Annotated in this window: 53 protein-coding genes, 1 pseudogene and 1 riboswitch (2 of these 55 running past the window's edge); of the genes and pseudogenes, 29 read left to right on the top strand and 25 right to left on the bottom strand. The window is 67.7% G+C overall.

The features are described 5' to 3' along the window. From ACTQWE_RS07085 to ACTQWE_RS07035, 11 genes and pseudogenes are all read left to right on the top strand, one after another. Positions 1-432 (top strand): annotated as a pseudogene (locus ACTQWE_RS07085) (CPBP family intramembrane glutamic endopeptidase) (its annotated part extends 156 nt beyond the left edge of the window); the annotation flags it as partial. A gap of 267 nt (positions 433-699) precedes the next feature. After that, positions 700-1,158: a YhcH/YjgK/YiaL family protein gene (locus ACTQWE_RS07080; RefSeq protein ID WP_441921480.1), complete on the top strand. Its 459-nt coding sequence runs from the start codon at positions 700-702 to the stop codon at positions 1,156-1,158. Between the two features lie 617 nt (positions 1,159-1,775). Beyond that, complete coding sequence (locus tag ACTQWE_RS07075; RefSeq protein WP_441921462.1) at positions 1,776-3,371, top strand: ABC transporter substrate-binding protein; 1,596 nt, start codon at positions 1,776-1,778, stop codon at positions 3,369-3,371. A gap of 126 nt (positions 3,372-3,497) precedes the next feature. Further along, on the top strand, positions 3,498-4,454 hold the full coding sequence (locus ACTQWE_RS07070) for an ABC transporter permease (protein ID WP_090861299.1): 957 nt from the start codon (positions 3,498-3,500) through the stop codon (positions 4,452-4,454). A 2-nt stretch (positions 4,455-4,456) separates the two neighbouring features. Further along, complete coding sequence (locus ACTQWE_RS07065; protein ID WP_441921460.1) at positions 4,457-6,511, top strand: dipeptide/oligopeptide/nickel ABC transporter permease/ATP-binding protein; 2,055 nt, start codon at positions 4,457-4,459, stop codon at positions 6,509-6,511. Next, positions 6,512-7,333, top strand: a complete 822-nt coding sequence (locus ACTQWE_RS07060; RefSeq protein ID WP_441921458.1) for an ABC transporter ATP-binding protein — start codon at positions 6,512-6,514, stop codon at positions 7,331-7,333. A 135-nt stretch (positions 7,334-7,468) separates the two neighbouring features. After that, entirely contained in the window at positions 7,469-8,443 is a 975-nt protein-coding gene (locus ACTQWE_RS07055; protein ID WP_441921456.1) for an acetylxylan esterase, read from the top strand. 13 nt (positions 8,444-8,456) lie between these two features. Next, the gene (locus ACTQWE_RS07050; protein ID WP_441921454.1) at positions 8,457-9,494 is read left to right on the top strand and encodes an acetylxylan esterase; all 1,038 of its coding nucleotides are present in this window, start codon (positions 8,457-8,459) and stop codon (positions 9,492-9,494) included. Positions 9,495-9,572: 78 nt separating this feature from the next. Then, a complete protein-coding gene (locus ACTQWE_RS07045) occupies positions 9,573-10,499 on the top strand; it encodes a dihydrodipicolinate synthase family protein (protein ID WP_441921452.1) in 927 nt (308 codons plus the stop codon). Between the two features lie 40 nt (positions 10,500-10,539). Then, positions 10,540-11,508 carry an ROK family protein gene (locus ACTQWE_RS07040; RefSeq protein ID WP_170104262.1) on the top strand — a complete coding sequence of 323 codons (969 nt, stop codon included), beginning with the start codon at positions 10,540-10,542 and terminating at the stop codon, positions 11,506-11,508. A gap of 49 nt (positions 11,509-11,557) precedes the next feature. Continuing rightward, on the top strand, positions 11,558-12,247 hold the full coding sequence (locus ACTQWE_RS07035) for an N-acetylmannosamine-6-phosphate 2-epimerase (protein ID WP_441921450.1): 690 nt from the start codon (positions 11,558-11,560) through the stop codon (positions 12,245-12,247). Positions 12,248-12,299: 52 nt separating this feature from the next. On the opposite strand, the gene ACTQWE_RS07030 is transcribed toward ACTQWE_RS07035, so the two are convergent. Both ACTQWE_RS07030 and nagB read right to left on the bottom strand, forming a co-directional pair. Continuing rightward, complete coding sequence (locus ACTQWE_RS07030; RefSeq protein ID WP_441921448.1) at positions 12,300-13,910, bottom strand: FAD-binding protein; 1,611 nt, start codon at positions 13,908-13,910, stop codon at positions 12,300-12,302. A gap of 12 nt (positions 13,911-13,922) precedes the next feature. Beyond that, positions 13,923-14,654, bottom strand: a complete 732-nt coding sequence (nagB, locus tag ACTQWE_RS07025) for a glucosamine-6-phosphate deaminase (protein WP_170104265.1) — start codon at positions 14,652-14,654, stop codon at positions 13,923-13,925. A gap of 335 nt (positions 14,655-14,989) precedes the next feature. Here nagB and ACTQWE_RS07020 point away from each other — a divergent pair, with 335 nt between their 5' ends. Beyond that, positions 14,990-15,724: a GntR family transcriptional regulator gene (locus ACTQWE_RS07020; protein WP_170104266.1), complete on the top strand. Its 735-nt coding sequence runs from the start codon at positions 14,990-14,992 to the stop codon at positions 15,722-15,724. A gap of 103 nt (positions 15,725-15,827) precedes the next feature. On the opposite strand, the gene ACTQWE_RS07015 is transcribed toward ACTQWE_RS07020, so the two are convergent. After that, on the bottom strand, positions 15,828-16,394 hold the full coding sequence (locus tag ACTQWE_RS07015) for a PTS sugar transporter subunit IIA (protein ID WP_170104267.1): 567 nt from the start codon (positions 16,392-16,394) through the stop codon (positions 15,828-15,830). A gap of 254 nt (positions 16,395-16,648) precedes the next feature. On the opposite strand from ACTQWE_RS07015, the gene ACTQWE_RS07010 reads away from it, so the two are divergent. Continuing rightward, on the top strand, positions 16,649-17,041 hold the full coding sequence (locus ACTQWE_RS07010) for a type IV toxin-antitoxin system AbiEi family antitoxin domain-containing protein (protein WP_441921478.1): 393 nt from the start codon (positions 16,649-16,651) through the stop codon (positions 17,039-17,041). 374 nt (positions 17,042-17,415) lie between these two features. Continuing rightward, positions 17,416-17,982: a nucleotidyl transferase AbiEii/AbiGii toxin family protein gene (locus tag ACTQWE_RS07005; RefSeq protein WP_441855244.1), complete on the top strand. Its 567-nt coding sequence runs from the start codon at positions 17,416-17,418 to the stop codon at positions 17,980-17,982. On the opposite strand, the gene ACTQWE_RS07000 is transcribed toward ACTQWE_RS07005, so the two are convergent. From ACTQWE_RS07000 to ACTQWE_RS06960, 9 genes are all read right to left on the bottom strand, one after another. Further along, positions 17,889-18,458, bottom strand: coding sequence for an N-acetyltransferase (locus tag ACTQWE_RS07000; protein ID WP_441855245.1), 570 nt, complete (start codon positions 18,456-18,458; stop codon positions 17,889-17,891). The genes ACTQWE_RS07005 and ACTQWE_RS07000 overlap by 94 nt on opposite strands. 161 nt (positions 18,459-18,619) lie before the next feature. Then, entirely contained in the window at positions 18,620-19,285 is a 666-nt protein-coding gene (locus ACTQWE_RS06995) for a hypothetical protein (RefSeq protein ID WP_441921445.1), read from the bottom strand. A gap of 365 nt (positions 19,286-19,650) precedes the next feature. Further along, a complete protein-coding gene (locus ACTQWE_RS06990) occupies positions 19,651-19,866 on the bottom strand; it encodes a DUF3006 domain-containing protein (RefSeq protein WP_441855249.1) in 216 nt (71 codons plus the stop codon). A gap of 65 nt (positions 19,867-19,931) precedes the next feature. Beyond that, on the bottom strand, positions 19,932-21,464 hold the full coding sequence (locus tag ACTQWE_RS06985; protein WP_441855251.1) for a ComEC/Rec2 family competence protein: 1,533 nt from the start codon (positions 21,462-21,464) through the stop codon (positions 19,932-19,934). A gap of 58 nt (positions 21,465-21,522) precedes the next feature. Further along, positions 21,523-21,879: a DUF1304 domain-containing protein gene (locus tag ACTQWE_RS06980; protein ID WP_441855252.1), complete on the bottom strand. Its 357-nt coding sequence runs from the start codon at positions 21,877-21,879 to the stop codon at positions 21,523-21,525. 208 nt (positions 21,880-22,087) lie between these two features. After that, positions 22,088-22,789 (bottom strand): 2,3,4,5-tetrahydropyridine-2,6-dicarboxylate N-acetyltransferase, encoded by a 702-nt coding sequence (dapD, locus tag ACTQWE_RS06975; protein WP_441855254.1) that lies wholly within the window; start codon positions 22,787-22,789, stop codon positions 22,088-22,090. Positions 22,790-22,838: 49 nt separating this feature from the next. Next, a complete protein-coding gene (gene dapB / locus ACTQWE_RS06970) occupies positions 22,839-23,585 on the bottom strand; it encodes a 4-hydroxy-tetrahydrodipicolinate reductase (protein ID WP_441855256.1) in 747 nt (248 codons plus the stop codon). Then, a complete protein-coding gene (gene dapA, locus ACTQWE_RS06965) occupies positions 23,578-24,468 on the bottom strand; it encodes a 4-hydroxy-tetrahydrodipicolinate synthase (RefSeq protein ID WP_441855258.1) in 891 nt (296 codons plus the stop codon). The genes dapB and dapA overlap by 8 nt, the downstream gene beginning before the upstream one ends. Positions 24,469-24,575: 107 nt before the next feature. After that, positions 24,576-25,880, bottom strand: coding sequence for a diaminopimelate decarboxylase (locus tag ACTQWE_RS06960; RefSeq protein WP_441855260.1), 1,305 nt, complete (start codon positions 25,878-25,880; stop codon positions 24,576-24,578). A gap of 49 nt (positions 25,881-25,929) precedes the next feature. Beyond that, a riboswitch (Lysine riboswitch) is annotated at positions 25,930-26,097 on the bottom strand. Positions 26,098-26,298: 201 nt separating this feature from the next. On the opposite strand from ACTQWE_RS06960, the gene ACTQWE_RS06955 reads away from it, so the two are divergent. Further along, positions 26,299-27,432 carry an amidohydrolase gene (locus ACTQWE_RS06955; RefSeq protein WP_441855262.1) on the top strand — a complete coding sequence of 378 codons (1,134 nt, stop codon included), beginning with the start codon at positions 26,299-26,301 and terminating at the stop codon, positions 27,430-27,432. Here ACTQWE_RS06955 and ACTQWE_RS06950 read toward each other — a convergent pair. Together ACTQWE_RS06950 and ACTQWE_RS06945 are read right to left on the bottom strand one after the other, a co-directional pair. Beyond that, a complete protein-coding gene (locus tag ACTQWE_RS06950) occupies positions 27,429-28,577 on the bottom strand; it encodes a pyridoxal phosphate-dependent aminotransferase (RefSeq protein ID WP_441855263.1) in 1,149 nt (382 codons plus the stop codon). The genes ACTQWE_RS06955 and ACTQWE_RS06950 overlap by 4 nt on opposite strands. Positions 28,578-28,846: 269 nt before the next feature. Further along, on the bottom strand, positions 28,847-29,560 hold the full coding sequence (locus ACTQWE_RS06945) for a uracil-DNA glycosylase (RefSeq protein ID WP_441855265.1): 714 nt from the start codon (positions 29,558-29,560) through the stop codon (positions 28,847-28,849). 133 nt (positions 29,561-29,693) lie between these two features. Here ACTQWE_RS06945 and hslO point away from each other — a divergent pair, with 133 nt between their 5' ends. From hslO to ACTQWE_RS06910, 7 genes are all read left to right on the top strand, one after another. Continuing rightward, complete coding sequence (gene hslO / locus ACTQWE_RS06940) at positions 29,694-30,674, top strand: Hsp33 family molecular chaperone HslO (protein ID WP_441855266.1); 981 nt, start codon at positions 29,694-29,696, stop codon at positions 30,672-30,674. Positions 30,675-30,783: 109 nt separating this feature from the next. Beyond that, the gene (gene bsh / locus ACTQWE_RS06935) at positions 30,784-31,731 is read left to right on the top strand and encodes a choloylglycine hydrolase (protein ID WP_441855268.1); all 948 of its coding nucleotides are present in this window, start codon (positions 30,784-30,786) and stop codon (positions 31,729-31,731) included. Between the two features lie 84 nt (positions 31,732-31,815). Next, positions 31,816-33,339 (top strand): efflux RND transporter periplasmic adaptor subunit, encoded by a 1,524-nt coding sequence (locus ACTQWE_RS06930; protein WP_441855270.1) that lies wholly within the window; start codon positions 31,816-31,818, stop codon positions 33,337-33,339. A 2-nt stretch (positions 33,340-33,341) separates the two neighbouring features. Further along, positions 33,342-34,073, top strand: a complete 732-nt coding sequence (locus tag ACTQWE_RS06925; RefSeq protein WP_441855272.1) for an ABC transporter ATP-binding protein — start codon at positions 33,342-33,344, stop codon at positions 34,071-34,073. Then, complete coding sequence (locus tag ACTQWE_RS06920) at positions 34,070-35,284, top strand: ABC transporter permease (RefSeq protein WP_441855274.1); 1,215 nt, start codon at positions 34,070-34,072, stop codon at positions 35,282-35,284. Before ACTQWE_RS06925 ends, ACTQWE_RS06920 begins: the two co-directional genes overlap by 4 nt. 138 nt (positions 35,285-35,422) lie before the next feature. Continuing rightward, positions 35,423-36,112, top strand: a complete 690-nt coding sequence (locus tag ACTQWE_RS06915; RefSeq protein ID WP_441855275.1) for a metal-dependent hydrolase — start codon at positions 35,423-35,425, stop codon at positions 36,110-36,112. A 43-nt stretch (positions 36,113-36,155) separates the two neighbouring features. Beyond that, complete coding sequence (locus ACTQWE_RS06910) at positions 36,156-37,043, top strand: ribokinase (RefSeq protein WP_373576332.1); 888 nt, start codon at positions 36,156-36,158, stop codon at positions 37,041-37,043. A 29-nt stretch (positions 37,044-37,072) separates the two neighbouring features. Here the strand turns inward: ACTQWE_RS06910 and ACTQWE_RS06905 are convergent, their stop codons facing one another. Then, on the bottom strand, positions 37,073-37,894 hold the full coding sequence (locus ACTQWE_RS06905) for an HAD family hydrolase (protein WP_441855277.1): 822 nt from the start codon (positions 37,892-37,894) through the stop codon (positions 37,073-37,075). A 112-nt stretch (positions 37,895-38,006) separates the two neighbouring features. On the opposite strand from ACTQWE_RS06905, the gene ACTQWE_RS06900 reads away from it, so the two are divergent. Both ACTQWE_RS06900 and ACTQWE_RS06895 read left to right on the top strand, forming a co-directional pair. Beyond that, entirely contained in the window at positions 38,007-38,792 is a 786-nt protein-coding gene (locus ACTQWE_RS06900) for a GntR family transcriptional regulator (protein ID WP_441921443.1), read from the top strand. A gap of 97 nt (positions 38,793-38,889) precedes the next feature. Continuing rightward, a complete protein-coding gene (locus ACTQWE_RS06895) occupies positions 38,890-39,051 on the top strand; it encodes a hypothetical protein (protein ID WP_170104298.1) in 162 nt (53 codons plus the stop codon). A 167-nt stretch (positions 39,052-39,218) separates the two neighbouring features. On the opposite strand, the gene pflB is transcribed toward ACTQWE_RS06895, so the two are convergent. From pflB to ACTQWE_RS06880, 3 genes are all read right to left on the bottom strand, one after another. Then, on the bottom strand, positions 39,219-41,492 hold the full coding sequence (gene pflB, locus ACTQWE_RS06890; RefSeq protein ID WP_441855281.1) for a formate C-acetyltransferase: 2,274 nt from the start codon (positions 41,490-41,492) through the stop codon (positions 39,219-39,221). 85 nt (positions 41,493-41,577) lie between these two features. Continuing rightward, positions 41,578-42,315, bottom strand: a complete 738-nt coding sequence (gene pflA, locus ACTQWE_RS06885; protein ID WP_441855283.1) for a pyruvate formate-lyase-activating protein — start codon at positions 42,313-42,315, stop codon at positions 41,578-41,580. A gap of 189 nt (positions 42,316-42,504) precedes the next feature. Further along, entirely contained in the window at positions 42,505-43,224 is a 720-nt protein-coding gene (locus tag ACTQWE_RS06880; RefSeq protein ID WP_328804351.1) for a Crp/Fnr family transcriptional regulator, read from the bottom strand. 187 nt (positions 43,225-43,411) lie between these two features. On the opposite strand from ACTQWE_RS06880, the gene ACTQWE_RS06875 reads away from it, so the two are divergent. The 3 genes from ACTQWE_RS06875 to ACTQWE_RS06865 are packed head-to-tail and all read left to right on the top strand — an operon-like array spanning position 43,412 to position 47,249. After that, positions 43,412-44,656: a DUF349 domain-containing protein gene (locus tag ACTQWE_RS06875; RefSeq protein ID WP_441855285.1), complete on the top strand. Its 1,245-nt coding sequence runs from the start codon at positions 43,412-43,414 to the stop codon at positions 44,654-44,656. Positions 44,657-44,679: 23 nt separating this feature from the next. Continuing rightward, on the top strand, positions 44,680-46,527 hold the full coding sequence (gene pepF / locus ACTQWE_RS06870) for an oligoendopeptidase F (protein ID WP_441855287.1): 1,848 nt from the start codon (positions 44,680-44,682) through the stop codon (positions 46,525-46,527). Between the two features lie 5 nt (positions 46,528-46,532). Beyond that, a complete protein-coding gene (locus ACTQWE_RS06865; RefSeq protein ID WP_441855289.1) occupies positions 46,533-47,249 on the top strand; it encodes a hypothetical protein in 717 nt (238 codons plus the stop codon). Positions 47,250-47,391: 142 nt separating this feature from the next. Here the strand turns inward: ACTQWE_RS06865 and ACTQWE_RS06860 are convergent, their stop codons facing one another. From ACTQWE_RS06860 to ACTQWE_RS06835, 6 genes are all read right to left on the bottom strand, one after another. Further along, positions 47,392-48,555: a zinc ribbon domain-containing protein gene (locus tag ACTQWE_RS06860; RefSeq protein WP_441855291.1), complete on the bottom strand. Its 1,164-nt coding sequence runs from the start codon at positions 48,553-48,555 to the stop codon at positions 47,392-47,394. A gap of 128 nt (positions 48,556-48,683) precedes the next feature. Then, positions 48,684-49,775 carry a PASTA domain-containing protein gene (locus ACTQWE_RS06855; RefSeq protein WP_441855293.1) on the bottom strand — a complete coding sequence of 364 codons (1,092 nt, stop codon included), beginning with the start codon at positions 49,773-49,775 and terminating at the stop codon, positions 48,684-48,686. Positions 49,776-49,923: 148 nt separating this feature from the next. Then, positions 49,924-51,153: a M20/M25/M40 family metallo-hydrolase gene (locus ACTQWE_RS06850; RefSeq protein WP_441855295.1), complete on the bottom strand. Its 1,230-nt coding sequence runs from the start codon at positions 51,151-51,153 to the stop codon at positions 49,924-49,926. Further along, on the bottom strand, positions 51,154-52,644 hold the full coding sequence (glpK, locus tag ACTQWE_RS06845; protein ID WP_441855297.1) for a glycerol kinase GlpK: 1,491 nt from the start codon (positions 52,642-52,644) through the stop codon (positions 51,154-51,156). Position 52,645: 1 nt separating this feature from the next. Beyond that, positions 52,646-53,641: an alpha/beta fold hydrolase gene (locus ACTQWE_RS06840; RefSeq protein WP_441855299.1), complete on the bottom strand. Its 996-nt coding sequence runs from the start codon at positions 53,639-53,641 to the stop codon at positions 52,646-52,648. A gap of 131 nt (positions 53,642-53,772) precedes the next feature. Further along, positions 53,773-54,615 carry a spermidine synthase gene (locus ACTQWE_RS06835; protein ID WP_441855301.1) on the bottom strand — a complete coding sequence of 281 codons (843 nt, stop codon included), beginning with the start codon at positions 54,613-54,615 and terminating at the stop codon, positions 53,773-53,775. A 170-nt stretch (positions 54,616-54,785) separates the two neighbouring features. Here ACTQWE_RS06835 and ACTQWE_RS06830 point away from each other — a divergent pair, with 170 nt between their 5' ends. Both ACTQWE_RS06830 and ACTQWE_RS06825 read left to right on the top strand, forming a co-directional pair. Beyond that, entirely contained in the window at positions 54,786-55,061 is a 276-nt protein-coding gene (locus ACTQWE_RS06830) for a hypothetical protein (protein WP_441855303.1), read from the top strand. 11 nt (positions 55,062-55,072) lie between these two features. Further along, positions 55,073-55,606: a macro domain-containing protein gene (locus ACTQWE_RS06825; RefSeq protein ID WP_328804356.1), complete on the top strand. Its 534-nt coding sequence runs from the start codon at positions 55,073-55,075 to the stop codon at positions 55,604-55,606. Positions 55,607-55,707: 101 nt separating this feature from the next. Here ACTQWE_RS06825 and mscL read toward each other — a convergent pair whose 3' ends face one another. Next, positions 55,708-56,064, bottom strand: the 3' portion of a protein-coding gene (mscL, locus tag ACTQWE_RS06820) for a large conductance mechanosensitive channel protein MscL (RefSeq protein ID WP_441855305.1). 84 nt of this gene lie beyond the right edge of the window; only the last 357 of its 441 coding nucleotides appear in the window; its start codon lies off the right edge, out of view; it ends in the stop codon at positions 55,708-55,710.

Genomic DNA, 56,064 nt, shown 5'->3' with positions numbered 1-56,064 from the left:
TTCCTCGTGGCCCCTGGGGACTTCGATCCCCTCGCCACGCGCTATGCCGCCGCTGCGGCAGCTCAGCTGGGCGTCGATGCCGCCCGAGTGCCCGAGGTGATGGCGGTCCAGGTGCTCTTCTCCGCTGTCCTCGCGCCGTTTTTCAACATGCTCCTTGCGATCGGCGAGGAGGCGGGTTGGCGCGGGTTTCTCTATCCCGCGCTGGGCGAGCGGATGCCCAGGATGCGTGCAGCCGTGCTCTCTGGGGTTGCCTGGGGTGTGTGGCATGCGCCCCTTATTGCCATGGGGTACAACTACGGTAGTGACTACCTGGGGTTTCCTGCACTGGGGATAGTCGCCATGACGGTGTTCTGCATGGCGTTCGGGGTGTTTCTGTGCTACCTGCGCGAACGGTCGGGGAGCGCGTGGCCTTGCGCGCTCGCGCACGGGTCACTCAACGCCGTTTCCGGCCTGGGCTTGTGGTTCAGCCGCCGGGTATGGCATCTGCGGGCCAACGCCCCTGGGGCTCCTTGGGTGCATGCCAACCGTGTTGCTGGCGGTATGGCTGCTTGTAAAGAGCTCGACGTCGCGCTAGGGACCGCCCGTGCCGCCGGGCTTGCAAACCGCTTCCGCCCGCCTATGAGTCGGCGTCCCTCCCGCCTGACGCGTTTAGTATCGACGCCAATCGATGAAATGCGGAAGGAATGCGGAAGGGGAGCCATGATTGCAGCGACGCTTGACCATCTGGACACGAACGACCTTACCGGTGCGAGGTTTCGCAAGGCGTTCGACTGGATCGCGTCGCAGGACCTGGAGGCGCTCACGCCCGGCCGCCACGACATCGACGGCGACGACGTGTTCGCGAACGTGTTCGAGTTCGAGACCGTCCCCGCATCCCAGAAGCACTACGAGGCCCATCGCAGGTACTATGACATCCACTTCCTCATAAGCGGGGAGGAGAAGATCGGCGTGGCGCCCGTGGCGGAGCTTGAGCCGCTGCAGGAGTTTGACGACGAGAACGACTTTTGCCTGTATGGCGAGTCGGACCGCGCCTCATGGGTCGTCCTTCGCCCCGGCGAGTTCTGCGTCACGCCTCCCGAGGATGCGCACAAGCCCGGATGCGCGGTGGGAAAGCCGGCGCCGCTCAAGAAGATCTGCCTGAAGGTCGCGGTTGGGTAGTCGTAGCCAATCCGGACGAATAGACATAAATAACTAAATAAGAATGCCCTGGTGTACGCCAAGGGGAGCTGTGTGCCGCCATCGTTTGCAACGGGGTGGTGCAGACCCGCCTTGCCCATCCGCCATGCTGGTGTGCGCAGTGTTTCTAATGTATATCAATTCGTGGTCATCCAATATTTAAAAACATTTTGCGCTGGTGTGCCCCTGCGTCGAGACAGCTGGTTTTTAACTGGTCACAAACTGGCTGCTGGTATTAAAGGTAAGTACCAGTAAATGCACGATTACGTGGGTGTTTAGAATTAGTTTACAAATCACAAATAAACCACTTGGCCATATTTTGGGCAGAATAGCGTATTTGTAAAAACCTTTGATTCTAGTGCATTCACTCATGAATTGCAAGTAACGAGAAAAACGAGACCGCCTATGCCCGCAAGCCATAGCACTGGCCGAAACAGAATTGAGGTCGGCTGTGCCCATGGTCTAGCGTGCGTGATAGACAAGACGAGTCGCGCCTTGGGCGCCGGGCATCCGTCGGTCACCAGAGTGGTTGTTCGAGTTAGTTTGCAATTTTGTGTCACAAGGTGAGGCAGCTGGAAAACGTAGGTGAGGAGAGAGTAATGGAGAAGTACCTTTCGCGTCGTTCGTTCCTTGGTGTGAGTGCAAGTGCCGCGATGATGGCGACGCTCGCGGGCTGCGGTGGGTCTGGCAGCGATGACTCCGGAAGTGCCTCCGGATCCGGCAAGGAGGGTGGAGCCACCCTGAGCGTCGGTTCCGCATATGCCCCCTCTTCCTACGACCCCGCCAACTGCTCCTCCGCCTTCTGCCTGAGCGCCAACAGCAACGTCATGGAGGGCCTGTACAACATCGACCTCCACGACTACAGCGCCACGTATGGCCTGGCTGACAAGGACCCCGTGAAGGTCGACGACAAGACCTACGAGGTGAAGCTCCGCAAGGGCGCCAAGTTCTCCGACGGCACCGCCGTCACGGCCGACGACGTGGTCGAGTCCTTCAAGAAGTCCTCTGCCGAGGGCGGCATGTACGTCTCGTTCCTGTCCATGTTCGAGTCCATCGAGAAGAAGGACGACACGACCGTGACCGTCAAGGTGTCCATCCCGAACTTCTCGCTGCTCAAGGAGCGCCTGGCCATCATCAAGATCCAGCCGAAGGACATCACGACCGACGAGGCTTCCGCCAAGCCCGTGGGAACCGGCCCCTGGATGTACAAGGAGCTCTCCGACACGTCCGCCCACCTCGTTCCCAACAAGAAGTACAACGGGTCTCACCCCGCGAAGGACAAGAAGCTCCAGATCGACTCCCTCGTGGACGCCACCGCGCGCGTGACCGCGCAGGAGGAGGGCTCCACCCTCATCTCCGAGTCCGTCCCGCCCGAGTCCATCGACCAGCTCAAGTCCGACGGCTGCAAGATCGACAAGGTCGAGGGCTTCGGCACCCGCTTCATCATGTTCGACCTCGACAAGGACCCCTGGAAGGACGTCAAGGTACGCCAGGCCATCATGTATGCGCTCGACACCAAGAAGATGATCGAGAACGCGTTCTCCGGCCTTGCGAACATCCCCACCTCCTACCTGCCCAAGAGCTTCTCCTCCTATCACAAGGCCTCCGTCACCTACAAGTACGACCTCGACAAGGCGAAGGAGCTCATCAAGGAGTCCGGCATCACCCCGGGCAAGATCGTCCTGCGCACCACCGACAACGCCCAGGTTGTCGCAATGGGCACCCAGGCCCAGCAGGACCTGAAGAAGCTTGGCTTCGACGTCGAGCTGAAGAGCGACCAGTCCCCCGCGACCTATGCCGCCATCGACCAGATGGACTCCTCGTGGGACATCCTCATCGCCCCCGGCGATCCCTCCTGCTTCGGCGGCGACACCGACCTGCTCCTCAACTGGTGGTTCGGTGACAACGTCTGGATGAAGACGCGCTGCCACTGGAACGAGAGCGCGGAGTGGAAGGAGCTCAACAAGCTCATGAACGAGGCGCTTGGCCAGTCCGGCTCCGAGCAGCAGAAGACCTGGAACAAGTGCTTCGACATCCTGGCGGAGAACGTCGTCCTCTACCCGGTGCTCCAGGTCATCACGCCGACGGCGTCCTGGTCCACCAACGCCACGAGCGATGGCTACGCCGTCAAGGGCTTCAAGGGCATCGGAACCACCGGCGTCGATCTCACCGATGTGCGCACCGTCTCCAAGTAGGGACGCAGATGCCGTGCCGATAGGGCGCGACTGAAGACGTAGGGACCTGAGATTGAGACCTTCGCTCAGGTCCCTACGTCTGATTTTTTGAACAGGACTCAAGTCGCATGAGAGGGGAGAGTACGAATGAATAATCTTTTGCGGCTCATCGGAAGACGACTCATCGCGTTGCCCATCATGGCAATCGGCGTCACTTTCCTGGTCTTCTTCCTGATGTCGTTCTCGACGATCGACCCCGCCTACAAGGCGCTGGGCGAGAGCGCGACGCCGGAGCAGGTTGCCGAGTACCACAAGGAGTACGGACTGGACGATCCGTGGCCCGTCCGCTACGTCCGCTACATGGGCAACCTCCTCCACGGGGACCTCGGCACCTACAGCGCCCGCCGCAGCTCCGTCGCGACGCGCATCTCCAAGGCGCTCCCCGTCACGATGCAGCTCACCTTCATAGGCCTGCTCATCGGCGCGCTCGTCTCGTTCCTTCTCGGCGTCATCGCCGCGCTTTACAGGGACAAGTGGCCTGACCAGCTGATCAGGCTCCTCTCCATTGCCGGGCTGGCGACACCGTCGTTCTGGCTGGCGGTGCTCCTGATACTTCTGTTCTCGTCGAACCTTCACCTGCTGCCCGCGTCCGGCATGCTTCCCGATCCCGGCAAGAACTTCGGCGCGTACATGGCGCGCATGATCATGCCGGCGATCTCGCTTGCGGTGCCCCTCACGGGACAGATGACCCGCATCGTGCGCACCGCCATGGTCGAGGAGCTCGACCGCGACTACGTCACCACCGCGCGCGGCGCGGGCATCCCCGAGAAGGTCGTCATCGCGAAGAACGTCCTTCGCAACGCGCTCATCACGCCCGTGACGACCCTCGGCATGAAGATCGGCTACCTCATGGGCGGCGCGGTCGTCATCGAGGTCATCTTCAACCTCCCCGGCATGGGCATGTGCATCCAGGACGGCGTCTCGGGCAACGAGCCGAACCTCATCATGGGCGTCGTCATCGTCGTCGCACTTGCCTTCATCGTCATCAACATCGTGGTTGACATGCTGTACCTGCTTATCAACCCGAGGATCAGGAGCGTGTAGCCATGCTGACAAGAAGAAAGGAAGGAGCCGAGGAGCTCGAGGCGCTGTCTGCCAAGAAGCCCGGCCTCAAGGGTCTCGGCAGCATGCGCACCAGCTCGAAGATCGCGCTCGGCATCCTCGCGGTCGTCGTGATCCTCTCGATCCTGGCGTCCGTCATCGCACCGTTCGACCCCTACGCAATCGACATCGCGCGCCAGGCCCCGACGGGCGCGCACATCTTCGGTACCGACGACAAGGGCCGCGACATCCTGTCCCGCATGCTGTACGGCGGCCGCATCTCGCTCGTCATCGGCTTCGGCGCCACGCTGTTTGCGCTCGTGACCGGTTCCATCATCGGCGCCGTCGCGGCCGTCTCGCGCAAGTGGGTGTCCGAGGTCATCATGCGCATCCTCGACATCATCATGTCCGTCCCCGGCATCGCCCTCGCCGCCGTCCTCGTCACCATCCTCGGCAAGTCCGTGCCGGCGATCATCTTCTCGATCGGCTTCATGTACATGCCGCAGATCGCGCGCCTCGTCCGCGCGAACATCATGAGCGAATACGGCGAGGACTACGTGCGCGCGGTCATCGTCTCGGGCGCCCGCGCCCCGTGGATCCTCGTGAGGCACGTCCTGCGCAACTGCGCCGCGCCGATCCTCGTGTTCACCGTCACGCTCGTCGCCGACGCCATCATCTTCGAGGCGTCGCTCACCTTCCTGTCCGCGGGCATCGCGGAGCCGACGCCGACCTGGGGCAACATCCTGGCCGACGCCCGTGCGGGCGTGCTGTCCGGACGTTGGTGGCAGGCGCTGTTCCCGGGCATCGCGATCATGGTCACGTGCCTTGCGCTGAACATCCTCTCCGAGGGCATCACGGACGCCATGGCGGCGGCACCCGCCGCATCGGTCGACGCCGAGAACAGCGAGAGCCGTCGTGCGGACGACATCCTCGCCTCCGACCCCGTCCGCGCCTACAAGGAGCAGGCCGCGTCCCTCGAGCGCAGGCTCGGCGCCCTCAGGAAGGTTGAGCTCGCGCGCACGGACCGCCACGTCCCGGACCTCACCGTCAAGCCCATCCTCTCGGTCAGGAACCTCTGCATCAGCTTCCCCTCGCACGGCGACGTCAACGTCGTGGACCACGTCTCGTTCGACGTCCGTCCCGGCCAGTGCATGGCCCTCGTGGGCGAGTCCGGCTGCGGCAAGTCCATCACCACCAAGTCGATCATGAACCTCCTGCCCAAGACGGCGAAGATCTCCGGAGAGATCGACTACAAGGGCACGGACCTTCTCAAGATCAGCGACGAGGAGCACCGCAAGCTCCTTGGCACCGAGATGGCCATGGTCTACCAGGACGCCCTCTCGTCCCTCAACCCGTCCATGCTCATCTCCGCACAGATGAAGCAGCTCACGAGCCGCGGGGGCACCCGCAGCGCCGAGGAGCTTCTCGAGCTCGTCGGCCTCGACCCCAAGCGCACGCTCGAGAGCTACCCGCACGAGCTTTCCGGCGGCCAGCGCCAGCGCGTGCTCATCGCCATGGCGCTCACCCGCGACCCGTCCCTCGTCATCTGCGACGAGCCGACGACGGCGCTGGACGTGACCGTACAGAAGCAGGTCATCAAGCTCCTGAACGACCTCCAGGCAAAGCTCGGCTTCGCCATGATCTTCGTCTCCCACGACCTCGCGCTCGTGGCGGAGGTCGCTTCCGAGATCACGGTCATGTACGCCGGCCAGATCATCGAGCAGGCCCCCACGAAGGAGCTGCTCACGAACCCGATCCACGAGTACACGCGCGGCCTTCTGGGCTCGGTCCTGTCCATCGAGGAGGGGGCGAAGGACGGCTCCCGCCTGCACCAGGTGCCCGGCTCCGTGCCGTCGCCCGAGGACTTCCCGAAGGGCGACCGCTTCGCGCCGCGCTCCAGCCACCCCACGCTCGGCCTCGACGTGCACCCCGTGATCAAGGCGCTGCCGGGAGGCGCGCACCACAAGTACTCCGAGCTGCCCGACGAGTACCTCGAGAAGAACGGTCTTCTCCCGTACCTCCAGAGGGCCGGCATCGCAACGGCAAAGGAGGTGAGGTAGGTGAGCGAAGCCACGAAAGAGGAGCCCATCATCTTCCTCGACGACATCTCTGTGACGTTCAGGACCCGCACTGGCTCCATCCTGCACCCCAACCTCGTGCACGCCGTCCAGGGCGTGACCATCAAGCTCATGCCCGGTGAGACCGTGGGCATCGTCGGCGAGTCCGGCTGCGGAAAGTCGACCACGGCAAACGTCATGTGCGGCCTGCAGTCGCCCACGTCCGGGCGCGTGTACTTCAAGGGGACGGACGTGACGAAGCGCACGGCCGACCTGCGCAAGAAGATCGGCCGCGTCGTCTCGGTCGTGTTCCAGGATCCCGCGACCGCGCTCAACCCCCGCATGGTCGTCCACGACCAGCTCCGCGACCCGCTTCTCGTGCACAAGGTCGGCACCGAGCAGGAGCAGGAGCGGCGCATCAACGAGCTCATCGAGCTCGTCGGCCTTCCCAAGAGCGCCCTGCGCGCCCTGCCGGGGCAGCTGTCCGGCGGCCAGCGCCAGCGCGTCGCCATCGCGCGCGCCATGTCGCTCAAGCCGGACGCGATCATCGCGGACGAGCCCACCTCCGCGCTCGACGTGTCCGTCCGCGCGCAGATCCTGAACCTGCTGACGGACCTCAAGCGCGACCTGGGGCTCTCCATGATCTTCATCAGCCACGACATCCAGACCGTGCGCTACATCTCCGACCGCATCATCGTGATGAACCACGGCCAGATCATGGAGCAGGGACCTGCGAAGCAGGTGTTCGAGCACCCGCAGGACGCCTACACCAAGACGCTCCTGGGTGCGGCGCCGTCGCTTCTGCACCCGAAGCTCGGCCAATAGGGGGGAGGTGCCTGGCGCGCGGGGCCCAGACGACAGGGTCCCGCGCGCCGGCACGCCCCTGGAGGGCGGCATGGCAACGTGACGTCCTCCAGGCGCGTGCATGCGGCAAAGACGACGTCAGAAGGGGGTGGGACCATGGTGAGCGAGGCGGAGCTGGCGAGGCTCGAGGCGTATCGCGGCGCGAGCGCGATCCCGGACGACTTCGACGAGTTCTGGGACGAGCGCATGGCGGAGGCCGACGCGGCGCCGCTGGAGTTCGAGGTCGTGCCCGCGGACGCCCCCGGGACGTCCACCTGCCAGCTGAACGACGTCTGGTTTAGGGGCGCGCGGGGCGAGAAGGTCTACGCCCGCTACCTCAGGCCGCTCGACCCCGCGCACGCCGGCCGGCCCGTGCCGCTGGTGCTGAGGTTCCACGGCTACCCCGGCCGCACGCGCAGCTGGTTCGAGAACTGCTCGTTTGCGGGCATGGGCTTCGCCGACATAACGATGGACAACCCCGGCCAGGGCGGACGCAGCCAGGACGTTGGCGGCTACGCCGGCACGACGGTGGCCGGCCATGTGGTGCTGGGCCTGGACGGCGACCCGCGCGACCTGTACTACGTGCGGCTGCACCAGAACGTGCGCGTGCTGTGCCGCATCGTGCGCGAGCTGCCGGGAATTGACCTGTCGCGCGTGTGCGTGTACGGCGACTCGCAGGGCGGCGGCGTGGGCCTTGCGACCTGCGCGCTGAACCCCGACCTCGTGAGCAGGGCCGCCATCCTGTACCCGTTCCTGAGCGACTTCCGCGCCGTGTGGGAGGACGGCGCGGACGAGGTTGCGTACGAGGGCATACGCTACTACTCGCGCTGGTTCGACGCGGACGGCTCGCGCGCGGACGAGTGGCTGGGGCGTCTGGGCTACATAGACACGCTGTGCTTCGCGCACCGCGTGCGCTGCCGCGTGCTGTTTGGCACGGGCCTTGCGGACGCCGTGTGCCCGCCGAAGACGCAGTTTGCGGTGTACAACGCGCTGACGTGCGAGAAGAGCCACGTCCTGTACCCGGACTTCGGCCACGAGGAGATACCCGCCTTCGACGACGAGGTGCTCCGCTTCTTCTGGCAGGGGGCATGACATGGGAGGCCTGATGCAGCGGATGCGCGAGCTGGAGGCGTACGGTGGGTCGTCGACGGTGCCGCGGGACCTTGCGGGGTTCTGGCGGGACCGCCTTGGCGCGGCGGCGCCCCTGGCGCTAGGCGAGGTGCGCCGCGAGCCCGCCGACCTCGACACGCCCGTCGCCACGTACGAGCGGCTGTCGTTCGCCGCCGCGGACGGCACGGTGCTGCACGCGCGCTACGTGTGCCCTCGCGGCGCGGGCGGGGCGGACCGCGGCAGCGCCGGAGCCGACGCGCCGCGCGTGCCGACGGTGGTGATGACGCACGACGTGACGTGCGGCCCGCGCGGCTGGCACCACCTGACGCGCTTTGCGGCCATAGGGCACGCCGTGGTAGAGCTGGAGCGCAGGCCGTGGTCCGGCGACGTGTGCGCCGGCTGGGAGCGCGGCCCCGCCGCGCTGCAGATGACGCGCCTGATATGGGATATGGCGCTCGCCGCACAGGCGGCGGCGTCGCTTCCGCGCACGGACGCGGCGCGCCTCTCCGCGTGGGGTGAGGGCCTTGCCGGCGCGCTCGCCATCGACGCGGCCGCGGCCCTGGACGCGTGCGACGGCGCGGTGTGCCTGCGTCGCGTGGCCGCGCTCAACCCCATGCCGGCGGACGTGCGCGCCACGTGGGAGGCCGGCGGCTCGAGGCTGGTGTACGCCGGCGTGAGGGACCACTTCCGCGTGGAGGACCCCACCGCAGCCCAAGCGGCCGCGCTCTTCTCGGCGCTTGACTACGTGGACGCGGCGAACATGGCGACGCTGCTTCGCGGCTCGCTGCTCTTGGGCACGTCGCTGATGGACGACGCGGCGCTCCCGCAGAGCCAGTACGCGGTCTTCAACCGCGCGCCGGGCGAGAAGCGCCACATCACGTACCCCAAGTGGGGCCATGAGCGCGTGAACGACTTCGAGGACGCCCTCATGGCGTACCTGGTGGCGCCGTGGGGCGCGTCGCGGGCGGGGGCCTGCGACGGCGGGGCCCGCGGCGGCGGGACTTGCGGCGGCACCGCGGGAGGAATAGGTTAGATGTCCGCCGGGCCGAGCGGCCCGCGGATTGGAACAATTGCAGCTATGTGGCCGCGTGGCCACGGATGAGGAGGAGACATGGCAGACTTCAAGATCAGGGGCGTCGTTCCGCCCGTCACCGTCCCGGACACGGACGACCACCAGCTGGACGTGCCCTCGTTCGAGCGCGTCATCAACAGGATGATCGACGCGGGCGTGGACGGCCTGTTCTTCCTGGGGTCCACGGGCGAGGTCGTGTTCTCGACGGACGAGCGCCGCGACCAGATCGTGCGCGAGGCCGTGAGGATCGTGGACCATCGCGTGCCCGTGCTCGTGGGCATCATCGACACCGAGACGGAGCGTATGCTGGAGCACGGCCGCCGCGCGCTCGCGCTGGGCGCGGACGCCCTTGTCGCGACGTGCCCGTTCTACGCGCTGCAGGGCATGGCCGAGGTGGAGGAGCACTTCCGCATCCTGCACAAGGAGCTGGACGCGCCGATCTTCGCGTACGACATCCCCGTGTGCGTGCACACGAAGCTGCCGTGGAAGCTCCTGGCGAAGCTGGGCGCGGAGGGCGTGCTCGCCGGCGTGAAGGACTCCTCCGGCGACGACGTGTCGTTCCGCTACCTGGTGCAGGCAAACGAGAAGAACGGTCACCCGCTTACGCTTCTGACCGGCCACGAGATCGTGGTGGACGGCGCGTACCTGGGCGGCGCGGACGGGTCTGTCCCGGGGCTCGCGAACGTGATCCCCGTGCCGTACGTGGAGCAGTGGAAGGCGGCGCAGGCCGGCGACTGGGCCCGCGTGAAGGAGCTGCAGGACCAGATCAACGAGGTGTCGCACATATTTGACGTGACGTCCGGCGTGCAGGGCTACGCAGGCGGCGTCGGAGCGTTCAAGTGCGCACTGAACCTCATGGGCGTGTTCGACTCCAGCCAGATGCCGAGGCCCGTGAAGCCGCTCGAGGGCGCCAACCGCGAGGCCATCCGCAAGGTGCTGGTGGACACGGGCGTGCTCGAGGCGTAGGGCGCGGACGTACGGGGCATGCGAGAGGTTGGGAGATGCGATGGATGAGGTCAAGAGGGTAGTTGCCGTGGACGTGGGCGGCACGAAGGTCGCGGCGGCGCTCGTGACGCTGACGGACGCGGGCGAGCCCGCGATCGAGCACTTTGGCAAGGCGCCCACGGAGGCGAAGCTCGGCGGGGCCCACGTGCTGGAGGTCATCGTGGGCCAGGTGGAGCGCGTGCTTGGCGAGGCCGGCGCGGATGGCGTGTGCGGCATAGGCGTATCTACCGGCGGCGTGGTAGACCCGCTCACGGGGGACATCACGTACGCGAACGACATGATGCCCGGCTGGGGCGGCACGCACCTGGGCGCAGAGCTGGAGGCGCGCTTTGGCCTGAAGGCGCGCGTGATGAACGACGTGCACGCCCACGCGCTGGGCGAGGCCCGCTGGGGTGCCGGCAGGGGGGCGGAGTCGGTGTTCGTGTGCGCGGTGGGCACGGGCATCGGCGGCGCGTTCGTGGAGCGCGGCCACCTGCTTCTGGGCGCGCACGGAGCCGCCACCAACATTGGCCACGTGACGTGCGCGGACGCGCGCGGGATCCCGTGCCAGTGCGGCGCGGTGGGCCACGTGGAGACCATCGCGGCGGGCCCCGGCATCCTGGAGCGCTACCTGGAGCTGGGCGGTGCCAAGACGGACGAGAAGGGCGCCCCCGTGGACGGCGCGTACGTCAGCCGCGCGGCGGAGGCCGGCGACGCAGCGGCCGTCGCGGCCGAGGAGCGCTCTGGGCGCGCGTTGGGCGAGGTGCTTGGCAACATGGTGAACCTGTTCGACCCGGAGTGCGTGGTGCTTTCCGGCTCCGTGGCGAAGTGCGGTCCGGTGTGGCACCGGGCGCTCAGGGCCGGCTGGGACGGCGCCGTCATGCCGCCGCAGGCGCACACGCCCGTGCGCGACGGCCAGCTGGGCGACAACGCGCCGCTCGTGGGCGCGGCCGAGAACCTGGCCCGCTCCGCGTACGTCGGCCTCGAGTAGCACGATCTTCAGCCGCGGCCGTACGGCCGCCTATGGGAAAGGTGAAGCAATGGAAGTAGCTCCTCTCGTCCAGTCACTCAAGGGCAGGCTCGTCGTGAGCGTGCAGGCGTATCCCGGCGAGCCGCTGCGCCACCCGGAGACCATGGCCCAGATGGCCCAGGCGTGCGAGGAGGGCGGCGCCGCGGCCATACGCTGCCAGGGCCTGGCGGACATCGCCGCGATCAAGGGCCGCGTCGAGGTGCCCGTCATCGGCCTGTGGAAGGAGGGGCACGAGGGCGTGTACATCACCCCGACGCTGCGGCACGCCGTCGCGTGCGTGAACGCCGGCGCGGACGTGGTCGCCATCGACGCGACGGACCGCCCGCGGCCGGACGGGCGCACGTTTGCCCAGACCGTGCGCGACCTGCGCGCGCAGTGCGAGACCCTCGTGATGGCGGACTGCATGACGATCGAGGACATCAGGAACGCCGTAGCGTGCGGCTGCGACCTGGTCTCGACCACGCTCAGCCACAACAAGCCCGCCATCCAGACCACCATGGACGAGGGCCCGGACCTGGACCTGCTGCACCAGGCCACCGGCGAGTTCCCGGGGCTGCCCATCATCTGCGAGGGGCACGTGCACACGCCGGCGGACGCCGCGGCGGCCATGGGCGCCGGCGCGTGGGCCGTGGTGGTGGGCACGGGCATCACGCACCCCACGAGCCTGACGAAGTGGTTCTGCGCGGCGGTCGAGGGATAGCGGCCGGCTCGGCCGTCACGACCGGCTCGACCGGCGCGGCCGCCTGCCGAGGCTAGCCCCTGCGTGCGCGCCCGAGGCGTGCGCAGGGGCTGCCGTTTCGCATGCCCACGACGATGGGCGCCGCGTACTCCCCGCGCTGGCGGGGATGGTCGGCGCGATAGTGGGCGCCTCGGCTCTCGCGCCGCTCGAGCATGGCACGGGCGGCGGCGAGGGCCGACGTGACGAGAAGCGCGAGACGCCTTTCTCGCGTGGTGGCACTCATGCCCAGCAGCGTGTCGACGGCACGGGCGAGGCACAGCTCGTCCCGCCCGACCAGGCAGTGCTGGGACATGGTGCGGCGCAGCAGCGCCACCTCTGCTTCGACCCGGGCTGCGCCGGCATCGGATGCGCGCCAGGCGCGGTCGCGCGCCCAGCGGGGCAGCGCGGGCGCCGCCAGGGGTGCGGGGGCGTAAGACCCGGCGGCCTCGCTTCCGGCAATCTTCCCAAAGACAAGCGCGTTTGCGCTGGAAAGGCCGCCTATGCGGTCCGCACCGTGCATTCCTCCCGTCAGCTCGCCGCACGCAAACAGGCCTAGTGGCGCGCCCAGGCACCGCGCATGCGCATCGATCGCGACGCCGCCGTTCGAGGCGTGCGCGTAGTGGCAGATCCTAAGGTCGCGCGCCCAACCGGGACCAAGCGCCCGCCGGGCCCACCGCACGTACGTCCCCACGAAGTCCGGAAGCGGGCTGGGCAGGTCGTACTCCACGGTGACGCCCTCGGCGCCCGTGGCGGCGACGGCCAGGTCAACGGCAAGGTCCGGAAGGCGCGCCGTCATGGGGCCGTGGGCCGACCTCATGCGCAGCAGCGCGTCGTCCACCGCAAGCCGCGTGCCGTCGGGCGCAAGCAGCCGCGCGTAGCGAAACGTGCGCTCGTTGAAGACGATGCCCCGCGCGGGGGCGAGAAGACCGCACATGATCTGCTGGAACTCCACGTTCACGAGGCGCCCGCCGTGCTCGAGCACGATGGCGTGCGCGCACCCGCCGACGTCCGGCCCGGCGAGCGTGCGGTCGAACAGGCCGCCGAGGCCTCCCGTGGCCAGAACCATGCTGCCGCACGGCACGCATGCCAGGTCGCCCGTCGCGCGGTCCAGAAAGACGCCGCCGCACACCCGGCCCGACGCCTCGAGCACGTCCAGCAGCTCGAGGCCGGCCGTGTGCGCGACGCCCTTCCCGCGCAGCAGGCGCCCGACGGCGCGCGCGTAGCCCTCGCGACGGATGCCGTGCCAGTCGCGGGTGGCGTGGTCGAAGCAGGGCACGTAGTCGCGCTCGCCCTCGCTTCCCGCCGCGGGGCGCGCCAGCTCGCAGCCCTGGGCGGCGAGGTCCTCTACCGCCTGGGGGATGCCGCGCACGAGCGTGCGCACAAGGGCCTCGTCGGCCATGCCCGCCCCCACGCGGCAGACCGTGCGAACCAGGTCCTCGGCATCGTCCTCTCCGCGCGGTCCCACAAGCCCAAGCCCCCACGTGCCGGGAAAGAAGCTCGAGCCGGAGAACAGGGGGCCCACGGACGCGATGCGCACGCGGGCCCCCTGGCACGCCGCCGCAAGCGCCGCCTGCGTGCCGGCGAGCCCGGCGCCCACCACCAGCACGTCGCAGCGCCCGAACGTCCGCATGCCCCTAGGCCCCATGCGCTGCGTCCACTACAGCGGACACTTGCTCAGGGCGGCCTCGTCCGCGATCACGGTGCAGTTGGTGTGCAGCTGCAGAATCGAGGCGGGGCACCGCGGGTCCACGGGGCCAAAGCACATGGCGCGCACCGCGTCCGCCTTGTCCTCTCCGTTCGCGACGACGAGGATGCTGCGCGCATACATGATGGTCTGGACGCCCATGGTGTACGCCTGGCGCGGCACCTCGTCCGGGCTGTCAAACAGGCGGCTGTTCGCGTCGATGGTGCTCTGGGTCAGGTTCACCATGTGGGTTCCCTTGCTGAACACGCTGTCCGGTTCGTTGAACCCGATGTGGCCGTTGCGGCCGATGCCCAGAAGCTGCAGGTCGGGGAAGCCCGCGTCCGCCACGATCCTGTCGTACTCCGCGCACGCGGCGTCGGCGTCGGGGTTCGCCCCGTCCGGCACGTGCGTGTTCGCCAGGTCGATGTTGATGTGGTCGAAGAAGTTCTTGCGCATGAAGTAGTGGTAGCTCTGGACGTGGTCGTGCGACAGCCCGCGGTACTCGTCCAGGTTGTACGTGCTCACGTGCGAGAAGTCGCAGTCGCCCTTCGCGCACCACTCCGCAAGCTGGCGGTACGTGCCAATGGGCGTGCTGCCGGTTGCGAGCCCCAGCACGGAGTCCGGCTTCAGTATCACCTGCGCAGAGATGATGTTCGCGGCCTTGCGGCTCATGTCCTTGTAGTCCGTCGTCCGAACGATCCTCAACTTAGGCCTCCAAGCTCTTCTCGGCACCTTGCCCTTGGCGGCGCCGTGCCTTATGCCCCTGTACCAAACGCTAATACCAGTTGCGCATGACGCGGGCGAGAGGAACGTGGGCCCTCCGCAGCGGCACGCCGCGGGGCGCGCCGGGCCCCATGGCCCGCACCATGCGAACAGTTGCCTAACATTGTAGCCACTAACAGCCGTTTTTGTGACGGACGGACCGTTGGGCTCGGCAAGTGGGCCACTTGTCGCACGCGCGCGGCCCCTGCGGCTCGCCACGGCCGACCCCGTGTAGAATTGGTATGTGGTAGTTACCAGTCTTGCGCAACGCCTAGGAGATGAGCCTGGTGGATTTGACCCGAAAGCAGCCTCTGTACGACCAGCTGTTCGACATCCTGAGGGATAAGATCCAGAACGACATGGCCCCGGGCGACCTTCTGCCCTCGGAGCGCCAGCTCTCGCAGCAGTACGGGCTCTCGCGCACGACGGTCCGCCTCGCCCTGGACAGCCTCGAGAAGATGGGCCTCGTCACGCGGCGCCACGGCAAGGGCACGTACGTGTCGGACGCGCGCCACTCCGAGACCGACCTCGCGCTGTGCTACAGCTTCACCGAGGAGATGCGCCGCCTTGGCAAGACGCCCAAGACGCAGGTCCTGAGCTTCTCGCAGGAGGAGGCCAACAAGTCGGTGAGCTCCGCGCTCGGCCTGCACCTGGGCGCGACCGTGTGGCACCTGCACCGCCTGCGCCTTGCCGACGACGAGCCCATGCTCGTGGGCCACACCTACCTGCCGCTGGAGATGTTTGGGAGCCTCACGCACGAGAAGGTCAGCAGCCATTCGCTGTACGACCTCCTCGAAAGCGAGTTTGGCCAGACCATCAAGACGGCGGAGGAGGAGGTGCGCGTGATGACGGCGCGCGCGGCCGACGCCGACCTGCTGCTGATTCCGGAGGGATCGCCCGTGCTCGAGATCTCGCGCCTCACGTACAACGCGGCCGGGCGCATCATCGAGTTCACGCGGAGCTCGGCGCGCGTGGACAAGTTCAAGTACCACGTCATCCACAGCAGGGACTAGCGCAAGGCCGGCGCGAGGGTCCCGCGGCAGAAAAATGCCGCAGGCGGCCACGGGCGACCGTCTGCGGCGGACTTTCCGCATGCAAGCGGAAGGCGGGGGGGCGCTACTTCGTGGTGACCACCAAAAGCGGGTCCCCAACCTTCACCAGGGGGTGTCCCGCGATCATGGTGCTGCTGTCGCTCACGTTGTCGACGCTGCCATAGTCTGAGTAGTTCGTGACCACGACGGTCACCACGTCGTCGTGGCCGGCCTCGCGGATGGCGTCCATGTCGAAGGTCAGAAGCGGCGTGCCGGCCTTGACCTCCTGGTTCGACTCGACAAGGCGCGCGAAGCCCTCGCCGTTCATCTCCACGGTATCGATGCCAACGTGGATGAGGATGTCGACCCCGCCCGCCATGGTCATGCCGATGGCGTGGTTCGTGACCGTCGTGGCGCCGATGCGTCCGCTCACCGGCGCGTACACCACGCCGACCTGGGGCACGATGCCAAGACCCTCGCCAAAGAATCCGCTGGATATCGCCTCGTCGTGAATCTCGTCGAGCGTGACGACGGTGCCCGTGACCGGCGCGTAGATCGTTCCGGGCGCGGTGGCGAAGCTGGCGGGCGCGGGAGTCTTGGAGTCGCCGTCGGGCTTGAACATGGCATTCTTGATCTTCTCGACCAGTCCCATCGAAGTGCCTCCTCTGTGTGGGCGGACGGTGCGTACGGACAATGTTCCTAACGTGATTCTAATGCCGCTTGCATGGCGCCTGACGTTGCGACGCGCAAGGAAGTGGTTCGAAATTGTGAACCTAGGGCAACTGTGCGTTCTCACTGGATATCAATCGAAATTGAGCAAGAACGCACGGGCGCCCTGACGCTTGATGGGGCGCCCGCCTTCTGGGCAACGTCGAGGTGGTCGTGGGCGCGATCCTGCTTTCGCGGATGGGCAGACCCACAATTTTGCAAAGTGAACAACCATGCTGCAAAAACAATTCATCAGTAGCATGTACGTTCGGAGGTCCGATGAACAGGATTCTCGAAAGGGCAGTGCGAGAGAGCGGTGGGCTTATCACTGCCGCTATGGTGACGCGACTTGGCGTGCAGCGTCGCGAGCTCACGCGCGCGGTCGAGAAGGGCGAGCTCCTGAGGCTTGGACGAGGTCTGTACTGCACTCCGGAGACGTGGGGGGACGAGTGCGTGATTGCGCAGTACAGGTTTGCGCGTGGCATCTTCTCTCACGACACGGCACTTTACCTCTTGGGGCTATCCGACCAGTCACCGGAAACCCTTGCGATATGCTGCGCGGCACGTCGATGCCAGACCTGCAGCTGCTGAACCCGGCAATGCGCAGCTACCTTTCGTCACCGGGGCGAAGCGTGACTAGGCTGCAGTCGTACGCCCGTGCCCTTGGAGTATCACGCAAGATCGGGTTCTACCTGAAGGTGCTGCTATGAGAACGAGAAACGCAATGCAGCTGAAGGCCCTCATCAACAACAGGGCAAAGGCTGCCGTAGTCTCCCCACAGCTTATGCCGCAGAACTACATGCTCGAGCGTCTCATAGACCGAGTCTCGCGCTCAAGGTGGTGTGACGGCATCGTCGTAAAGGGCGGTATGTTATTGGCTCGCTTATCGGCGTGGACCGGCGAACCACCAAGGACCTCGACACTTTGGTCACCGCTTCTCGCTTACGCATGAGACGGCGACCAAAGTGTTCAGGAAGATCTGTGCCATTGACGCCGATGACGACCTAAGCTTCGAGTTCCTGCGTACGGGGGATATTCGCGAGGGCGATCAATACCCGGGGATTCGGGTGTTCCTGAGGGCAATATGCGAGCCGCTGGCAGTTCCGCTCGCCAGCGACGTGACGACTGGCGACAAGATTACGCCAGGAGCCATCGCGTACGAATATCCCTTTGTTTTTGATGATGGGTCGGCGCGAATAATGGCATATCCCCTGGAGACCATTCTTGCCGAAAAGCGCGATGTCTGCGATGCAGATACGTTGGAAAGGGCGCTCGCGGCCACTTGCTCAAAACGCAACAGCGAATCCGTCATGAGAGACAGGACGCGCACAATCTCCGCGATGCGCGAGAGCGAGGACCTGTCTCGACAATGGCGCAACCACGGGTCAAAGCATTCATACGCCCAGGGCATAGGGTTCCTGGATACGCTGCAGGCAGTTCAGGAGGCGGCAGACGCATCGGAGGCAAGCTTCGTCTCATCCTTGGTTGGACAGGCGTCGGTGCCGCCAGGCTCCTGCGCCACGAGCTCGTAGGCCAGACGCGGGGAGTGGTCACGCACGTAGATGATGCCGCGGTATTGGAATCCCGCGCGAAGGATGGCGGCCTGCATCACCTTGTTGTCCGCGTGCGTGTCCACCCTCAGGTGTCTGCGGCTGCGCAGGGAGAATCTTACGGCCCGTTGGAACACGCCGCGCATGCTCCCGTCACTCGCGACCTGATGCAGCGTGCCGTACGGAGAGTCCGATTCCCAACTGCCGCCCTCGATGCGCGCATACGTTGGGTCTGGTCCCAGGATGAGCGCAAACGCGGCGTGTATGACGCCTTCCTGCGCCAGGACGTAGAGCTCGCCACGGCGGATTCGCCCGTCTATCAGCTCTCTTGGCGGAAAGTCGTCGCCCCACTGGGTGGGGTTGCCCGTCTCCTTCATGAACCTGCGCGCGGAGGCGTACACCTCCATCACGGGGTCGAGGTCTGCCCGCACGGCCTTCCTGATCACGACGTCCTGCATGCTGCCTCCGACGCTCGCCTAAATGTTCCCGAGCCATTGTTACACGAAGCGCCCGACGGCGCATTCGCAAGGCGAGAAGGGCCCGCGCTCTTGGCCCGGGCCCTTCCGTGCGTTCCGTCTTCCGGCGCTCGCCGGCGGTGCCGAGCGTTCGGCGCGTGTCCCTATGCGAGCATTTCGCGACTTACGGTCGCGCCGGCACCCGACGCGCCCGCGTTGCGGCCGTATATGTCACCAGCGTCGTCGCGGTGCGCCTCTGCCCAGGGCTCGCTCTGCCTCACGGCCGCCCGCACCAGCAGGGCAAGGCGGATGGCCAGCGGTCCAACCAGCGGCGCCAGGGCAAACGTGGTGAGCGCGCCCGCCGTGGGCATGGTGCCCGCCATGGCCATGCGCGCCACGGCGTCGCCCGCGCTCAGCACCAAGAACGCAACGAGCGTCGTGGGTGCCACCATCATGGCGCCGCACGTGCGAGATGCCTCCCGGCCCATGCGCCACGTAAGGAGCACGGCACCCGCCCAGACGGCTGCGGCGGGGGAGAGGCACGCCATCGCGGCGGCGCGCCCCGCAGCGCCTCCGCCAAAGAGCGCGTCCGCGGCGCCGAGCGGCGTCAGGACCGCCGCCGCGAGAGCGGCCTCGGCCAGTCCGATCGCGACCGCGAGCGACGCGCGATTGGCTTTGGTCGCAACCATCTTGCGCAGGCGCTTCTCGGCATCGCACTCTTGCATGTGGCTTTCCGCCATGACGGCATCCCTTCCCTTGGGCTTGCGAGGCCGCACGGCGGGCGTGCGGAGCGGCTTGCGACGGCCCCTCGCGTTTCGCGTTGCTGCCACCCATGGTTCCATAGTGCCGTCGTGTGCGTGTCAGCGCAGTTTAAGGAAATCGTACGCTGTGGCGCGCGGGGCGCCTCCTGTGCCCGTCCATGGGCTCGCATCCGTTGGTTCCAAAGTTGCGGTCGCTCGTCCGTTTCGTCCGCGTGGCCATTCGAACGCGCCCGATGCGCCCTCCGTATAATGCAACCCAATGTCGAACGCACGGTGGGAGGCGGACCATGGGCTACATGGAGCGCGAGCACCGCGGCGGAGCGCGGCATGGTCGTCAAGGGCTGCGCCCTTCTGTACCCCGCGTTCAACCTGCACGATGCCGTGCGCGCCGCATGAGCTTCGCGTGATACCCGGCGGTCGCCACACGAACGTCGCTACCGCCTGAAGAGCCTGCTCATGAGGTCGGCGTTCTGTGCAAGGCGGCGGCTCTTCTCATCCTCGTTCGGGACCCACGACCCCGGCTCGCCATCCAGAACGTCTCCCTCGCGGACACCTGGGGGCAGCTCTGCCAGCGGAGCGTCCACGTAACGGTCTCCGTCTACCTCGAGCACGGCGACGTCGCCCTCGAGCCTGTCCACTATTGCACGCATTTTCGGGGCTCCCTTCCGTATCAGACGGCCGCAAGCGCCACGCAACCGCAAGTGCCGTCCGCGCGCTATCCTCCGCAGACCTTGCAGGCAGTGTAGCCCTGGGTCTCGGCCTGGGACCGCGGCATGGCCGTGACCACCTTGCTGCGCGAGAGCGTGCGGCAGCCCTTGGAGTGGTACTTCGTTCCCGAGGGCGCCACGTAGACCACTTCCTCCTGCGCGCCGGGGGAGGAGGGCTGTGGTTGTGACGCCTCCGTCTGGGCCGGTGCCGCCTGACCTGCGCCTGCGCCGGCCTCGTCGAGGGACGACGAGGCCGCCCCCGCGTCCGTGCTCTGAGCCTGGACCGTGCCCTGCCTCTCGGTCGACGCGTTCAGGTCATGCCCGTCGGACGTGACCGTCACCGTTCCCTGCGCGCCCGTGCCGTATGCGGTGGTTCCCGTGGCGGCCAGCGCGTCCAGGACGGTCTGGGCGGGGTGTCCGTACGAGTTGCCCAGACCATAGCTCAGCACGGCGACCTTTGGCGTGAGCCTCTGGGCGAGGGCGGCGTCGGTGCCGGACGCGGATCCGTGGTGGGACGCCTTCAGCACGTCCACGTGACCCGCGACGCACTGCTCAAGAGCCTCGACCGGCGCATCCCCCGTGAACAGGAACGTGTTCTGCCCATACGTCACGAGTATCACGACGCTGTAGTCGTTCGAGTCATCGTAGGAGGCGCCCTGCCTTGGCCACAGCACGTCGATCGCGTAGCCGTCCCCAGATGCGATCCTCCGTCCGGCGTACGCCTCGTCTATCCGCAGGTTCTTGGCGGCAACTGCCTCGAGGAAGCGCGTGTAGGCGTGCGTGGAGTGATTGCACCGCGGAGCCCACACGGAGCCTACGTCGTTTGCGCGAATCACGTCGGGAAGGCCGCCGATGTGGTCCGCGTCGGGATGCGTCTCGACCAGCCAGTCGATGCGCGCCCGTCCGTCCCCGGCGAGCGCGGAGGTCACCGTCTGCCCGCCCTCGCGACCCGCGTCGATGACCATGGTCCTGCCATCGGGAAACTCGACCACGGTGGCGTCGCCTTGGCCCACGTCCAGGTAGCGAACGACGAGCCGTCGCCCGGAGTCGTCGTCGCTCTTCTCGCCCGCGGACCCGCCCGACTCCGTGCCCGCGGCCTCGGCCGTCCGCCTGCCGGGTTTGCTCTTCTGCCCGCCGTCCTCGCGTTGCACGGCGTGTCGCTTGCCTGGCTTCGCGTCCGCCTTCGAGGAGGCCTTGCCTGCCGCGGTGGCCTTTGCGCTCGCGTCCACCCTTGCCGAGGTGGCCGTGGGCGTGCCGAGGACGCTTGCGCTGGCAAGTAGGACGGCCAGGATGCCATAGGCCAGCGCCGCCATGGCCCTTCTCGCTCCCGGCGAGATGCGAAGGAGACCCTGCACCGCCGGTGCGTCCTGGTGGGCGTCTGCCACGCGTCGCCATGCCCAGCGCGTGAGGAACCACATCCCCGCGCAGAGCGCGACCATGCCGACGACGGGCACGACCGATATGAGGACCGCTACGGCGGCAACGGCGAGAAATGCCGTGAGGCATCCCTTGGCACAACCTTTTGAACCTTGCCTTGCCATGCGCGTCACCCCTTGAGCTGCCGAACCTACTTGCTGTGCCAGGCTTTTTGGCTTGGTCTTAAAGGAGGCAGGAGAGAAGCGTGAGAATGGCGAGGCCACCCTGTGTGAGGATGATCTTAGGGCTGCTCGTGATGCTGCCGTATGCGGCGACTGCCACGATGTAGAGCATCAGGGCCACGACGGCGGCCTTGCTCGCGAAGCCAAAGACGGCGACGAGGACGAGGACGGCGATGAGACCGTTGTAGACGCCCTGGTTCTTGAAGAGCGTGTTGACGGAGGGACGGTTGAGCTCGGCCGTGGTCATTCCGAACACCTTCGCCGTGCGGTCCGACGCGGTGGCGATGGTCTCGAGGTAGCAGATGAAGAAGAACTCCGCCGCGACAAGGGTTGCGAGTATGGTTGTGACGATGCTCATGAGATTCCTTTCGCAAATCTTTGTTAACGGGAAAAGTGTAGCTGAACGTGAATCAAAGGCACCCGTAAGGGCTGCTCGAAAATCTATCCTCTTGCGTAATAGCCGTACGGGACCGATGACTCTGTGGATAAAGAAGGCCCCCGCGCATGGTGCGCGAGGGCCAGGCGGAAGATGGCTGCAAGCTGGTGGCCGCGCGCAGCGGTTTTGGCTACAGCGAGCGGAGGGCGTCCACCAGTGCCGTCTTGCCTGCGGTCCTCTCGTCCTTCATCTTGATTACTCGGGCCGGGCAACCGGCGACGACCGCGCCGGCGGGCACGTCCTCGGTCACGACGGCGCCGGCCGCGACGACTGCGCCCCTGCCCACGCGGCAGCCCTCGATCACGACGGCGTTCGCGCCGAGCATCACGTCGTCCTCGATCACGACGGGCGTGGCACTTGCGGGCTCGACGACGCCGGCGAGCACCGTGCCGGCACCCACGTGGCAGTGCTTGCCGACGATGGCGCGTCCTCCGAGGACCGCGCCCATGTCGATCATGGTGCCCTCGCCTACGACGGCGCCGATGTTGATGATGGCGCCCATCATGATGACGGCATTGTCACCGATGGAGACCTTCTCGCGGATGATGGCACCCGGCTCGATGCGCGCGTTCACCCCGCGTACGTCGAGCATGGGAACTCCGGAGTTGCGCCGGTCGCACTCCACGACTACGTCCTCGATGTCGTCCGCGTTATCGCTGAGGGCGGGACCCACCTGCGACCAGTCGCCAAAGATGACCTTGCTCCCCGTTCCGAAGACGTGGGAGTCTGAACCGTAGTCTATCTGCGCGCCTTCGCGCTCGCGGACGAAGACGCGTACGGGTGTCTTCTTGGGGGCGTTGGCGATGTAGTCGATGATTTCCTGGGCGTCCACTGGACCTCCTTGGTAGTTTTGGGGCGCGAGCCCGAAGGGAATCGAGGCGTCAGTCCTCGAACATGAGCTGGTCAAACGTATAGAATCCGGGGTCCTTCGTCACGAGGCGCCTTGCGGCGGCAACGGCGCCGTTCACGAAGATCTGGCGGCTCGTCGCCCTGTGGGTAAGGCAGAGCTCCTCGTCCGTGCCGAAGAAGTGCACCTCGTGCGTTCCCGCGCCGGTGCCGCCGCGCAGGCTGTGCATGCCGATCTGTCCGTGCGGGCGTGCGCCGACCATGCCCTCGCGCCCGTAGGCGACGTCGGCCTCGTGGGTGGGATCGACGGCATCGAGCAGCATGTTCGCGGTGCCCGATGGGGCATCCGCCTTCTGGTTGTGGTGCGTCTCGACTATCTCGACGTCCCATCCGGCGAGGGCGCGTGCCGCCTCCTGCGTCACGCGCCTGAGGACGGCGACGCCCAGGGAATAGTTCGCGGAGTGAATGACCGCGCTCTTCTCGCCGAGCGAGCGAATCTGGGCAAGCTCCGGCTCGTCGTAGCCGGTGGTCCCGCTGAGAAGCGCGCATCCACAGCGACGCACGTATGCAAGGGTATGGGGTAGGGCGGCACGGTTGCTGAAGTCGATGGCGAGGTCAGTCGCCGGCGCCCGGACGTCCAGCTGGTCGGCGCTGTCGACGTCGTACGTGCCGACGACCTCGAAGCCGCCGTCGGCCTCCAGCGACCGCGCGATGAGCGTGCCCATGCGACCGGCGCCGATGAGCGTGACGGTGTACGTGCGGTTCGGCGTGCTGCTAGTCAATCAGACCTACCTCCCTCATGGCCGCGTAGAGGCGCTCGCGACCGGCGTCGGAGATGGTGTACAGGGGGCTGCGGTAGGTCTCGCCGATCATGCCCATCTTTGCGAGCGCGGCCTTCACGGGAATGGGGTTGACCTCGCAGAACAGCGAGTGGATGAGCTCGAGGTTCTCCAGCTGGGTCGCGAGGGCGGCCTGGGTGTTGCCCGCGAACCAGTTCGTGCACATGTCGTGAACCACCTGCGGGCGGATGTCAGCCCAGACGCTGATGACGCCGGATCCTCCGAGCGAGAGGATGGGCACGACCATGTCGTCGTTGCCGGAGAGCATGCGGAAGTCGTCGCTCAGGTAGCGTGCCACCGTCGTGGCATACGAGATGTTGCCGGACGCCTCCTTGATGCCCCACGCGTTGGGGTGCTTGCTCAGACGCGCGACGTTGCGCTCGGAGATGGAGCAGCCGGTGCGGCCGGGGATGTTGTAGAGGATGCACGGGACGTCCACCGCGTCGAGCACCGTGGTGAAGTGGCGGTAGATGCCCTCCTCGTTCGACTTGTTGTAGTACGGGGTGATGAGCAGAAGTCCGTCGATTCCCAGCTTCTGCAGGCCAAGGCTCTTGTTGAGGCTCTCTGCCGTCGCGTTCGACCCCGAGCCGCCGATGACGGGGACGCGGCCGGCGACGCGGTCGATGACGCACTTCGCGACCGCGAAGTCCTCCTCGTCCGTCATGGTGGAGGACTCGCCCGTGGTGCCCAGGACTAGGATGCCGTCCGTCCCGTTGGCGAGGTGGAAGTCGACGAGGCGCTCGAGCGCGTCGAAGTCAACGCTCTGGTCCTCCTTGAAGGGGGTGACGAGTGCGACGATGGAACCGCGAAGGTTGGACATGTCCATTGTTAGCTCCTTTGCGATGCCGACGGCCGTCATGGCCGTCGCCTCTGGTGTTAGAGAAGATCTTGGGCCAGCCAGTCGCAGGTGCGACCGCGTCAGCTCGGCGCCCCTTAAGGACGCGCGGGCTTGGCCCTGCCCGCCGACTCCGCGGCGGGCGCTCCCCATCCCTCCAGCACGTCGAGGGTCGCGAAGTAGTCATCCGGGGTCTCCGCGCGGCGAATCATCTCCACCGTGCCGTCCTCGTGCAGCAGGAGCTCCGCGTGGCGGAGCCTGCCGTTGTAGTTGTAGCCCATGCAGTGCCCGTGCGCACCCGTGTCGTGAATGAAGAGCAGGTCACCGGGATGGCACTCGGGAAGGGGCCTTGCGTTCGCGAGCCTGTCGGAGTTCTCGCACAGCGCGCCCGTGACGTCGTACACGTGGTCCGCCGGCTCGCCCTCGCGGCCAACGACCGTGATGTGGTGATAGGCGCCGTAGAGCATCGGGCGCATGAGGTCGGAGGCACAGGCGTCCACTCCCAGGTAGTCGTGGTAGATGTGCTTCTCGTGGATGACGCGCGTGACGAGCGCGCCGTGCGGCCCCGTGATGAACCGACCCATCTCCGTGTACACGGAGACGTCGCCCATTCCCGCGGGTGCAAGGACGTCCTCGTATGCCCGGCGTACGCCCTCCGCGATGGCGAATATGTCGTTCGGGCGCTCCTCCGGGCGATAGTCGATGCCGACACCGCCCGAGAGGTTGACGAACGCCACGTGGGCGCCCAGCTCCTGGTGGAGCCTGGCCGCGACATCGAAAAGCGTGCGTGCGAGGGTGGGGTAGTACTCGTCCGTCACCGTGTTCGAGGCGAGGAGCGCGTGGATACCGAAGTCGCGCACGCCCAACCCCATGAGACGACGCACGGCATCGAACAGCTGCTCTTCCGTCATGCCGAACTTTGCCTCCGCCGGCTTGCCGAAGATGCCGTTCGCGAAGGGGAACTCGCCCGGGTTGAGCCTGAGGCTCACGGTCCGGGGGACCTCCTCGACCGCATTCAGGAGGGTGTCGATGTGAGTGGCGTCATCCAGGTTGATGGTGGCCCCCAGGCGCGCGGCGTGGGCGAACTCCTGGGAGGGGGTGTCGTTCGAGGAGAACATGATCTTCTCGCCCCGGACGCCGAGCCGTTCCGCCATCTGGAGCTCGCACTCCGACGAGACGTCGAGGCCAAAGCCCATGTCGATGAGCATCTGGAGAATCCTGGGGTTGGGGCACGCCTTCACGGCATAGAACTCGCGGTAGCCGGGGTTCCAGCCGAACGCGTCCAGCACCGACCGTGCGGTAGAGCGTATGCCCGCCTCGTCGTAAAGGTAGAACGGCGTGGGGTACGCGGAGGCGATGTCCTCCAGCTGGCGTGCCGTTGCAAAGGGACTCTTGCGGCCCATGTATCCTCCTACGCGGCCATCCTTTGCGACGGCCCCTTGGCCGCGGTCGCGTGGGGATAGCGCACCTGACTTCTTGCCAGACAGTCCCCGGGGTGTTTCCCCGGGTCCCACCCCGCGTCCGTGCCCGTTCGCGGGGTTCGGCGGATTTGGCCTCCCCTGGGGATCGATGCCTGCCGGCTAGCCCCAAGCTCTTCGTGTCCGCGCCTCTATCGTTGGGGCAAGTGTAGCGGGTGCCCCGCGAAAGTGCGCTTATGGCCACGGCTTCGCCACACGCCGTTAACATTTGCGCGTCGCGTGTGCTGGGAGGGCCGGCGCCGCCTGCTTCCGGATCGTTACCCTTGCGGTGCGGCGCGACCTTCGTGCGATAGAATGCGCGTTGCCACTGAAGTTGGGCTCTGACGCTCGGACGGGAGGAAGAATGGCTGGCATCGAGACGCTTATGAAGTGGCGCAGGGACCTGCACGAGATTCCGGAGTGCGACTTCGACCTGCCCCAGACGATAGCCTACGTCAGGGAGCAGCTCGAGCCCATGGCGGCGCGCTGTGAATGCATGTCGGTCTTCTCTCCCGCTCGCTCCACGGTGTGCGCCTACTTCGATCGCGGGAGCTCTGCCGCCACGGCGCTGCGAAGCGACATGGACGCCCTCCCCGTTCGCGAGGAGACGGGGGCACCCTATGCGTCTCGTCACGACGGACGCATGCACGCGTGCGGGCACGACGGTCACATGGCCATGGCCCTTGGGGCGTGCGACTGGATGGCAGACCATCCCGACCGGCTTGCTCGCAGCGTCCTGGTGGTGTTCCAGCCGGCGGAGGAGACCACCGGGGGCGCCCGGCAGGTCTGCGAGAGCGGCGTGTTCGGGCGTCTGGGCATCGATCGCATCTTTGGGTTCCATCTTTGGCCGGACCTCCCGTCTGCTTGTGTGGCCACCCGCTCTGGTGCGCTGCTTGCGGCCAGCAACGAGACGACCGTGGAGTTTAAGGGACGCGCATCCCACATCGCCAAGTCTCGGCAGGGAAGGGATGCGCTCCTCGCGGCGTGCATGTTCGTGCCTGAGGCATACCGCTTCATGGAAGAGCGGTCCCAGGAGGAGCCGTGCCTGCTGAAGTTCGGGCACATGGCTGCTGGTGAGGTCCGCAACCAGATAGCGGCGTCCGCCCGCGTGGAGGGGAGCCTTCGGACGTTCTCGGTCGAGATGGGCAGGCGCTGCCGAGATGAGCTTCCCCGCATTGCGCAGGGGGTCGCGGCGAAGGTGGGCTGCACGGCGAAGACGACCTTCAGCGAGGGGTATCCTCCCGTCGTGAACGACGAGGGCGTGACCTCATGGGCGCGTGGGGTTCTTTCCGCAGCGTACATCGACGTGCGTGACGTGCCGGAGCCCCTGCTGATTGCGGAGGACTTCTCGTGGTACCAGCAGTGGCTGCCCGGTACCTTCTTCCTGCTTGGGACGGGCACGGGTACGCCGCTGCACGCGAGCACGTTCGACTTCGACGAGTCGATACTGATGCGTGGCGTCGAAGTCTATCGTCGGCTCGTGACGGCTCCCCTCTAGCGGCGAAGGTCTGCGACGAACCCCTCCAACCGGGAGAGCCCCTCCGTAAGCGTCCTGTCGTCGGTGGCGTAGCTCAGGCGAACGTGGCCGGGGCAGCCGAAGACCGACCCCGGGACGAGTGCCACCCCAGCCTCGCGGATGGCCCGCTCACAGAACTCCTCGTCGCTTTCGCAGAGAACAGCGACGCTTGGGAATGCGTAGAACGCGCCCTCCGGAACGACGCAGGAGAGGCCCATCCTTTCGAGGGCGTCGAGCGTGACTTTGCGGCGGGCACGGTATCGCTCGCGCATGGGCGTCGTATCGGTCTGCAACGCCTGCACCGCCGCGTCCTGGGTAAACGAGACGACGCAGGAGACGGCGTACTGATGGACCTTCGCGACCTGTGACGCGACCTCGGGGGCAGCGGTGAGCCAGCCCAGTCGCCAACCGGTCATGGCCCAGGGCTTCGAGAGACTGTTCACCACGATGGTCCTGTCGGCAAGTTCCGGGTGGAGCCTTGCGAACCCATGCCCGCGTAGGTCTTCCTCGTATATCAGCTCCTCGTACACATCGTCACAGACCACGTAGAAGTCGCTCTTGGAGGCGAGGTCCGCCACCGCATCGAGGCTCTTCTCATCCAGAACGCAGCCTGTCGGGTTGTTTGGCGAGGTGAGCACTATGGCCTTCGTCTTGGGGGTCACTGCCGAAGCCAGCTTCTTGGCATCGATTTGGAAGCCGTCCTCAGAGGTGTCGAGCGGCACGACGTGCGCGCGGGCGAGAAGGGCGATGGACTCGTAGAGCACGAACGCCGGCATTGGGACGATGACCTCGTCTTCGGGGTTGAGGAGTGCGGTCAGGGTGCTAAAGAGCGCCTCGGTTGCCCCGTTGGTCACGATGACCTGTTCGGGGTTCACCGGAAGACCCGTGCGGGAGCACCTGTCGGCGATTGCCTGACGCAGGACTGCCGTGCCGTTGTTTGGCGGGTAGTGCGTCTTGCCCGCGGTAAGGCTCTGACCGACACGCTCGCGTATGGCGGCGGGCGTTACCTCGCCAGGCTCCCCGAGCGTGAGCGATATGCACCCCGGCGTCGCTGCTGCAAGCGCCGAGAAACGCCTGATGGCCGAGGGGCGAAGTCCCTCCAGCGCGTGGTTGAGATCGAGTGACATGCTCCCACCTTCCATCGTCGGCGTGGTCTGGAACCATCGTGAGGCGGCACCCGTGCCAGCGGGGCTGGACGCTCCTTTCCTCATCTAGAACAGATGTTCTGTACAGAGCATTATGCCACGCGGAAACGGGTTGTCCAGTGACATTTTCGAAGGATGCCAACTTTCTTGAAATCGCAGGTCGGAGCTGTTGTCTGTTGCAGATATCCGCAAGGTAAGCGAAAGACATCTGCAAGCGTTCGGACCTGGGCGCATCGTTTGCGACGTTTGTGCTAAGCCCACTGCACGGGCGCGGCGCCGTGGGACGCGAGGAAGTCGTTCGCCTGCGAGAAGGGCCTCGAGCCCATGAACGGAACGAGCCCCCCGCCCGCGCGGTTGGCGGAGAGCGGGGAGGGGTGCGTGGACGAGAGCACGCACTTCTCGCCCGCGAGCGTGCCCGCGGAGCGAGCCTCCTCGACCGCAGACGTCACGAAGGTGGCGGCATGGCGTCCCCATGCAAGGTAGCAGATGGGCTGCGAAAGCTCTGTCGTGCGCCTGACCAGGTAGTTTGTGAGGCTTTGCCACCCAAGTCGCGCATGGGAGTTCGCGGCGTGCTCGCGCACGGTGAGCGTCGTGTTGAGCAGCAGGACCCCCTGGCGCGCCCACGGGGTGAGGTCGCCCGTCGCGGGCGGCTCGCAGCCAAGGTCCCGCGAGAGCTCCTTGTAGACGTTGCGCAGGCTGGGCGGGAGCCGCTGGCCCGCGGGCACCGAGAACGAGAGCCCCATCGCCTGCCCCGGCTCGTGGTACGGGTCCTGCCCCAGTATCACCACGCGCACGTCGCTTGGCGCCGTGAGCTCGAGCGCGCGCAGGATCTGGTCCTGCGCGGGGTAGATGACCTGGCTCTGGCGCAGGCGCCCGACCTCGTCCAGCAGGCGCTCTGTGTCGCTGCGCACCCGCTCCGGCGCGCCGTCAAGCCAGAGTCCCACGTTGTCCTTGGTCGCGTCCATCGCACTCCCTCCCTCGTGTGTTTGTCGCAGGCGACGGTAGCATCAATGGGGCTTTGGGTAAAGACAAGTGGTAGCAACTAGCCAGGAAGAGACGCCCGCGGCCTTGGCCGGTCCGTGGCGCAGGGGAGGACGCATGACGAGATACCAGCTGGAGCACGAGGGCGCCCGCCTGCCGGAGGGCGTGGTGGACCTTGAGGCGGAGCGCGAGCGCAGGGAGGACCACATCGTGCGCGGCACGGCGGCCGACGGCATGGTGCGCGCATTTGCGATCACGGCGCGCGCGACGGTAGAGGAGGTGCGTGCCCGGCACGACACGACGCCGGTGGCGACGGCGGCCCTGGGCAGGCTGATCATGGGCGCGCAGATGATGGGCGCCATGTCCAAGAACGACGACGAGCTCGTCACCATCACGGTCATGGGCGACGGCGACCTTGGCAGGATAACCGTGACGGCCGACAACCGCGGCCACGCGAAGGGATTCGTGCAGAACCCGCGGGTGTGGCTGCCGCTCAACGGCCGCGGCCACCTAGACGTGGGGCAGGCCGTCGGGGCGGGCACGCTGTCCGTCGTGCACGACGTCGCGGGAATGGACCCGTACTCGAGCGAGGTCGAGCTCGTCTCGGGCGAGATAGGGGACGACCTCACCTACTACTTCGCGGCGAGCGACCAGATTCCCACCTCGCTTGGGGTGGGCGTGCTCGTGGACCGCGACATGAGCGTGCGCCGCGCCGGCGGCTTCGTGATCCAGCTGATGCCCGGCTGCGACGAGGACGTCGTGGCGGCGCTGGAGGCGAATCTCGCGCCCGTGCATTCCGTCACGGACCTGCTGGAGGCGGGCATGACCCCCACGGAGATGCTGCAGCGCCTGCTGCGGGGGCTGGGCTACCGGGAGCTCGACCGCATGCCCGCAAGCTTCCGCTGCGGCTGCGACCGCTCGCGCGCCATGCGCGCCGTGCTGGCCCTGGGCCGGGCGGAGCTTGGCGACATGGTCGAGAAGAACGAGCCCGCCCAGGTGCACTGCCACTTCTGCGGCGCCGACTACCGCTTCGAGCCCGCGGAGCTTGCGGACATGCTCGCGGACGCGGGTGCGTCCGCGCCAGAGGCCGACGTTTAGCACTCGCGCATGGAGCGACGCTGGACCCGCGAGGGGGGAGCGCCTACCATAGATAGAGCGCTGTTTGCGAGCGCGGTCGTATCGGTCACACAGCTTGATTGGAGCCGCGATGTGCACAGGTGTTAGGTTTACCGATGACAAGGGCAACATGTACTTTGGCCGCAACCTCGACTGGAGCTGCTCGTACGGCGAGCGCGTGGTCATCACCCCGCGCGGCTACAAGCCAAAGTCCCCGTTTGGCGCCGTTCCCCAGGTGGGCATGGCCATCATAGGCATGGGCATCGTGGAGGACGACACGCCCCTCTACTTTGACTGCGGAAACGAGAAGGGCCTCGCCGTGGCCGGCCTCAACTTCCCGGGCTACGCGGTGTACGCGGACGCCCCGCGCGAGGGCGCCACGAACGTCGCCGCCTTCGAGTTCCCGCTCTGGGTGGTCGCGAACCACGCCACGGTGGACGAGGTCGAGGCGGCGCTCGCGAACGTGACGATCGTGGACGAGCCCGTCAGCCCCAGGTTCCCGTCCTCGATGCTGCACTGGATCATCGGCGACTCCACCCGCTCGATCGTGGTCGAGCAGACCGAGGCCGGCCTGCAGGTGTTCCACGACGACGTGGACGTCCTCACGAACCAGCCCGGCTTCGCGTGGCACACGGAGAACCTGCGCAACTACATCAACCTCACGAGCGACGTGCCCGGACCGCTGTCCTGGCGCACGCAGGAGCTCTCCGCGTTTGGCTCCGGCGCCGGCATGCGCGGCCTCCCCGGCGACTACTACTCGCCGTCGCGCTTCGTGCGCGAGGCCTACCTCAACGCGAACTACCCCACCCAGGAGGGCGAGAAGGCAAACGTCAGCAAGATCTTCCACATCCTGGGCGGCGTGAGCATGATCGACGGCGCCGCGAAGATGACGAACGGCGAGTTCGAGACCACGATCTTCACGGGCGCGTTCTCCTCCGCGACCTGCACGTACTACTGGTCCACCTACGACGACCCGGCCATCCGCTCCGTCGCGCTGTTCGACCACAACGTGGATTCCGACGTCCTCATACAGGAGTAGACTCTCTGCACAACCTATAGAGCGGCGGCTGCGGGCCTTGGGTCCGCGGCCGCTCGCACACTACCCCCAGGATGGGAGCAGCGTATGAGCAAGAAGTTCGGTTTTGACAAGGCTTCGTCCGGGGACAACGAGGCGGCGGACGCCAAGGGCGAGAAGAAAGAGGCACCGCGGGACGCGGGCGCCACGCAGGCGGTGACGCCGCCCCTGTCCGCAAGCCCGCTCCGGCACGCGTCTGACGGCGCGCCGGTAGACCCGACGAAGGGTCCCGCCGCCACCGACGCGGCGGACGAGGACGCAAGCGGCATGCTCGCGTACCAGAACCTCGAGCGCCACCGCAAGGAGAAGAGGCGCCGCCGCAACGTGAAGATCGCGGTGGTGGCGTGCGCCGCCGTCGTGATAGCCGCGGCCATCATCGTGCCCCGGGTGCTCACGCCCGCGGACGCCGGCAAGCAGATGCCCGCGACGGCGGAGGTCACGCGCGGCGACCTCACCTCCAGCGTGAGCGTTACGGGCGCGGCCCAGCCCGCGTCGAGCGTCTACGTCACGCCCGAGGTGAGCGGCATCGTCCAGGACCTGCGTGTGTCTGAGGGCGACGCCGTGGGCAAGGGCGACGTGCTCTTCTCGCTCAAGAACGACTCGCTCGACCGCGCGGTCGCGGACGCCCAGCGGCAGGTGTCTGACGCGCAGGCGCAGGTCAACACCGCCCAGCGCGGCGTCGACAACGCGGACGCCGCCTACAAGAAGGCACTGGACGCCTGGAACTCCGCGCCGGACGCAGAGACGCAGGCGGGCCTCGCGGACCCCGACAGCCTCTATGGCGACGTGCAGACGGCAAACGACGGCCTGAACAGCGCAAAGTCCGCGCTCGACTCCGCAAGCCAGGCGCTTGCGGACGCGAAGGCCCAGGCGGCGAAGCGCACGGTGACGGCGCCCGCCTCGGGAAGCGTCGTCGCGGTGAACGCGAGGAACGGCGCCGCGTACGGCGACGCCACGGGCGGCTCCACCACAAGCGACGGCACGGGCCAGGGCGGCCAGGGCACGGGCGCCGGCTGGGCCGTGCAGATCGCGGACCTCTCGAGGATGAGGGTCGCCACGCAGGTGAACGAGGTGGACATCTCGGGCGTGGCCGTGGGGCAGACCGCGAACGTGACCTTCTCGGCGATTCCCGGCCTCGAGTGCGACGCGAAGGTCGAGAAGATCGCGACGGTCGCGAGCAGCGACGGCTCCATGGGCGGCGACGGCGTCGTGACGTACGAGGTCGACCTCGTGATCGACCAGCCGGACGAGCGCATCAAGCCGGGCATGACCGCGAACGCGACCATCCAGACGCAGAGCGTGTCCGACGTGCTCATGGTGCCGATCGCGGCGCTGAACGACTACGACGAGTCCGCCGGAACCGCCAGCGTGACCGTCGTCACGCTCGACGGGGAGGGCAACGTCAAGACCTCCCGCGACGTCGACGTGAAGGTGGGCGAGAAGAACGGGTCCGACGCCGCCGTGACGGGCGTGAAGGAGGGCGAGACCGTCAAGCTCGCGGACGAGGGCGACTCCGCGGACGGCGGCGCGGCCGGGGGCGACGCCTCCGCCGCCACGGCAGACGGGCGCTAGCCATGCTGCCCGTGATAGACGTGCGGGACGTGCATCGCATCTACGACTCCGGCGGCGTGCCGACGCATGCGCTGCGGGGCGTGTCGCTCACGGTGCGGAAGGGCGAGTTCCTGTGCATCATGGGGCCGTCAGGCTCCGGCAAGTCCACGCTCATGAACATACTGGGATGCCTGGACACGCCCACGTCCGGCTCGTACCTGCTCGAGGGGGTCGACGTAGCGAAGCTCGACGACGATGAGCTCGCGCAGGTGCGCGCGACGCGGATCGGCTTCGTGTTCCAGTCGTTCAACCTGCTGCCGCGCTCGACGGTCATCAGGAACGTCATGCTGCCGCTCTTGTACACGGACGTTGCCCCGCGCGACCGCGAGCGGCGCGCGTGCGAGGCGCTCGCCTCGGTAGGGCTGCCGGCGGAGTACTTCGACCACAGGTCGAACGAGCTCTCCGGCGGCCAGATGCAGCGCGTCGCCATCGCGCGCGCCCTGGTGAACGACCCGGCCCTGGTGCTGGCGGACGAGCCGACGGGAAACCTGGACTCCGCGACGAGCGAGGTCGTGCTGAACACCTTCGTCAGGATGCGGGCCGCCGGCAAGACCGTCGTCCTCATCACGCACGACCCAGAGGTGGCGACGTGGGCGGACCGCTGCGTGCACATTCGCGACGGCAGGCTCCTCACCGACGAGCAGGAGCGCGCGCACGTGATGAGGTCCGAGTCCCGCGGAAGGGGGAGCACATGAGGCTGAGGGACCTTTGGGCCGAGACCTGGGAGGCCCTCGACGCAAACCGCGGCAGGTCGCTCCTCACGGTGCTGGGCATCGTGATCGGCATCAGCGCGGTCATCGCGATGACCGCGCTCATCGGCGGCGTGCGGCAGGGCCTCATGGGCGAGCTCGGCCTCGACCGCGCCCGCGTCATAACCATGGGCGTCTACAACGGCTCGCAGGTGCGCACCGAGGACATCGCGAAGATCGAGGAGGGGCTGCCGGAGTACGAGTACATAACGGGCGGCTCCTACGGTGGCGGCAAGGTCGCCAGCGACGCCAAGAGCGTCGACGGGCAGGTGCTGGGCATCGCGCCCCACTACTTCGACGTGACGGGCCAGAAGCTCGTGGAAGGCCGCACTTTCACGAGCGGCGAGAACGACTCCGCCTCGACGGTGGCGATACTGGACAAGACGAGCGCGCACAACCTGTTTGGCGACGAGGACGCCCTTGGCCAGAAGGTGCGCATCAAGGGGATCGAGTACCGCGTGGTCGGCGTGCTTGAAAACAGCCAGCAGACCGACCCGAAGGGCGTGACGGCCTACGTTCCGCTTGAGGCGTGCGTCCAGAGGGTCACGGGCTACGACAACGTGGACATGCTTTCCGGCATGGCGCGGGAGGGCGAGGACATCGACTCCCTCGTTACGAAGACGAAGGACTTCCTGGCGACGTACTACCACCTGAGCGACGAGGACGTCGAGAACGGCCTGTACGTATCGTCCATGAAGTCCATGATCGACAGCTTCAACTCCGTCATGTTCACGTTCCAGCTGCTCATGACGTCCGTCGCGTCCATCTCGCTCGTGGTTGGCGGCATCGGCATCATGAACATGATGCTCACGAACGTGACGGAGCGCATCCGCGAGATCGGGCTTCGCAAGGCCCTGGGGGCCCGCAGGTCAGACATCACGCGGCAGTTCCTGCTGGAGTCCGTGTGCCTGACGCTGGCGGGAGGGGCGATCGGCATCGTGCTTGGCTACCTGGGGGCGTTCGCCCTCGGCGGCGTCGCGACGGGCCTTCTGGCCTCTGGCGACAGCGGCATGTCCCTTACCGTGACGCCCGTGATAGAGCCCATGGCCGTGCTCGGCGCGACGGGAATCTGCGTGCTCATAGGTGTGGTGTTTGGCTACTACCCGGCACGGCGCGCCGCGAAGCTCGACCCGGTGGAGTCCCTGCACTACCAGTGAAAGCAGGATGCCCGGGACCACCTTGGCAAGGCGGCGCCCCTCACCTTGTGGCCGTGCGTCGGCTACGATAGACCATACGCAGACAAGGACGTCTGCCTGCGACCGTCTGGCCGCAGGCCCCGGGGGAGAAGAGCGCGCATGACGGGCAAGACGCACATAGCCATAGGCGTGGCATCCGCGCTGGCCGTGGCCCCGCTGGCCGGGGCACGGCTTGGCGTGCCGACCGGCGTGGCGCCGCAGGCGATTGCGCTCGCGCTTGGCGGGATGGTGGGCGGCATGCTGCCCGATACCGACACGCCGTCCAGCATGGGCGCGCGCGGGACGCGCCGCGTGTGGGCGGCGCTTGCCGTCATGGTGGCGTCGCTTCTGGCGGTTGACCACGCGCGGGGGAGCGACCTCGCCCTTGGCCTGGCGTCGGGCTTCTCGTACGAGCGGTTGGCGGGGCTGGCGATCGTGGTCGCCACCTGCGCGGTGGGCAGGGCGTCCGGGCACAGGGGCTTCTCGCACTCGCTCGTGGCGCTTGCGCTGGTGGGGTATGGCTCATGGATGCTCTGCCGTCCGATTGCGGCCGCCGTCGCCGTGGGCTATGCGTCGCACCTGGCGCTCGACCTCACCAACAAGAGGGGCGTCAGGCTCCTGTGGCCATGGGGCAGGACGCTCTGCCTCGGCCTCTTCGAGTCCGGTCGCCTTGCGGACTGGACCCTCTTCGTGCTGGGCATTGCCGCCGCGGCCCTCATGGTGGCGACGCGCCTGCAGCTGATGGGCCCCATGCCGGCGGCCTTGCCGCCCGTTGGGATGCCGACGGCCGTTGCGGCCATGCCGTGGTGAGGCACGCCGTTTCGAAGGCGCTCTCTGGGACGGAGGAACGCTCATGAGGATTCTTGACTTCGGATCTTTGAACATCGACTACGTGTACCAGGTCGACCACATGGTCAGGCCCGGCGAGACCCTCGCCGCGGGGCGGCGCGACGTGTATCCCGGCGGCAAGGGCCTGAACCAGGCCGTCGCGTGCGCGCGTGCCGGCGCAAAGGTGTGGCAGGCGGGCATGGTGGGCCCGGAGGGAGGCCTGCTTCTGGACGTGTGCCGCGAGGCCGGCGTGAACACGGACTACGTGCGGACCGTCGACGTCGCGAGCGGCCACACCGTCATCCAGGTGGACGGGGGAGGCCAGAACTGTATCCTCCTGTACGGCGGAGCGAACCAGCGCGTCGACGAGGCGTATGCGGACGAGGTCCTCTCGCACTTCTCGGCGGGGGACTACGTGATCCTGCAGAACGAGATATCGTGCCTGCCGCACATAGTGGACGCGGCCGCGGCGCGCGGGATGAGGGTCGTGCTGAACCCCTCGCCGTACAACGACGCCCTGGAGGCCGTCGACATGTCGAAGGTGTCGCTCTTCCTGCTGAACGAGGTCGAGGGCGCGCAGGTGGCCGGCGGCTCCGAGGACCCGGACGAGGTCCTGGCGCGCCTGGGCGAGAAGTACCCGGACGCCGCGGTCGTGCTCACGCTTGGGTCCGAGGGCTCTCGCTACCAGCGGGGCGACGAGCGCTACGCGCAGGGCATCTACCACGTGGACGCGAAGGACACCACCGCCGCCGGCGACACGTTCACCGGCTACTTCGTGTGGGCCGTGAGCGAGGGCAGGCCCGTGCCCGAGGCGCTCGACATCGCCGCGAAGGCATCCGCCATCGCGGTGTCGCGCGCGGGCGCCGTGCCGTCCATTCCCACGATCGAAGAGGTCATGGCGGCGGAGCTCTGACGCCCGCCCGCCGAATGCCAACGACCCTCCTAGCGCTCGCCCGGCTCCTCCCCCAACACGAGCCGGGCGAGCGTCCTTGCGACGCCGGACTCGAGGTTGGACCACTCGCACACGTGAGCGGCGGCCTTGCGCACGGACGGCTCGCCGTTGGGCATGGCGTAGGACTCGTCCACGGCAAGCAGCATGTCTAGGTCGTTCGGGCCGTCGCCAAACGCGACGGCCTCGCCGCGGCTGGCGCCGAAGTGGCGGCACAGCACGTCGACCGCATGGCTCTTGCTCACGCCCGCGACCATGACCTCGCACAGGACGTCGTTGCTGCGCACCACCGTCAGCTCGGGGTAGCGCGCGCCAAGGGTGCTCTCGGCGGAAAGGATCGCCTTGGGCTCTCCCATCAGCAGGAACTTGTGGATGCCGCGGTTGCCGAACGTGCCCTTGAGGTCGCGGCTCTGGGTCGCGCGCGTCTGGACGAAGTACTCCTCCTGCAGCACGCGGGAGTCGCGAGCGTCGTCCACGATCCACTTGTGAAACCCGTACGTGCCCGCCACCACGTCGGGCAGGTCGCTCTCCAGGTACGCCTTCACCTCGAGCGCGAGGTCGAGCGGGATGGTCTTGCTGTAGAGCTCGTCGCCCTTCTCGTCCAGCACGTACGCGCCGGAAAACGCCGCGACCGGGCCGGTGATGCCCAGCGCCCGCTGCACGGAGTAGATGCCCTCCGGCGAGCGGCCGGACACCAGGCACAGCGGGATGCGCTGCGTGACGCGCCTGAGGGTGGGGCCGTCCGCGGGCAGCGCGTGGTGGTTCGTGTCCACGATGGTTCCGTCTACGTCGCTGAACGCGATGCGAATGCTCATGGGTGCTCCTTCTGCCGGTGGTGTGTGGTCCCAGCGTCGCACGTTGCCGCCGCCTGGCGGGCGAGCTTTCGCATTTGGTCCAAATGTATGGTAGCTATGGTACATTATGGGCATGAACGCACTGGACGCCATATGCGCGACGCCGCTTGACAAGACGTCGGACGTGCCCCTGTACCTGCAGCTCAAGCTCAGGCTCATGGGGCTCATCGCCACGCACGCCTTCGACGGGCAGACGCCGCTTCCCGCGGAGGCAGAAATCTGCCGCGCGCTCGGGCTGTCGCGCTCCACGGTCCGTCGCTGCTTCAAGGACCTCGTGGACGAGGGCCGCGTCGTCCGCCGGCGCGGCAAGGGCACGTTCGTCGCGCGCTACCAGCGGGGCCGCACCACCGACGTCGCGCTGAACTTCTCCGCGCGCATGGAGGCGCTGGGGAAGGTGCCGTCGTCGCGCATCCTCTCGCTTCGGCAGGTGCCGGGCACGGACGTCCTCAGGCGTCGGCTTCGCCTGGGCGAGAGGGACGGGGCGCTCTGGGAGGTGCGGCGCCTGCGCATGGCGGACGGCGTGCCGATGGAGACGAACACGGCGTACGTGCCGACCGCCGTGTGCCCGGCGCTCACGCGCGAGCGGGTGGAACGGTCGCTGTACGCGTGCGTCGCGGAGGACGCGGGGCTTCTGCCCACGTACGAGGACGCGTACCTCGAGGCCGTGGTGCTGGACGCCGCGGAGGCGGACGCGCTCCAGCAGGTGCGCGGCGCGCCCGGCATCCGCGTGGTGAGGACGACGTACGACGCGGACATGGTCCCGTTCGAGGTGGGCGTGCTCGTGCGTCGCGCGGACAAGAACCGCCTGCACCTGCGGCTGGGCCCGTCGGGCTCGGAGGTCATGCTGGACGTGACGTGAGGTGCCGCCAGGCGAGGGGCGCGTGCGGGACCGGCCGCGGGCCGAAGAAGGCGCCGCGCCGGGCGAGAAACGCATGAAACGGAGCTGGGAGCGAATAATGAAGAACGAGAGGACCCGCGACGCGTGGGAGCGGATCAAGGGCTCGAAGCCACGGCGCCAGGAGATGCGCGGCATGCGCTTTGGCCAGAAGGGCATCGGGCCGAACAAGGCCTCCGGCCACAAGGGCGGCATGGGCAGGCAGGGGTCGAGGCGCGGGTAGCCTGCGCGCGGCATCGCACGGCCGGCCTTGGGGCCTCGCCCCATCGCCTTTGGGGGCTCGCGGCCCCACGTGCCACGAAGGGGGCCTCCCGACACCACCAGGTGCGGAAGGCCCCCTTGCGCCTCAGGATGCGCCGGCACTTGGCGCCGGCCGCGTTGCGCCCTGCGCTACATGCGGTCGTGGCAGGTGCGCGCGATGACGTCGAGCTGCTGCTCACGGGTGAGGTCGATGAACTTGACCGCGTAGCCGGAGACGCGGATCGTGAAGTTGGCGTACTCGGGCTTCTCGGGGTGCTCCATCGCGTCCTTCAGCTTGTCGACGCCGAAGACGTTCACGTTCAGGTGGTGGGCACCGGCGGCGAAGTAGCCGTCCATCACGTTGACGAGGTTGGCCTTGCGCTGCTCCAGGTCGTTGCCGAGCGCGCTGGGGTTGATGGTCTGCGTGTTGCTGATGCCGTCGAGCGCATACTCGTACGGGAGCTTGGCCACGGAGTTGAGGCTGGCGAGGAGGCCGTTCTTCTCCGCGCCGTACGCGGGGTTGGCGCCGGGCGCGAACGGCTTGAAGGCCTCGCGGCCGTCGGGCAGGGCGCCCGTGGCCTTGCCGTAGACCACGTTCGACGTGATGGTCAGGATCGAGGTGGTGGGCTCGGAGTTGCGGTAGGTGTGGTGCTTCCTGATCTTGGCCATGAAGGTCTTGAGCAGCCACACCGCGATGTCGTCCGCGCGGTCGTCGTCGTTGCCGTAGCGAGGGAAGTCGCCCTCGACCACGTAGTCGGTCACGAGGCCGTCCTCGTTGCGGACGCACCTGACCTTCGCGTACTTGATGGCGGACAGCGAGTCGACCACGTGGCTGAAGCCCGCGATGCCCGTGGCGAACGTGCGGCGGACGTCGGTGTCGATGAGGGCCATCTCGGCGGCCTCGTAGTAGTACTTGTCGTGCATGTACTGGATGAGGTTCAGAATGTTGACGTACAGGCCGGAGAGCCAGTCCATCATGAGGTCGAACTTGTGCATGACCTCGTCGTAGTCGAGGTACTCGCTCGTGATCGGAGCGAGCTCGGGGCCGACCTGCATGTTCTTGCCGGTCTTCTTGTCCAGGAACTTCTCGTCCTTGCCGCCGTTTATGGCGTAGAGAAGGCACTTGGCAAGGTTGGCGCGGGCTCCGAAGAACTGCATCTCCTTGCCGGTCTGGGTTGCGGAGACGCAGCAGCAGATGCTGTAGTCGTCACCCCAGACGGGACGCATGACGTCGTCGTTCTCGTACTGCACGGACGAGGTGTTGATGGAGACCTTCGCGGCGTAGCGGCGGAAGCTGAGGGGAAGGCGCTTGCTGTACAGCACGGTGAGGTTTGGCTCCGGCGCGGGGCCCATGTTCTCGAGCGTGTGCAGGAAGCGGTAGTCGTTCTTCGTGACCATGTGGCGGCCGTCCTGGCCAAGGCCGGCCATCTCGAGCGTTGCCCAGACGGGGTCGCCGGAGAACAGCTCGTTGTAGCTGGGGATGCGTGCGAACTTGACCATGCGGAACTTCAGGACCATGTGGTCGACGAGCTCCTGGGCCTCGGACTCCGTCAGGGTTCCCGCCGCGAGGTCGCGCTCGATGTAGATGTCCAGGAAGGTCGCGATGCGGCCGACGGACATGGCAGCGCCGTTCTGGGTCTTGATGGCGGCGAGGTAGCCGAAGTACAGCCACTGGAACGCCTCCTGGGCGTTCGTCGCGGGCTTCGAGATGTCGAAGCCGTAGATGGCGGCCATGTCCTTGATGCCCCTGAGGGAGCGGATCTGCTCGGCGATCTCCTCGCGCAGGCGGATGACGTCGTCGGTCATGGTGCCGTCGCCGCAGTTGAGGAGGTCCTCCTGCTTCTTGGCGATCAGGAAGTCGATGCCGTACAGGGCGACGCGGCGGTAGTCGCCGACGATGCGGCCGCGGCCGTAGGTGTCGGGCAGGCCCGTGATGATGTGGGAGTGGCGGGCGGCGCGCATCTCGGGGGTGTACGCGTCGAACACGGCCTGGTTGTGGGTCTTGTGGTACTCGTTGAAGATCTTGTCGTACTTCGGGTCGATCTTGTAGCCGTAGCTCTCGGCGGCCTGCTGCGCCATCTTGATGCCGCCATACGGCATGAACGCGCGCTTGAGGGGCTTGTCGGTCTGAAGGCCCACGACCTTCTCGAGGTCCTTGAGCTCGGGGTCGATGTAGCCCGGGCCGTATGCGGTGAGGCCGCTCACGACCTCGGTCTCGCAGTCGAGGACGCCGCCGTTGGCGCGCTCCTGCCTCTGAAGCTCCTGGACCTTGCCCCAGAGCCTGTCCGTGGCCTCGGTGGGGCCGGCGAGGAAGGACTCGTCCCCGTCGTAGGGCGTGTAGTTGCGCTGGATGAAGTCGCGGACGTTGACGTCGGACGTCCAGTGACCTGCGGTGAATCCGCTCCACTCTTCCCTAAGCTGCATCGTGCTCCTCTCTTTCTGGCGGCCGTGCCGCCGCCTTGGCTGCTGGTTGCTCTGTTGCGCGTCGCGCAGGTGGTTCGCGGTGTGGCTAGGAGGGGGCGCCCTCCGCCCCGAGGATGCGCCTTGCGTTCCGCACGCGCTCCGGGCTTGGCGGCTCGACGCCGTCTAGGGTGTACGGGATGCCGAGCTCCTTCCACTTGTAGGCACCGAGGGTGTGGTAGGGGAGGACCTCGACGCGCTCCACGTTCGAGAGTGTCCCGATGAACTCTGCGGTGCGCCTAAGGTACGCGTCATCGTCCGTGATGCCGGGGACGAGCACGTGGCGTATCCAGACGGGCTTCGCGATGTCGCTCAGGTAGGTGAGGGCGTCGAGGATGTTGGCGTTGTCGTGGCCGGTCAGGCCCTTGTGGCCTGCCGGGTCGATGTGCTTGAGGTCCGCGAGCACGAGGTCGCACGACCCCATGAGGCGCTCGAACTTGCCGAAGAAGGGCTCGCTCCGGGTGAACGGCTGCAGGGCCGTGTCGAGGCAGGTGCCGATGCCCCGCTGCCTGGCCTTCTGGAAGAGCTCCGTCACGAAGTCGATCTGCAGAAGGGCCTCGCCGCCGCTCACGGTGATGCCACCGTCCTCGCCCCAGTAGCCGCGGTAGCGCTCCGCCTTGTCGAGGACCTCGTCCGCCGACATCTGCGTGCCCTCGTCCATGGCCCAGGTGTCGACGTTGTGGCAGTAGCGGCAGCGCATGGCGCAGCCCTGCAGGAAGACGAGGTAGCGCACGCCGGGGCCGTCGGCCGACCCAAACGACTCCAGTGAGTGGACCCTTCCGAGCATCCCCGTCGCCTCCTCCAGAAAATGTTTGTCGTTAGACAACATATATGGGGGCGACGGAAAGTTCCTTGATTACAGTCAAGTAACGGGGAAAAGTTTTTGCGGAGGACGGCGCGGGGCAAGTGCTATGCGGGATGGCCTTCGCTTTATGCACGCGGCAAATCCGTGCGGGCGAGCGCTCCCTCCGCGCGCCTACGCATCGTCGCAGAGCCGGCGAAGCGCGACGTGGTCAAGCACGCGGATCTTGCCGCGACCGATGCGCTGCACCATGCCGTCGCGCTCGAACGAGCCGAGGGCGCGGCTGACGGTCTCCGGCCTGAGCCCCACGGAGTTCGCGATGTCGCCCAGGGTGAGGTGGATCTCCGGGCCGATGCAGCGCTCGTCGCGCCACAGCAGAAACTTCGCCAGGCGGCGCCGAGGGTCCCTCGTGCTGAGGACCTTGATCTTCTCCTCCGCCTCCACGAGCTCCGTACCGAGGGTCTGGATAAGGCTCGTCGCGACCTCGCGGTTGTCGCCGATCAGCCGCATGAAGTCGGTGCGGCGGATGCGGCAGAGGTCGACGCGGGTGAGGCAGCCGACGCTGTAGCGGTAGACGCTCTCCTTCAGGAACATGCCGTGCCAGATGGCCTGGCCGTCGTGCAGGATGTCCAGGAGGTACTCCTCGCCGTCCGCGTCCGCGTGGAACGTCTTGATGCGCCCATGGCGCACCACCAGGATCGACTCGATGGGGTCGCCCTCGCGCACCAGCAGGCTCCCCGCGGGGTGGGTGGAGCGCAGCGCGTGCGCCATCAGGTCGTTGCGAGCGGACTCCGGGAGCCCCGCGAACAGGCGGATGCTCCCCATGCAGCTGCCGCCGCCCTCGCGAAAGGGGCAGTCCATCGTCTCCTTGCACCGAGTCGGATCCTTGGCCACCGTTCCTCCTCACGTCGCCCTCGTACCCATGATACCCAAGCGCGGCCGCGCGAGCCTGCGCCCGGCGACCGCTTGGGGGGTCGGGGGCGCCCTCTGCGACAGGTGTGGTAGCCTTTTAAGCTGCAGCGTCAAAGCTGGGCCCTCCCGCGAGGCAGGGTCACGTCTCGTGTGTTGCGAGGGGATGCACATGGCACTCGATCAGGACAACGCGACCGCGAGGGCGGCCGAGGCACCGGCCCAAGGCCCGGCGGAGGGCGGGGTCACCACGCCGGCGGGAGCGGCGGGCGCAGCGCCGTCGCCGCTAGAGCAGGAGCTCGCCAAGAGGGAGGCCCTCTGCGAGCAGGCGGAGCGCGTCGCAGGCGAGAAGGACTGGCACCACGGGCCGGCGGACCTCCGTAGGCTCGCGGACGAGTGGCGCTCGCTGCGCCGCTGGCACGACCCGCGCGAGGATGCGCTCTGGAGGCGCTTCGACGCGGCGCGCGAGGCGTTCTACCAAGCCCGCGACGACGCCCGCGACGATGCGCGCAAGAAGAAGGAGGCCCTTGCGGCCGAGGCGGAGCGCCTGGCCGGCTCCACGAGCTGGAAGCAGACCGCCGCGCGCATGCGCGAGATGATGGACGAGTGGAAGGCTGCCGGCACGTGCGGCCACGAGGCCGACGAGGAGCTCTGGCAGCGCTTCGACAAGGCCCGCAAGGCGTTCAACGCGGCGCGCGAGGAGGACTACGCCCGCCTGGAGCAGGCGCGCGCGAAGGCGAAGGCCGTAAAGGAGCAGCTCGTGGAGGAGGCCCGCAAGGCGGCGGTGACCTCGCCCGACTGGAAGGGCCAGGAGTGGCGTGCCGCCTCGCAGCGGATGAAGGACCTCATGGCGCGCTGGAAGGCCGCCGGCGTCGCGGACCGCGCGGACAACGACCGCCTGTGGGAGGAATTCACGGCCGCGCGCCAGCCGTTCTTCGACGCGCAGCACGCCCACCACGAGGCGCTCGAGGCCGCGCAGAGGAAGGCCGCGGACGCGAAGCGGGCCCTGGTGGAGGAGGCGCGCGCCCTCGCGGCCGCGGACGACTTCTCGCGCGAGGCGACGGAGCGCGCCAAGGACCTCGACCGCAGGTGGAAGCAGCTGGGATTTGCCGGCCGCGAGCTGAACGACACGCTATGGGAGGAGTTCAACAAGGCGAAGGAGGGCTTCTGGGACAAGAAGCGCGCCTATGGCGAGGCTCGCCACGAGGAGTGGCGCCAGCGCACGCAGGACGCGATTGACCGCAGGCAGAAGCGGATATCAGACCTGCAGCAGCAGGCGGACCGCCTGCAGGAGCGCCTGAACAACGCCTACGCCACCGACCACGTGGAGGAGATGCAGGACAGGCTCGAGCAGAAGCTCGACCTGATAGACAAGATCAAGGCGGAGGTCGAGGACATCAAGTCCAGGCTCGACTAGCCGCGCGAACGATGGAGGGATGCATGGCAGGGGACGTCAAGGACAGCACGGACAACAACGGCGCCGCGGGCGAGAAGGTCGTGACGTACGAGAGCAGGGACCAGGTGCCCGAGCGCTACCGCTGGGACCTGAGCGACCTGTTCGCAAGCGACGAGGACTTCGAGCGCGCCCTCGGCGAGGCCGAGTCGCTCGTGGCCGAGTACGCCGGCTGGCGCGAGAGGGCCACGGCGACGGGGGCGGACCTTCTCGCCTACCTGCGCTTCGACGACGACGCGACCATCCGCGTGCAGCGCCTGTGGAACTACGCGTCGCGCCGCGCGGACGAGGACACGCGCATCAGCCGCTACCAGGACCTCAGCGCGCGGGTCACGAGCCTCGCGACGCGCGTCTCGGCCGCGTCGTCGTGGTTCGAGCCTGCGGTGCAGGCGCTCGACGCCAAGCTGCTGGAGGAGTGGTACGCGGCCACGCCCGGGCTCGGTCTGTACCGCCTGGCGCTCGACCGCATCCGCGCCCTGGCCGCCCACACGCTCGCGCCGGAGCAGGAGGCGATCCTGGCGCAGGCGCAGGAGCTGATGGAGCAGCCGGGCAAGGCGTTCACGATGCTGAACGACGCGGACCTCAGCTTCCCTAAGGCCACGGACGCGAACGGCCGGCAGCACGCCGTCACGCACGGCAGCTACGTCCCGCTCGAGATGTCGCCGGACCGGGCGCTCCGCGAGTCCGCGTACCACAGCGTCTACGGCACGTACCGCTCCGTCAGGAACACGTGCGCCGCGCTTCTGGCGTCGCAGATGAGGCACCTCGCGTTCTTCTCGAACGCGCGCCACTACGCGAGCTCGCTCGAGGCGTCGCTTGCGCCCACGGAGGTCCCGGTCGAGGTGTACGCGAGCCTCATCGACTCCGTCCACCGCAACATCGAGTCCCTCCACCGCTACACGGAGGTCCGCCGCCGCGCGCTCGGCCTGGACGCGCTGCGCTACTGGGACCTGTACGTGCCCATCGTGAGGGCCCCGGAGCGGCGCTACACGTTCGAGGAGGCGTGCGACCTCATGCTGAAGGCCCTCGCCCCGCTGGGCGAGAAGTACGTGTCCGTCGTGCGCCGCGCGCTCTCGGAGCGCTGGATCGACGTGTACGAGACGCCCGGCAAGATGAGCGGCGCATACTCCGCCGACGGCCACGGCATGCGTCCCGTGATCCTGCTCAACTTCCAGGGGACGCTCGACGACGTGTTCACCCTCGTGCACGAGATGGGCCACTCCATGCAGACGTGGCTCTCGAACGAGGTCCAGCCGCCGCGCTACCAGGAGTACCCCATGTTCGTGGCGGAGGTCGCCTCGACCACGAACGAGTGCCTGCTCATCCGCTACCTGCTCGACCACACGACCGACGACGCGGAGCGCCTGTTCCTCGTGAACCACTTCTGCGAGATGTTCCGCGGCACCCTGTTCAGGCAGACCATGTTCGCGGAGTTCGAGCGCGACGCCAACGCCGCGTGCGCCGCGGGCGAGGGCGTGGGCGCAGACGCCCTCTGCGCCCGCTACCGCGCGCTGAACGACCTGTACTACGGCGACGCGGTGCGGTCGGACGACGAGATAGCGCACGAGTGGGCGCGCATCCCGCACTTCTACTACGACTACTACGTCTACGTGTACGCCACGAGCTTCGCCGCGGCCGTCGCCCTGTCCGAGCGCATGCTGCGCGAGGGCGAGCCCGCCGTGGAGGACTACCTTGGCTTCCTGTCCGGCGGCTGCTCCAAGACCCCCATCGAGCTCCTGCGCGGCGCCGGCGTGGACATGGCGTCCGGCGAGGCCGTGGACGCCGCCCTCGCGCGCTTCGCCGAGCTCGTGGACGAGCTCGACCGGGGGATCTAGCCGCCATGCGGCGCGACTCCCTAGTGCACGTGGCCGCGACCGGCGGCTACGGCAGCGTGTTCGAGGTGCATGACGGCGTGTGCGAGGTGGGCCTCATCGACCCCACCGCGGACGAGTACTCCATCACGGTTCCGCAGTCCGCCGTGCAGGAGATGGGCCCCGTGGGCGACTCGGCGCGCGCGGGGCTTCTCGGGCACCTCGTCCTGTTCCACCTTCGCGTCAACTGGCGTCTCAGGCTCGCGTTGAGCTTCGAGGCGTTCGCGGGGAGGGAGGAGGACGGCGCCCTCGAGCTGTGGGCCGCCTGCGGCACGTCGCGCCCCCGCAGGGTCGCGACGCTCTCCGCGCGCGAGGAGTCGCTCCTGACCACCTCGCTCGCGGCGCTCTCGCTCGACGCGTGGGCGCCTGGCCAGGCCGGCGCCGCGCCGAGCCTCGACGGCTGGGGCTGGTCCACGGAGCTCGTCGGCGCGGGCGTGGGGCAGTCCGCCTGCGGCAGCTGCCCTTCGGGCGAGAGGGACGGGCAGCCGTTGCCGCCGGGCGCCGTTCCAGAGGGGCTGCCTGCCGTGGTCGAGGCGCTTGCCGGGCTCGGCCTTCCCGTCGCATGGACGGAGTGCGGCCCGCGCGCGACGGGCGCGCCGCTTCCGCGGGCGCCTCAGCCAGAGGACGACGCCGGTGAGTCGGAGGGCCCCGCGCTGCCGTTCGACCTTGGCGCACTTGGCCTGTAGAGACCTGCGGCCTTAAGGCACGGTGCACGACCGGCAAAGCGCATGCCGCCGCACAAGAGGGGGCCGGACGGCTCGATGCCGCCCGGCCCCTGTCCGTGCCTCTTGGATGTCCCTGCGCCCGCGGGCGCTCCTCGGTCGTGCGCTATGCGCTCTTCTCGAAGCTTATCTGCGCGTAGTTGCTGTCGTAGTCCGCCAGGGCCTGGTAGATATCGCCGCCCTCGGACGTGCTCTGCTCAAACGGCGTCTGCAGCGTCTCGGGGTAGTACGAGGGGTAGTTGAACCCCAGGTCGATCGCCCAGGCGTTATCCACCCTCCGCGCGGCCGTCAACAGGTCGTTGTAGCAGTTGCCCGTCGCGACCCACGCGTGATAGAACGGGGCGGTCTCCTGGTAGGCGAGGGCGTTGTTTGCGTCCTGGTCCGCCTGGAGCTGCGAGATGAGCCCCTGCACCTCCTCGCGCTTCGCCGTGCGCTGCGCGCGGTCCGCCGTGTACAGCGTCTTGTAGTCCGATACCGCGGCATCCACCTTCGAGCGGTAGTCCGCAAGCTTGTCGGAGTACTGCTTGATGGCCTTCTTCTCGGTCTTCTCCTCGTCGGTCAGTCCGGCGTCGGGATCTTTCTTCTTGCTCTTCTTGGACGACTTCTTCGAACTCTTCTTCGCGGCGCTCTCCTTCGAGGAGCTCTTATCGTCCTTCGAGGAGGAGCCGTCCTTGTTAGAGGAGCCCTCGGACGTCTGCTCGCTGCCCGCGCGCGACGTGACCTTGCTCGCCTGCGGGTCGCTGAAGCCGGTTCCGCAGGATGATGCCAGGAAGATCAGCAGCACCAGCACGGCCGTCGCCGCGATGATGGCGATGGGGACCCTCTTGTCAGACGTCCAGAAGCTGTCCGACCTCTCGAAGCGCGACTCGGTCGGGTTCGTGCCCACCGGCGCCCTCATGGGGGAGCTCGAGGCGTCGATCACCTCGAAGCCCTGGGGCTTACCGTAGCTTGGGAGGTCGGGCAGGTACGACGCCCCGTCCTGCGGGGCGACGTGCTCGGCGGCATCTCCCTGGCGCAGGTGGTGCGCCGGTGCGGGCGCGTCCTGTGCGGGCTCCGTCGCCTCCGCCTCGGCGTCCGCGGCCTCGCCCCCTTCGGGCTCGGGCACGACCAGCGTCGGGTCGTCCTCCGCTACGGCCTCCTCGACGCCCTCGGGCTCGGGCTCGACGGTGTCGTCGCCCTGCCAGGCGTCCAGGTGGGTTCCGCACTCCATACAGAACTCTTGGCCGGGTTTTAGTGGTGCGCCGCATTTCGGGCAGAACTTCGGGAACATGGCTCTCCAAGGTCTCGGTAAGGATTCTTAAAGAGTATACAGGTCGGGGGGCGCTCGTACCGCCCCTCAATAATGCCACACGTTCTGCATCCGCGCGCGTTTGGGCTGGCAGGCGGCAGGTGGCGCCCCTACTCGTCCGACTTCGCGACGTACACGGTCACGGTAGATCCCACCTCGACCTCGTCGCCAACGGCGGGCGACACGCTCGATACCATGCCCGCGGGGATGCCGTAGTCCAGCACGTCCTTTCCGCGCGTGCTCTTCAGGCCCATGCCCCTCAGCAGCGTGACGGCGTTCTGGTAGGTCATGCCCACCACGTCCGGGATGGTCACGGTGCCCTTGTCGCTCTCGCTCGCGTGGTCGCCGTCGGACCCGGCCGGGTTCGGCCCGTCCGAGACTATCAGGTCGATGGCGGTGCCGCGGATCCTCTCGCTGCCCGCCTGCGGCGCCTGGCTTATCACCGTCCCGGCGGGCACGGTGCTCGAGTACGCGTACATCACGTCGTCCTGCACGAAGAAGTTCGTCTGCATGATGGCGTTCGCGGCGTCGGCCTTGGAAAGCCCCACGAGGTTCGGCGCGTCCTGCGTCTCCTGCGTCACGGTGCCCACCACGATCGTCACGGTGCCGTTGGGGCCTACGGCCTCGTCGGCCGTCGGCTCCGTGGAAAGCACGCGCCCCTTGTCAGAGACGCGCTCCGTCTCCTGGTCCTCGACCTTGACCTTGAGGCCCTTGCGCTCCAGGGTCGCCCGCGCCCGCTCCTCGTCGTATCCAACGACGCTCGGCACCGTCGTGCCGCTCAGCAGGCCAAAGCACCTCGTTACTATGAGCGTCGACCCAAGGACGGCGGCAAGTACGACGAGAAGAACCGCCCTGATCGTCACGGACCGCTTCCTGGCGTCCAGCTCGCTTGGGGTCTTGGCCGGCGCGGTGTACTCCGTCTTCGGCACGTAGATCTTTCCCGTGTCCGCAAGCTCCCGCCCCGCCTCGGGCTCCGACTCGGTCTCGTGCCCTGGCTCGGGCGCGGGCGCGGGCTCCGGCTCGGCCCCGGACGCCTTTTCGGCCGCGCCCTCCTCGCTCTTCTCGGCCTTGGGCTCCGCCTTCGGCGCGGCCGCATGCTTCGGCCTCCTGGCCTCCGCCTCCTCCGGCACCCGAGGCGCTCGCGCGTCGTCTGCGGTCGTGTCTGGCTTGGCGGAGTCGCCCCTTGCGTCGTCGGCTGCCACTGCATCACCCCATGTCCGGTCCAAACTAGCTATCTGACCAATGATAATGCATGGCGGACCACATTCAAAACGCCTCCGTGCAAGCGTATCTGCTCGCGCGGAGGCGTCGCCCCGGTCCCGGGGCCCTGCCGTCGTCCCGCCGCCGGACCTAGTCTCCCAGCATCAGCCGCAGCACCACCTCGAGGCCCTCCTTCAGGCTCTCCTTCTCGATCCACTCCCCGCGGGTGTGGAGCTTCGCGCCGCGCACGGTGCCTATCGTGTTCGCGGGAATCCCCAGGGACAGCGGGATGTTCGCGTCCGTGGAGGCCGGCCTCAGGTCCGCCTCCCTGCCCGTCACGCGCCTCACGATGGCGGCGCTCCTCTCCGTCATCCTCCGCAGGGCCGCCTCGTCCACGCCGTTCGCGTACGGGCGCACGCCCAGCGTCGTCACCTCGATCTTGCCGGCGTCGTCTCGCCTCATGAGCTCGTGGCGGTGCCTCTCGATCACGCTCTCGAAGAACGCGCGCATTACCTCGATGTTCTCGCGCGAGGACGACCTGAACTCGAACTTCGCCATCGCGTGCGACGGGATCGAGTTGATGGTGGTGCCGCCCTCGATCTTGCCCACGTTCATGGTGGTGTGCGCGCCGTCCATCACGTCGGTCGGCGGGTTTATGCGGTACAGGTCCTCTATGATCGAGCAGAGCTCCTCTATGGCGTTCGCGTTGCCATAGTCGTGGTACGAGTGGCCGCCCGTGCACTCCACGTCTATCTGGTAGCGCTCCGACCCCACGCACACGGATATGCACTGCGGAAGGTACAGGTCGAACGAGAAGTACCGGTCCACGCAGTCGCCCACCTCGTCAAACAGGTTGCGCGTTCCCGCGAGGTTGCCCAGGCCCTCCTCGCAGGTGTTCGCGACCACCAGGATGTTGCCCTTGCGCGTGGCCCTGTCCAGCGCCAGCGGGTTCTGCAGCAAAAACTTCGTCGCCATCAGCAGGTTCACGAGGTTCGCGGTGTCGTCGCCCACGCCCGGCGCCCACATGCGCACGTCGTCCTCGCGAATCGGCAGCTCCGTCGTGTCGGGAAACACGACGTCGGTGTGGGCGGCGTACATCGTGAGCGTGTGGTTCTTCACGCTCTCGGCAAGCGTCTGCGCGTCGTGGTGCGCCTCGCGCCTCGCGCGGGGGTTCATCAGCAGGCACAGCACGTTCTTCTCGTCGTCCACGCGCACGTTGCGCGCGCCGTGCGCGTGGAGCCATCCCGCGATGAAGCTCGCGCGCTGCTCCTCGTGGTGAGACGGCGCGGGAATCCTCACCAGCGTGCGCAGGAGCTCCAGCTCCTCCGCGTGCGAGTCCCTCACGTAGCGCCTGATTGCCTGGCTGACGAAGAGGTCCATCTACATCGATCTCCTAATCGCGTCCTTCCAACCGGCCAGGAGGCCGGCCGCATCGTCTGCGTCCATGGTAGGACGGAACACGTCGTCAGAGGAGCGCAGGGCGAGAAGATCCTGCGTTCCCGACCAGAAGCCGCTCGCGAGGCCCGCGAGGTACGCGGCCCCAAGGGACGTGGTCTCGATGTTCTGGGGGCGCCTGATGCTCGCGCGCAGGACGTCCGCCTGGAACTGCATGAGGAAGTTGTTTCGGGACGCGCCGCCGTCCACGTTCAGGTCGCGCAGGGTCACCCCGGCGTCTGCCTCCATGGCGCGCGCGAGGTCGTACGTCTGGTACGCCAGCGCCTCGAGCGCCGCCCGCGCCACGTGCGCCGGCGTGGTGCCGCGGGTGATGCCGCAGATGAGCCCGCGCGCGTCCGGCTTCCAGTACGGGGCGCCCAGCCCGGTGAACGCGGGCACTATGTACACGCCGCCCGTGTTGGGGACGCTGCGCGCCAGGAACTCCGTCTCCTCGGCGGTGCGGACGAGGTGCATCTCGTCGCGCAGCCACTGGATGAGGGCGCCGGCCACGAACACGCTGCCCTCGAGCGCGTACTGCACGTGCGGCGCGCCCGGCGGCGTGGCCGCTATGGTCGTGACCAGGTTGTTCTGCGATACCGGCGCCTGCTCGCCCGTGTTCATGAGCAGGAAGCAGCCCGTGCCGTACGTGTTCTTCGCCTGGCCGGGCTCGAAGCAGCACTGGCCAAACAGCGCGGACTGCTGGTCGCCGGCGACGCCGCGGATGGGAATGCCCGCCGGGATGCCCGGGTAGCTCGTCTCGCCAAAGAACGAGGCGGACGGCCGCACCTCAGGCATCATGGAGGCGGGAATGCCAAACAGGTCCAGGAGCTCCTGGTCCCAGCGGCCCTCGTGGATGTTGTACAGCATGGTGCGGCTGGCGTTCGTGGGGTCCGTCGCGTGCACGAGCCCGCCCGTGAGCACCCACACGAGCCACGTGTCCACGGTGCCGAACACGAGCTCGCCGGCCTCGGCGCGCTCCCGCGCCCCGTCCACGTTGTCCAGCAGCCACTTGATCTTGCTGGCCGAGAAGTACGCGTCAGGCAAAAGCCCGGTCTTCTGCTGGACCATGCGCCTTGCGTCCTTTGTGCCGCACAGCTCGTCGATGATGGGCGCGGTGCGGCGGCACTGCCACACGATGGCGTTGTGGATGGGCTCGCCCGTGGTGGGGTCCCACACGATCGTGGTCTCGCGCTGGTTGTCGATGCCGATGGCGTCGACGTTGTCCACGGTGAGGGAGTGGCGGCTCGCGAGCTCCGTCAGGCTCCCGAGCTGCGAGTACAGGATCTCCTGCGGGTTGTGCTCCACCCAGCCCGGCTTGGGGTAGATCTGCGGGTACGTGCGCTGCACGCAGTCGACCATGCGTCCCGCGTGGTCGACCAGGACGGCGCGCGAGGACGTGGTGCCCTGGTCGAGCGCGACTATGTACTTCTCACCCATGCTATGCCTCCGTATTTGGGTCTGGGTTCGGGGCGGGCGCGTGGCGGTCGAGCCAGCCGCGCACGCACTCGAACACGGCGGCATGGCCGTCCTCCTGCAGGACCTCGTGCCGCATGCCGTCGAATATCCTGTACGTGACGTCCGTGGAGCCGGCGCGGCGCGCGAGCTCGGCCGAGCGCACGACCCCGCGGCCAAACTCGCCCACGGGGTCCTCCGCGCCGGCAACGTAGAGCAGCGGGAGGTCGTGCGGGACGCGCTGGGCGCACTCCAGCGTGCAGACCTCGGCCGTGAGCTCCGTGAGCGTGGCGTAGCCTCCCGCGGAGAACATGAAGCCGCACGCGTCGTCCGCGATGTACGCGTCCACGTTCTCTTGGTTGTGGGACAGCCAGTCGAAGTCCGTGCGGCGGTTTGGGATGGCCTTCGCGTACGCGCCGTCCGCCATGGCGTGGAGAAGGGCGCTCCTGTGGTCCTGGCCGCGCATGCGCGCTATCGCGAGGGCCATGGCGTGGCCCGCACGCGACGTGCGGGGCTCGACGAAGCCGGTGCCGCAGATGACGGCGCCGGAGATCCTGTCGCCGTACGTGGCGGCGTAGTACCTGGCGACGAAGCTTCCCATGGAGTGGCCGAACACGAAGCACGGCGTGCCGGGCGCGCAGTACGCGGCGGCAAGCGTGCGCAGGCGCTCGACGTCTTCAACCAGGGCGCCGCTCCCGCCCTGGGCGGGAAGGCACCCCCAGCGCCCTGGCTCGGCGCTCGACCCGTGGCCGATCTGGTTGTGCCCGCAGACGAGGTAGCCGGCGCCCGCGAGGTAGCGGGCGAACTCGTCGTAGCGCTCGATGTGCTCGGCCATGCCGTGCACGAGCACGACGACGCCCCTGGGGCGCGACTCGCGCGCGGCATCGGGGCCGCCCGCGCGCCAGGCGTATCCGCGAATGGTAGATACCCCGTCTGCCGACGCAAACGAGACGGGCGTGCGTGCGACCTCGCCCTGTGACATGCGTTCTCCCTCCGCTCGAAAAAAGACGAGACAGAGTATATGCGCGCCCTGGCACGCCGCCCGCGGCTCTTACGCCAGACGTCGCGTGCGCTCGACGTGCGGGCACGGCCGCGCGGCGCGGGCGGCGGGGGTCAGTCGCGGAGCACGGCCCCCGCGGGTTCGGGGGAGGGCTCGAGGGCGCCCTCGAGCTCGAGCGGGGCGTCTGACGCGACGACGACGTTGTTGTCCTCCACGTCCGGCTCGTCCGTGGAGCACGGGATGACGTACACGTGGGAGAAGACCTCCCCGAGCGTGCGCGTGACGTCGCGCAGGAGCCGCGACCTTTCGCCCTCCAGCGCGGACACGACGTTCGCCACGTAGATCCCGTCCCGCGCGAGGCGGCCCCTCGCGGCGCGGGCGCCCTCGAGCGTGGCGAGGGAGCGCGTGGGCAAGAGCGCCCCGAAGCAGTCGTTTGCGACCACGTCGTAGCGCGGGAGTCCGGCGTCGCCGTCCAGGAACGCGCGGCCGTCCATGTTGAAGGTCCTTATGCGCGAGGAGCTGCCGGGGCTCATCTGGTCGAGGCGCCCCAGCAGGAAGTAGTCGCGCGCGAGCCGCGAGACCGCGGGGTCGACCTCCACCACGTCCACGCGGGCGTCCGGGTCGTGCGCCACGAGGTACTTGGGAAACGCGTAGCCGCCCCCGCCGAGCATGAGCGCGCGCTGGGGCCGCCGGCCCATGGCCCCCATGGCGCGCGCGAACAACCGGTGGTATGGGAAGACGAGCTCGCACCAGGAGTCGTCCAGGTAGGTGGCGCTCTGCCACGTGCCGTCCACCTCGAGCACGCGGACGGGCGCGCCGGAGGCGTCGTGCACGTCCACGACCTGCGTGGGCCCGAACATGGTGTCGGCGGACGCCACGACGACGCGGTCGTGCAGCAGCCGTGCGCCGGCGTTTCCCAGCCAGTCCACGAGTGCCCTTGCGATCCTGGCGCGCATGCTCTTCTCCCATTCCCCTGTGGTGGACGTTCGTGCGATGATGCGTGATGCGACGCTACCACGATAGCGCTTGCGGCATGGCGCGTGGGCGCCGTCTGGCGAGCAAGGTGAATCAAAGCCGGCGAGCTGGGAAGACTGTGTAGGTGGCGATGCCTTGGAAAGGACGACCGATGGCGACAGGACTGCACTGCTCGGATTGCATATTCAGCAGCTTTTCGTACAACGAGGAGTGGGGAAGGTACCAGGGATCGTGCAGCAGGGGCTACACGCTGGCCGACCCGCACGAGACCCGCGAGCCCGACATGTACTTCGCAAAGAGCCCGCGCGACCTGGTGCCGGTGACGGACCCTTGGGGGAAGGAATACCTGCGCACGGATAACATCTGCAAGCAGTTCCTGCGGCCGACCGACCCCGATGCCGCCCGCTACCTGCGCAAGAAGGACTAGCCTTGCTCTGCGTGGTGCAAGGGTCCGTTGTGGACCAGAAGGCGGACGCCATCGTGAACGCCGCGAACCACACGCTGCTGGGCGGCGGGGGCGTGGACGGCGCCATCCACCGCGCCGCCGGCCCGGGCCTGCTTAGGGAGTGCCGCACGCTTGGCGGATGCCGCACGGGCGAGGCGAAGGCGACAGGCGCGTATGGCATACGCCAGGCGCGCCACGTGATCCACACCGTCGGCCCGGTGTACAGCGCGAGAAGGGCGGACGAGTGCCGGCGGGAGCTTGAGTCCTGCTACCGCAGCTCGTGCGAGCTGGCGCTGGGGCTGGGTGACGCATCCATCGCGTTTCCGGCGATATCGTGCGGCGTGTACGGATACCCGCTGGAGGAGGGGCTGGCCGTGGCGCTCGAGGTGCTGGCGTCGTACGCGCCGCGCTTCCAGCGGGTGGTGCTCGCGCTGTTCAGGTCGGGGGAGTATGCCGTGGCGCGCGAGGTGGCGACCGGGCTGTATCCCGTGCGGGAGGGTCCGGAGGGGCTCGTCGTCATGGCATAGCCCCGCACCCACGGGGCTTGCGCGCCTGCACGCGAAACGGGCTCCCGACGATTGCCGGGAGCCCGTTGCATGACGTGCTTGCGCGCCCGCGTCTCGCGTGCCTACGCCTTTGCGCGTGCGCCGCCGGGAATCTCGCCGCCGCAATGCGGGCAGCGGGTGGCGCCGGCCTTGACCTCCTCCAGGCAGTGCGGGCACACGGGGGCCGCGGCCTCCTCCTTCTGCTCCTGGGCGTGCGTGAGCCTCGCCGTGGCCTCGCTCAGCCTGTTGACGCTCTTGACCAGGATGAACACGATGAGCGCCACGATGAGGAAGTTGATGACGGAGCTGATGAACGCGCCGAAGTCGATCTTGGTGCCGGGGACCACGAGGCCGGAGATCTCCGTTCCGCCACCGGTCAGGAACGTGATGAGTGGGTTGATGATGTTGTCTGTGAGCGACGTGACGATGCCGGTGAACGC

Origin of the sequence: Parafannyhessea sp. LCP19S3_B1, assembly GCF_052121955.1 — a bacterium.
Classification (GTDB): Bacteria; Actinomycetota; Coriobacteriia; order Coriobacteriales; family Atopobiaceae; genus Parafannyhessea.
Note: the sequence above shows the minus strand (reverse complement) of the source record. Positions and strands in the feature narration are given on the sequence as shown.

Bases quoted from the DNA above. Each gene is read 5' to 3' on its own strand.
- hslO (WP_441855266.1), top strand. From the start codon at position 29,694: ATGACGAGATACCAGCTGGAGCACGAGGGCGCCCGCCTGCCGGAGGGC.
- ACTQWE_RS06900 (WP_441921443.1), top strand. From the start codon at position 38,007: ATGAACGCACTGGACGCCATATGCGCGACGCCGCTTGACAAGACGTCG.
- ACTQWE_RS06835 (WP_441855301.1), bottom strand. From the start codon at position 54,615: ATGCGCGCCAGGATCGCAAGGGCACTCGTGGACTGGCTGGGAAACGCC.
- glpK (WP_441855297.1), bottom strand. From the start codon at position 52,644: ATGGGTGAGAAGTACATAGTCGCGCTCGACCAGGGCACCACGTCCTCG.
- ACTQWE_RS07070 (WP_090861299.1), top strand. From the start codon at position 3,498: ATGAATAATCTTTTGCGGCTCATCGGAAGACGACTCATCGCGTTGCCC.
- ACTQWE_RS06950 (WP_441855263.1), bottom strand. From the start codon at position 28,577: ATGTCACTCGATCTCAACCACGCGCTGGAGGGACTTCGCCCCTCGGCC.
- ACTQWE_RS07020 (WP_170104266.1), top strand. From the start codon at position 14,990: ATGAGCCTGGTGGATTTGACCCGAAAGCAGCCTCTGTACGACCAGCTG.
- ACTQWE_RS06955 (WP_441855262.1), top strand. From the start codon at position 26,299: ATGGCTGGCATCGAGACGCTTATGAAGTGGCGCAGGGACCTGCACGAG.
- ACTQWE_RS06945 (WP_441855265.1), bottom strand. From the start codon at position 29,560: ATGGACGCGACCAAGGACAACGTGGGACTCTGGCTTGACGGCGCGCCG.
- ACTQWE_RS06905 (WP_441855277.1), bottom strand. From the start codon at position 37,894: ATGAGCATTCGCATCGCGTTCAGCGACGTAGACGGAACCATCGTGGAC.
- ACTQWE_RS06860 (WP_441855291.1), bottom strand. From the start codon at position 48,555: ATGTTCCCGAAGTTCTGCCCGAAATGCGGCGCACCACTAAAACCCGGC.
- ACTQWE_RS06990 (WP_441855249.1), bottom strand. From the start codon at position 19,866: ATGCGTGCAATAGTGGACAGGCTCGAGGGCGACGTCGCCGTGCTCGAG.
- pflB (WP_441855281.1), bottom strand. From the start codon at position 41,492: ATGCAGCTTAGGGAAGAGTGGAGCGGATTCACCGCAGGTCACTGGACG.
- ACTQWE_RS07015 (WP_170104267.1), bottom strand. From the start codon at position 16,394: ATGGGACTGGTCGAGAAGATCAAGAATGCCATGTTCAAGCCCGACGGC.
- ACTQWE_RS07010 (WP_441921478.1), top strand. From the start codon at position 16,649: ATGGGCAGACCCACAATTTTGCAAAGTGAACAACCATGCTGCAAAAAC.
- ACTQWE_RS06930 (WP_441855270.1), top strand. From the start codon at position 31,816: ATGAGCAAGAAGTTCGGTTTTGACAAGGCTTCGTCCGGGGACAACGAG.
- ACTQWE_RS06925 (WP_441855272.1), top strand. From the start codon at position 33,342: ATGCTGCCCGTGATAGACGTGCGGGACGTGCATCGCATCTACGACTCC.
- ACTQWE_RS07030 (WP_441921448.1), bottom strand. From the start codon at position 13,910: ATGGGGCCTAGGGGCATGCGGACGTTCGGGCGCTGCGACGTGCTGGTG.
- ACTQWE_RS06910 (WP_373576332.1), top strand. From the start codon at position 36,156: ATGAGGATTCTTGACTTCGGATCTTTGAACATCGACTACGTGTACCAG.
- ACTQWE_RS06865 (WP_441855289.1), top strand. From the start codon at position 46,533: ATGCGGCGCGACTCCCTAGTGCACGTGGCCGCGACCGGCGGCTACGGC.
- ACTQWE_RS06985 (WP_441855251.1), bottom strand. From the start codon at position 21,464: ATGGCAAGGCAAGGTTCAAAAGGTTGTGCCAAGGGATGCCTCACGGCA.
- bsh (WP_441855268.1), top strand. From the start codon at position 30,784: ATGTGCACAGGTGTTAGGTTTACCGATGACAAGGGCAACATGTACTTT.
- ACTQWE_RS06895 (WP_170104298.1), top strand. From the start codon at position 38,890: ATGAAGAACGAGAGGACCCGCGACGCGTGGGAGCGGATCAAGGGCTCG.
- ACTQWE_RS07075 (WP_441921462.1), top strand. From the start codon at position 1,776: ATGGAGAAGTACCTTTCGCGTCGTTCGTTCCTTGGTGTGAGTGCAAGT.
- ACTQWE_RS07035 (WP_441921450.1), top strand. From the start codon at position 11,558: ATGGAAGTAGCTCCTCTCGTCCAGTCACTCAAGGGCAGGCTCGTCGTG.
- ACTQWE_RS07040 (WP_170104262.1), top strand. From the start codon at position 10,540: ATGGATGAGGTCAAGAGGGTAGTTGCCGTGGACGTGGGCGGCACGAAG.
- ACTQWE_RS06830 (WP_441855303.1), top strand. From the start codon at position 54,786: ATGGCGACAGGACTGCACTGCTCGGATTGCATATTCAGCAGCTTTTCG.
- ACTQWE_RS06915 (WP_441855275.1), top strand. From the start codon at position 35,423: ATGACGGGCAAGACGCACATAGCCATAGGCGTGGCATCCGCGCTGGCC.
- ACTQWE_RS06850 (WP_441855295.1), bottom strand. From the start codon at position 51,153: ATGGACCTCTTCGTCAGCCAGGCAATCAGGCGCTACGTGAGGGACTCG.
- pepF (WP_441855287.1), top strand. From the start codon at position 44,680: ATGGCAGGGGACGTCAAGGACAGCACGGACAACAACGGCGCCGCGGGC.
- ACTQWE_RS07050 (WP_441921454.1), top strand. From the start codon at position 8,457: ATGCAGCGGATGCGCGAGCTGGAGGCGTACGGTGGGTCGTCGACGGTG.
- pflA (WP_441855283.1), bottom strand. From the start codon at position 42,315: ATGCTCGGAAGGGTCCACTCACTGGAGTCGTTTGGGTCGGCCGACGGC.
- ACTQWE_RS06840 (WP_441855299.1), bottom strand. From the start codon at position 53,641: ATGTCACAGGGCGAGGTCGCACGCACGCCCGTCTCGTTTGCGTCGGCA.
- ACTQWE_RS07055 (WP_441921456.1), top strand. From the start codon at position 7,469: ATGGTGAGCGAGGCGGAGCTGGCGAGGCTCGAGGCGTATCGCGGCGCG.
- ACTQWE_RS07000 (WP_441855245.1), bottom strand. From the start codon at position 18,458: ATGCAGGACGTCGTGATCAGGAAGGCCGTGCGGGCAGACCTCGACCCC.
- dapA (WP_441855258.1), bottom strand. From the start codon at position 24,468: ATGGACATGTCCAACCTTCGCGGTTCCATCGTCGCACTCGTCACCCCC.
- ACTQWE_RS07045 (WP_441921452.1), top strand. From the start codon at position 9,573: ATGGCAGACTTCAAGATCAGGGGCGTCGTTCCGCCCGTCACCGTCCCG.
- ACTQWE_RS07080 (WP_441921480.1), top strand. From the start codon at position 700: ATGATTGCAGCGACGCTTGACCATCTGGACACGAACGACCTTACCGGT.
- ACTQWE_RS06920 (WP_441855274.1), top strand. From the start codon at position 34,070: ATGAGGCTGAGGGACCTTTGGGCCGAGACCTGGGAGGCCCTCGACGCA.
- ACTQWE_RS06980 (WP_441855252.1), bottom strand. From the start codon at position 21,879: ATGAGCATCGTCACAACCATACTCGCAACCCTTGTCGCGGCGGAGTTC.
- ACTQWE_RS07065 (WP_441921460.1), top strand. From the start codon at position 4,457: ATGCTGACAAGAAGAAAGGAAGGAGCCGAGGAGCTCGAGGCGCTGTCT.
- ACTQWE_RS06960 (WP_441855260.1), bottom strand. From the start codon at position 25,880: ATGGGCCGCAAGAGTCCCTTTGCAACGGCACGCCAGCTGGAGGACATC.
- ACTQWE_RS06875 (WP_441855285.1), top strand. From the start codon at position 43,412: ATGGCACTCGATCAGGACAACGCGACCGCGAGGGCGGCCGAGGCACCG.